Genomic DNA, 43,143 nt, shown 5'->3' on the forward strand with positions numbered 1-43,143 from the left:
TTGTAAAGTGAGTTTAAATTTGTAAATTTAATAAATTCGGTATCAAACGATACTGACGAGATTTGAATTTTGCATTAAAGCATCATTGCGAAACGGAGAAACCGTTTATTAAAGCAAATTTGCAAATTCAAAACGCCTCATTGCTGGATTGTTTCGACCATTTCGTGGTCTCGCAATGACAAGGTTGTGGGCATTGTGGAAATTTAAATAAATTCTTGCAATGAGAGAAATTTTTTAAAAGGGATTAAAATGAGAGATTATGATAAAGCTCCGCTCATCATTAAAAATAACTTTATAATGATAATGTATGGTTTTACATTTTTGCTTGTATGTAACACTATAATGATTTATATTGTATTTTTTACTGGTGTTGTCGATTGGAATAGTGGCGAGTTTTTTAAAATTTTAAAAAATGAAATGAGAAATCCAAGATTTAGCTCTGTAGTTGTAGCATTTCCAATAGTCAATATTTGGGCTTTTATTGATTTTATTAGAAAATTTAGAAAACCCGAAAAAGTATATTTATATAATGATAAAATTTATTGGGATAAACGAGATACGACGGTAGCAAAACAAAATATTGTTTGGGTTAAAAAAAGTATTTATCCTATGATTGGTAAGATACCAGATAACTCGGTTCAAAAAATTTTTGCACCATTTGGTTTTGTTATTGCGGGATTTTTTTTGATTTTATCAAATTTGTTTGCTTGTTTAGTAAAATTATTTGCCTTGTTAATTAACAAAGATTATAAATTTATATTCTTTTGCACCATAGTTTTTTATGACAATCAAAAAAATGCCGTAAATATCTATTTGATGACAAAGCAAGACTATAAACTAGTAAATGAATATTTACTACAAAATTTTAATTTACAAATCGAAAATTTAGATAAAAACTACGAATTCTATAAATAGGAGAAAAAATCATGCCAGAAGATAACAATACTTCTAACAATTCAAATCAAGACATTGCTTGGTATGTCAAGCCTACTTCGGATACAATCGATTTCATAAAAGGAATTCCTGTAAATGTTTTAGCCGATCCTGATAATGTTAAGGTTTTTGATAACTATGTAAAAATCAAATCAGGTGGGCTAAATATGGTTATTCCTATCGTTGATGCGGCTGCTGGGAAAAAAGAGTGGGACGAAGCTATCGCAAGGGGAGCCGGTGATGTGGTGCAAGACTTGGCTGTTAGTGCTTTGGCTTCTAGTGCGTATGTCGCTTTCTTTGGTTCAAATCCTGTCGGCTGGGGTGCAGTCGGTGTTGGTGCAGTAGTATTAGGTGTTACTTGGATAACTTCCGCAAACGATATGAGCTTTGGTGCTTTTTTGGAACAAGAATTAATCAATATTAAAAATGACAATAAATTCGATGGTATTGTTTTAGATAACAAAGTTACAAAACCAAGAGAATTTAGTATCAAAGATTATATAACAAGCGAAGAATTTTCTTTCGACAAATCAGCCCATACAGCCACTATAAACACAATAAACGAGTTAGACAAAGCAGAAAAAAGACTGCTATATTCTTTGGGTTTAACTGAGGGCTAATTCAGATCAAACAGATCCAAATATCAAATTTGCAAATTTAAATTTACTAATTGTGTGAATTTGTAAAGTGAGTTTAAATTTGTAAATTTAATAAATTCAGTATCAAACGATACTGACCAAGATTGAATGTACAATGAAATTTTATAAAAAGGGTTGATTTGGAAAACGATATAAAACAACGAGCCGAGCAGTTAAGAAAAAACGCAGAAGCAAAAATACAACAAGCTCAAATCAAAGAGCAAAAATATCAACAATGGCTTGAAAATCAAAAACAAAATAATCCGAATTTTAGGGATTATGATGAAAATCCGCTTATCATACAAAGCTATGAAGAGTTTTTCGTTTTAACATTGCTTAGTTCATCTTTTATTTCTTGCCTAATACTTTTTGGATTATTAGAAAATTTATGGGATTATGGAACTATTGAAGATAAAGTATTTTTTTGGTTTAGTTTAATCCCTATAACTTACATTGTTATTGTCGCAATTTTTCAAAAATTCAAATTTAAAAATCATAAAATAAAATTCACAAATCGCTATATAGAATTTTATGATTATGGAAAATTAAAAAGACAATGTAAAATATTAGAGGACGAATTAGCTAGAACATTTTTTGCTAATTCCTGTGTTAAAACAGAGAAATTTCATATACTGGTATATTTTATAATAATACTTTCACTAATTATCGATGGTGGTAAGTTATTATTACCCTTGATTTTATTTTATTTTGTAAATTTAACATTCAAATTTATTTTTTACTTATTCAGAAATAAAAATTTGAAAGGTTTTACAGCCTTACCTTTTATAAGAATATCAAATGAAGTTTTTACGGTATCTATGTATGCTACACCAGTTTCAGGTAGATATTTTATGATTTATTTATATAACGATGAAATTTATAAAGAAGTCAAAAAATATTTTTTGCAACAAGGTATAAACATAGATAATTTACCGAAAAGGTATTCAATTTTTTAGTAACAAAATTTAATAAAACCAAAAAATAAGGAAAATTTTAATAGATGGTGCGACCGACGAGACTTGAACTCGTACACCTTGCGGCACTACCCCCTCAAGATAGCGTGTCTACCAATTCCACCACGGTCGCATAAATTTTTAAAGCTTAATCTCAAGCCTTGAATTATATAATTTTAAAGCCCGATTTCTCGGGCTTGGGATTATTTTGCAGCAGCCGTAAGACCTTCTGTTACGAAAGGGTTAGCAAAAAGCAAGATGAAGGCAATAACTAGCGCATAGATAACCTGCGCTTCGATCATCGCAAGCGAAATATACATCGTAGTCGATAGTTTGCTAGCTACGCTCGGGTTTCTAGCAATACCGGTAATTGTCGCGTTAGCGGCATTTCCCATACCCATAGCGCCACCGAAGGCAGCCAATCCTAAAACGATACCGACCGTGATCGCAGAATAAGAAACGATCTGAGTGTAAGCACTTAGCTGCTCGCTAGCAAAAGCCGCGCCGCAAAGCGCAAATAACAATACAAGAACTTTTTTCATAAAAGTCTCCATAAATAAATTTTAAAACGAGTTTCGGATCAATACCCCTACTCCACCGTTTCAAGAGCAAAATATTATTAAAATTTTGCTTTTGATTTGTTTAATTTGGCGGAATTTGCGCTAAATTTAACAAATCCCGCCGAGCACGCCGACATCTTAGCGCTTAGCGTCCAGATATGTATTTAGCGCCGCAACGTAGGCCTTCGCAGACGCCAGCATCGTATCTACGTCAAGCCCTCTGCCGATGATGGCGCCCTCGTCCGCAAATTCCACCTTGACGGTTACTTTCGCCAGTGCGTCTTTACCCTGTGAGACCGCCTTTACTTGATAATCCTTCAGGCTGCCGCTGATACCGCTGATACGATCTATCGCCTTAAATATCGCATCCACGCCGCCGTTTCCAAGCGCACTATCGCTTAAAATTTCATCCTTATACCTTAGCGTAAGCGCGGTGCTAGCGTGTCCTTTGTTGCAGCTATTGGAGCTTAAAACTAGCACTTCGTAGGTCTTCTCAGCCCCCACGAACTCGTCGTTTACGAGCTCTCTAATATCCTCGTCGAAAACGTCCTTTTTGCTATCGGCGAGCGCTTTAAATTTATTAAACGCGATCTCGATCTGCTCGTTACTAAGCTCATAGCCCAAAGATACCAGCTTGTCTTTAAAGGCGTGACGGCCGCTGTGCTTGCCCAGCACGAGCGAGTTTTTATCAAGCCCGATATCTTCGGCGCGCATTATCTCGTAGGTTTCTTTGTGCTTTAGCACGCCGTCTTGGTGGATACCGCTTTCATGCGCGAAGGCGTTTTTGCCGACGATCGCTTTATTAGGCTGCGGCTCGATGCCGGTAATGCTCGCAACCAAGCGGCTGGATGGATAAATTTCTTTCAAATTTATATCGGTATAAAGCGGCGCAAATTTATCTGTGCGCGTCTTGATCGCCATTACGATCTCCTCTAGCGCCGCGTTGCCCGCGCGCTCGCCGATACCGTTTATCGTGCACTCGACCTGTCTGGCTCCTGCCAAGATGGCAGCCAAGGAATTTACGGTAGCCATTCCCAAGTCGTTGTGGTTGTGCACCGAAACTACGGCGCGCTCGCCGATAAGCTTAATGAGCTCGCCTATGCGCGCAGTGATCTCATCCGGATAGAGATAGCCCACCGTATCGGGGATATTTATGGTGGAGGCTCCGGCGCTTATCGCGGCGTCGCAGATCTCTTTTAAAAAACCCATATCGCTTCTGCACGCATCCTCGCAACTAAACTCCACGTCATCGCATAGGCTTTTGGCGTATTGCACAGACTCTACGGCGCGCTTTATGACCTCTTGCGGCTGCATTTTAAGTTTAAATTCCATATGGATGGGGCTTGTGGCGATGAAGGTGTGGATGCGCCCGAGCTTCGCGCCCTTTATCGCTTCGCCTGCGGCCTTGATGTCTTTTTCTAAAGCGCGCGCAAGCGAACAGACGCGAGCCTTGCTAACGGCGCCGGCGATCTTTTCTATCGCGTCAAAATCCCCGGGGCTCGCCGCTGCAAAACCCGCCTCGATAACATCTACGCCCAGCTTTTCAAGCTGCAACGCAAGATGGATCTTCTCATCCGTATTCATCGACGCTCCGGGGCTTTGCTCGCCGTCACGAAGCGTAGTATCGAAGATTATGATTTTATTTTTGTCCATTACAAATCCTTTCAAAGCGTTAAAATTTGGCGAAATTATAGCCGCGCAAACTTAAAAACAATCGCGGCGATAAACATATCTGAGATTACTTCGCCGTTTCCTCGGGTTTGTCTTTTTTATGAAATTTAGCCGCGCTTAAATTTAAAGCTCCGCGAACTAAACCGTAAACTATATAAACCAAAGTGAGCACCGCCGGGAATTCCAGCCTGAAAAGATATAAAAGCGAGAAAAACACGACGATTAGAAGCACTAAAATTTTAATCGCATTGGGACGTTTTAGGCTGATCTTTTTAAAGCTCGGAAAGCGGATGTTGCTTACCATCAAAAACGATAACGCCGCCATTGCGATGATCAAAAATACTCCAAATCCTTTGGAGAGCTCATATTTTAGATAAATTCCGATCCAAAACGCCATCGTAATCGCAGCCGTAGGGATTGGCAGCCCGATAAAAACGCTAGGCTCGTAGGTGCCCGTGGTGACGTTGAATCGCGCCAGCCTGATCGCGCCGAAGACCACGTAAAGCGCGGCTACGAGCGAGCCTACCTTACCGTAATCGTGCCCGACCGCGCAATAAAACAGCAGCGCCGGCGCAACGCCGAAAGCCACGATATCCGCAAGGCTGTCAAATTCCACGCCGAATTTCGACGTCGCATGCGTTAGCCTAGCCACGCGGCCGTCAAGCCCATCGCAGATCAAGGATAAAATGATATAAAAGATCGCGGCGCTGAAGTTGCCTTTGATCGTAGAAATTATGCTGATAACCGCCAAAAATGCACTTGCCGCCGTGAAAAAATTCGGCAATATGTAGATTAGTTTTCCCTTTTCCTCTTCCATCTCTTACTCTTTAAAATTTTATTTTTACACCGCTTTTCATTCGGTGCCGTGGATCGCGCGTAAAGCATTTTAGCGCGACCTTCTTAAAATTTAGCCCTAAGTTCTTGCTCTGCGCGAGGCTTTAAATTTAAGCCTCGCTCTTTGCGCTTTCGATATCGTCGTTAGCGCCTAAATTTCGCACCAGCCGGGTAGGCATGCCGTTATCTTTTTCAAATTTAGAGATGATCTCCACGATCTGTTCGCCCGAGACCGTCTCCTTCTCATACAGCGCCTTTACCATCTCCTCAATCGCCGGAGCGTAGGTCCTTAGAGTCTCTTTTACCGCCGCGTAGCGCTCATCCAGCGTCTTGCGGACATATTCGTCGATCTTAACCGCCGTTACCTCGCTGTAATCCTTGATGCTCTGTCCGCCGTTTAGGAAGGAATACTGCTGCTTTTCTAGCACCGCAAGCCCGAGTGCATCGGTCATTCCGACCTGAGTAGCCATAAATTTAAGCATATCGGTAGCGCGCTGTAGATCGTTGCCCGCGCCGTCGGTGATCTCACCTAAAAACACGTCCTCCGCCGCGCGCCCCGCCAAAAACGTATCGATCTCGGCAAAAATTTCATGGCGCTGATGCAGATATCTATTTTCAAACGGCGAATTTAGCGTGTATCCCGCGGCGCTCAATCCGCGCGGTACGATAGTTACTTTAGATACGGGCATCGCTCCTTTAGTAAGCTCGGCGATGAGCGCATGGCCGCTTTCGTGATAGGCGACGATTCGCTTTTCGATCGGGCTTACGCGGCGCGATTTTTTAGCCAGTCCGATACCGACGCGTTCGATCGCTTCGAGCAGGTCTTTTTGCTCAACCTCCGCCTTTGCCTCGCGACCCGCTAAAAGCGCGGCTTCGTTGATGATGTTTGCAAGATCAGCTCCCGCAAAGCCCACGGTAAGGCGCGCGATCTCTTCGATATCGATGTCGCGGGCAAATTTAACGTCGCGCATATGCACCTTTAAAATCGCCATTCTGCCGTCAAAATCGGGTCTATCGACCAGAACCTGCCTATCGAATCTGCCCGGACGCAGAAGCGCCGCATCCAGCGTCTCCGGGCGGTTGGTAGCCGCAAGGACGATTACCGGGCTTGATTCCGAGCCGAAGCCGTCCATCTCGGCAAGTAGCTGATTTAGCGTCTGTTCGCGCTCGTCGTTACCGCCGCCGATGCCGCCTGCGGTTCTGCTTTTGCCGATCGCGTCGATCTCGTCGATAAAAACGATTGCCGGAGCCTGCTTTTTAGCGTTATCGAATAGATCGCGCACCCTGCTGGCGCCCACGCCTACGAACATCTCGATGAAGCTGGAGCCCGATACCGAAAAAAACGGCACATCCGCTTCGCCCGCGACCGCTTTGGCTAGCAGCGTCTTACCCGTGCCGGGAGGGCCCACTAAAAGCACGCCTTTTGGAATTTTAGCCCCGAGGCTGATATATCGCTCGGGGTTTTTTAAGAAATCTACGATCTCCTTAACTTCCTCTTTCGCCTCTTCGACGCCCGCTACATCACTAAATTTAACCTTTGGCTTTTCGGCGCTTACCAGGTTTTTAGAGCTTCCGATGCCGAGCACGCCGCCGCCCATATTGCGCTGCATGCGATTGGCTAAAAACATCCAAATTCCAAAGAAAATCACGAGCGGCAAGACCCAGCTAAAAAGCAGATCGGTTAAAAAGTTGCTCTCGTTATACGCGCCGTATGGAATTTTGCGCGATTCTAAAATTTGAACTAGCTCGGGATCATCCACGCGCTTGGCGGTGTAGATTACGTTGCCGACTTGCGCTTTAATCGTGGAGCTTCCGATGGAAACCATGCTTACTTGGGAGTTTTTGATCTGCGATTTTAGCTCGGAGTAAGTTACGTTTCTGCTCTCGCCTGAAACGGAGCCCAGCACTCCACCGCTATCAAATCCACCACTTGGGGATATCGCTTTAAACACGACTATCAAAATAAGCGCAAAAATTATAAAAACGCCGATCGGATTTTTATTGAAAAAATTGTTTCCACCGCCGTTTTGAGGGGGTTGATTGTTTTGGTTGTTGTTCATATTTTCCTTTCATAAACGAAGCTAAGCCATTCGTTTTGCTTTTTCATCTGCACGAAATTTAAATCCGAAAAAGCTTGCTCGATCCTATCTTTATATTTTTCTAAAATCCCCGACAGTACGAGCTTGCCGCCCGGTTTCAGCGCTTTTTTCAGATCCGCGCTTAGGATCAAAATCACGTCGGCGATTATATTTGCGACGATTAGATCAAACTGCGGCTGCGCGGCCGCGCTTGAGCTTTGCTCGTTTAAGCTTGAAACACTGCCGAGCCAAATTTTATCGATCTGCACGCCGTTTTTCTCGGCGTTTTGCTGCGTAGCCGTCACCGCCTGCTCGTCGGTATCACAGGCGCTTACCTTTGCGCCCAGTTTTTTCATCGCGATACTTAAAATTCCGCTGCCGCAGCCCACGTCAAGCGCGCTCATGCCCGCGCAAGTAAGCTCGCTAAGCAGCGCCAGACACATATTGGTGCTTTCGTGATGGCCTGAACCGAACGCCAGCGCAGGATCGATCAGCAGATCGATTAGCGCGGGATTTTGCGATCTTTCGCACCAGCTCGGACGGACGTAAAATTTACCGACCGCCACGGGCGCGACGCCTTTTCTATACTGCTCGATCCAATCGATATTAGGCTTTTTTGAAATTTCGATCTGCAGATCGGCGTCTAAATTGAGAGATCGCGCGAGCCCCTTTTTAAACTCCTCAAACGCAAATTTTAAATTTTGCAGATCCTCTTCGTCGCGGATTATGAAGCGATCGCCATCCTCCTCGACGCAGGTAACGCCGAGCTCGAACGCAAAGCTCTTGAAAAGCTCGCTTGCATTCGCGCTTTTTACGATCATCTCATAAAAAAAATCTTTCATCGCCTCACATCGCCTTTAAATTTTAAAATTTGCATATTACTGAAATTTAGTTCAAACTTTGCTTACGCTCGGACGTTTTTATAGAGTCTCAAACGCCTTTTTAAGATCGAGCGTGCCCTCGTAATACGCCTTGCCGACGATGACGCCTGCTATGAGCTCTGCGTTTTTAAGTGCGATTATGTCGTTTATATCTTTAACGCCGCCGCTTGCGATAGTGTCGATACCACTAGCTTTCGCGATAGAGCGGCTAAATTCTACGTTTACGCCGCTTAGCATACCGTCGCGCGATATGTCGGTGCAGATGATCGCGCAAACGCCCGCGTCCGCGTAGTCTCGCGCCAGATCGGTCGCTTTTACGCGGCTTAGCTCCGCCCAGCCCTCGGTCGCTACGAGCCCCTCTTTTGCGTCTATGCCCACGACGATGCGGTAAAGCTTCGCCATTTGCTTTACGAAATCCGGGTTTTTTAGCGCCGCCGAGCCCAGGATAAATCTATCGACGCCTAAGTTCAAATACTCCTTTATGCGCGCTTCGTCGCGGATACCGCCGCCCACTTCTACGCGCAGACTCGTACTTTTTACGATCCGCTCGATCGCTTTGAAATTTACCGCCTCGCCCGCAAACGCGCCGTCGAGATCAACTAAATGCAGCCACTTAGCGCCGAGATCTTCAAATTTTTTGGCTAGCTCGCAGGGGTCTTTGGAATAAATTTTTGCGCTTTGCATCTCGCCCTTGCTAAGGCGCACGGCGTATCCTTGTTTCAAATCGATCGCAGGGAAAATTTCCATCACAGCTCCGTAAAATTTTTAATGATTTTTATGCCCGCATCGTGGCTTTTTTCGGGATGCGGCTGAAAGGCGAATACGTTTTCGCGCCAGATCGCGCTTGCAAACTCATAGCCGTAAAACGTGCTCGCAAGCGTGATCTCGCGCGCGCAAAGGACGTGGTAGGAGTGCACGAAATACAGATACTCAAACTCGCCCAAGCCCGCATTTATCGGCGAGTGCTTGATAAAATGCGCGCTGTTCCAGCCGACGTGCGGGATCTTTAGGTTTTCGGCGCAGGCAAAATTTTGCCCGCAGCGCTCGCCAGATTCCGCCCCCCGAATATTAAATTTCGTTTTGTCAAATTTCACGACGCGACCGGGCAAAATTCCAAGCCCGCTGCGTGCGCCGAATTCCTCGCTTTGCTCAAACAGAAGCTGCATCCCCAGGCAGATGCCTAAAAAATATCTGCCGCTTGCGACGAACTCTTTAATCGCGTCATCCATACCGCTTGCGCGAAGCTTATCCATCGCCTCGCCGAATGCGCCCACGCCCGGAAGCAGGGCTTTATCGCAGCTCAAAAGCTTCTCAGGGCTGCGCGCGAGGCAAAATTTAGCGCCGCAGAAGCTAAGCGCGTTCATCACGCTTTGGATATTGCCCGCGCCGTAATCTACGATACCGATCAAGCAGGCTCCTTCGCACCGTTCAATCGATGCGAAAACTCAGGCACGATACGCTTTAGCTTATCCGCGACCTGCGCGTCCTCGCACTCGCTAAGCTCCTCGATCTGCGAGCTTAGCTCTTGCAGGTCGTATTTTGCGGAGTGGGTTACGAAGATGGATTGATACTTCGTGCTCTTGTCGTTTTCGTCGATCAGAAGCTCCTCGTAAAGCTTCTCGCCGGGGCGCAGACCTACAAATTTAATACCCAGCTCCTCCTTGCCGGCAAGTTGCAGCATTCGCTTGGCAAGATCGGCGATCTTTACGGGCTCGCCCATATCCAGCACGAAAAGCTCGCCGCCCTGCGCGATGGAGGCGGCTTGAAGCACGAGCTGGCACGCCTCGCTAACGAGCATAAAATATCTCGTAATCTCGGGGTGCGTAACGGTAAGCGGCTCGTTCGCTTCTATCTGGCGTTTAAATTTAGGGATGACGCTACCGCTTGAGCCGAGCACGTTTCCGAAGCGCACGGCGACGATCTGCGTATCGCTTGCCGCGTCGTTGGAATTTAGCGCGTAAAGCTCGCAGATACGCTTCGTCGTGCCCATAATGTTCGTCGGTCGCACCGCCTTATCGGTCGAGATCAAAACGACCTTTTTCGCGCCATATTTTTTGGATAGATCGATTACGTTTTTCGTGCCAACGACATTGTTCTTGACCGCTAGATGCGGGTTAAACTCGCATAGCGGCACGTGCTTATACGCCGCTGCGTGCACGACTACCTCGGGACGAAATTCTGCAAAAACCTCCTCCAGCTCATGGCGATAAACGACGTTTATCATCTTTAGCTCGTTGCGCGCGTCCGCGCCCGTAGCTTCGTTAATCGAGTAGAGGTTAAACTCGCTGTGTTCGACCATGATAAGACGCTTTGCGCCGAATTTCAAGCATTGCTTACAAATTTCGCTTCCTATCGTGCCGCCCGCGCCCGTTACCAGCACGATCTTGTCTTTGATAAAATTTTCGATCGCCTTGGTGTCGAGGTCTTTTGGCTTGCGAGCGAGCAGATCCTCGATCGATACGTCGCGGATCTTTTTGCTCTCATCCTCCAAAAGCGAAAAGAGCTTAATATCCTTTAGCCCGTACGCAAAAAGCTCGTCGTAAAGCTGCTTTAGCTCGTCCGGATACAGCGCCAGCGCGATGATTGCGGTTTTGGCGCCGCTATCTTTGATCATCTGCGGAATTTCGCCCTTGGCTCTGACGACATAATTTTCGCAATACGTTCCCACAAGCTCAGGCCGCCCGTCCACGACGCCTACGGGATAGTAGTTGATATATTTTTGCCGCATACCTTTTAGGACGTGAAAGGTCTTGCTTGTAGCGCCCACGACGATGCAGGGCTCGTTATTCGTGATGTTTTTCTTCTCGCTTAGAAACATCCTCTTTGAAATTCTAATCCCACCGATTAAAATAAACGAGATCGCCGCATCAATGATGATGACCGAGCGCGGGAACGGGTTAAAAATTTTACTCGCTAGAAAAAACAGGATCAAAAAGGTAAGCGCTGCCATAACGTGCGCATAAAAGAGCTTCCTCGCTTCGTATAGCCCGAAAAATCTCCACGGAACTAAATAGATCCGCAAAAACCAAAAATAGAAAATTTTAATCGCAGTAAGGCTCGAGGCGCTAAGCAGCGCGCCTTTATAAAATTCGTTCGGTATATCTCCGCTAAATCGCAGCAAAAACGCGATATAAACGGAGAGGATCGAGATAAAAATATCTCCTAGCAAAAAAAACGCGAAGCGGCTAAATTTAGTGGGTTTTAACAGCATCAAATGTTTTCTTTTACGATTTTTACGACGCGTTCGATCGTCTCGTCGCTCATATCGGTGCCGCTAGGAAGGCAGATGCCGCGACTGAACATATCCTCGCTCGTGCCGTCAACTACGCTAAGCGCGCCTGCGAAGATGCTTTGCAGATGCATCGGCTTCCAAAGCGGACGAGATTCGATATCGGCTTTATTTAGCGCATCGATTACCTTTAGATGAGCGTCTTTTTTCTTAAATAATAGCGTTGTAAGCCATCTATTGCCCTCGCCGCCTTCTACTTCGGGCATAAACTCTACGTCGGTGCCTCTAAACAGATCCTCGTAAATTTTAAAAATTTCGCGTTTTCTCTTTACGCGCTGCGGCAAGACCTCCATCTGACCTACGCCGATAGCGCCTAAGACGTTGCTTAAGCGGTAGTTATAGCCGTAGTCCTTGTGCTCGTAGTGAAGCAGCGGCTCGCGCGCCTGGGTGCTTAAAAATCTAGCCTTAGCCACTAGCTCCTCATCGTCTGAGATCAGCATGCCGCCGCCTGAAGTAGTGATGATTTTATTGCCATTAAAGCTTAGCGCGCCGCATTTTCCGATACCGCCTAATGCTTTACCCTTATAAAATCCGCCCAGCGCCTCTGCGGCATCCTCGATAACATCAATGCCTTCGTTCGCGCAAATTTCGCATATTTCATCCATCTTCGCAGCCTGTCCGTAAAGATGCGTAACGACGAGCACATTTGGCTTTTTCGGCGATTTTTTGATCGCTTCTTTAAGCAGCTTCGGGCTTAAATTCCAACTCTCGTCGCTGTCTATCAGCACCGGCACGCAGCGCTCGTAAAATATCGGATTTAGCGACGCCATGAAGGTAAACGTGGAGCCAAGCACCACGTCGCCGTCCTTTACGCCGCTGCAGCGAAGCGCTAGATGAAGCGCCGCCGTGCCTGCGTTTAGTGCCAGTGCAGCGCGCGTGCCAGTATAGGACTTCACTGCGTCCTCAAAGCGATTAACGTATTCGCCCAAAGGCGCGATATAGTTACTCTCAAATACCTTTTTTATATACTCAAGCTCATCGCCACCCATATTCGGCGGGCTCAAAAATACTCTTGCCATCTCTATCCTTCCTTGATCTTTAAATTTAACCTCGCGCGTCGCAAGGCTAAATTTAGCTTTCGGCATAAAATTTAAATGCTCGGATTTTATCACTTTTAATGCTATAAATTTTAAATTCAGCCATTTTTTTTAATCACGCGAGCAGGCACGCCTACGGCTACGCTGTCGCTAGCTATGTCGCGCACCACTACAGCGCCCGCGCCGATTATGCAGCACTGCCCGATACTTAGCCTCTGAATGACGCTGGCACCGATTCCAATGTGCGAAAACGCCCCCACTTTCACGCCGCCCGCAAGCGCTGCGTTTGGGCTAACGTGCGCAAACTCGCCGATCTCGCACTCATGCTCGATTACGACGCCAGAATTGATTATTGCGCCGCGACCGATTTTAGCTCGCGCGTTTATCACGGCGCCTGGCATTACGACCGTGCCCTCACCGATAGCAGCGCTTGGGCTTACGATGGCGCTTTGATGAATTAGCGTCGCTATCTCAAAACCTGCGCGCGCTACCTTCTCTTGGATCTTTGCGCGGGTTTTATTATCGCCGATTGCGATTATTACGGGATGTTTCGGCAGATCCTCGCTAAATTTCAGCCCCGCGGCATCGTCTAAAAAAATGACCTCGCTAAATTTAGCCCCGCGTGCGGCTAGCGCGACGTCCGCGACCACCAGCCCGTGTCCGCTCGCGCCGTAAACGTAAATTTTAGTTGTGCCCATTAAATTTCTCCGTCGTAGCCATGCCCTCTTTATTCACGCCCTCTTTCGCAAGCACTTTTTTAATCGTTAAAAGCGCGATCTTAAGATCGAGCGCGAAGCTTAAATTCTGCGCGTAATACGTGTCGAACTCAAATTTTTTCTCCCAGCTGATCGCGTTGCGACCGTTTACCTGCGCAAGCCCCGTGATGCCCGGGCGCACGCTGTGCCTAAGGCGCTGCTGCGGCGAATAAAGCGGCAAGTATTCGATTAGCAGCGGTCGCGGCCCGATGAAGCTCATATCGCCCTTTAGCACGTTGAAAAGCTGCGGCAGCTCATCCAGGCTTAGCGCGCGGATCTTTTTACCGTAATCGTTCAGCCGCTCTTCGTCGGGTAGAAGCTCGCCGTCTGCGCCGCGCTCGTCGCTCATCGTTTTAAATTTGTAAATTTTAAAAATTTGCTCATCAAACCCCGGGCGAGATTGCGTAAAAATCGTGCTTTTGCTAATGTGCTTGCGGATCAAAAACCACGTAAGCGCCATCACGGGCGAAACCAAAATAATCAAAATCAAAGCCGCCGTAAAATCAAGCGCGCGCTTTAAAAAACACCTATACATCGATAAATTTCCTATAAACCTCTAAATATTTTTCCGTGACAATTTTTTCGTCGTAATTTGCAAGCACCATCTCGCGCCCGTTTTGCCCGAGCCTCTCGCAAAGCGCAGCATCGTCCAATAAAATTTCGATCTTTCGCGCAAGATCATTCGCGTCGCGAGTGCGGCAGATTAGACCGTTGACGCCATCCTGCACGGCTTCGAGGCAGCCGCTGCAGTCGCTTACCACGCAAGCTCGCGCCATGCTCATCGCCTCTAAAACCGTGCGCGGAAAGCCCTCCTTGTAGCTAGGAAGTGCTAGCAGGTAACTAGCCTTCAAAAGCTCTGGCACATCATTTCTGGCACCCAGATAATGCACCGCACCGCTTCGCAAAAACGCAGGATCAGCGGTACTTTTATTGCCCGCAAAGCCCTCGCCTACGAAGACAAATTTCGCATCCGATCGATCTTTTAAAATTTCTGCTGCTTCATAGAATTCTCTCACGCCCTTATGCCACATCGCGCGAGCTATCATCAGTACGATCTTTTTGCCGTGCAAATCCTCGCCCAGATCCGCTGCATTAACGATTTTGGGGTTGAATCTTTCAGCATTTACGCCTACACTTTTAATCCTTATGACCTTTTGCTTCGCAATAAGCCCGCGAGATAGCATATAATCGGGATCGGCATCGTTTACAAATACGCAAGCATCCGCCTGCGAAAATGAAAATTTATAAAGCTTCTCCAAAACCGCTCGCACAAGCCTTGTTTTAATATCTTCGTCGATATAAAAGCTGCCTAGCCCCTCGACTAAGTTTATCACATATTTTATACCCGCCTCTCGAGCCGCCAGCGTACCAAACACGTTTGATTTGTGCGCAGCTGTTTGCAGCAGGTCCAAATTTAGCCTCTTTAACTCGCGCGCAAGGGCTTTGGTGTTGCTAAATACGGTAAGCGGATTCAGGCTCGCTCGATCAAGATCGTAAGTTATGGCATTAAAATCGCGCGCTAAATCCTGCGTATAAGCACCTCGAGGAGCGATTGCAAAAACCTCGTGTCCGCGCTCTTTTAAAGCCTGCATTATCGGGCGACGAAAGAAATGTAAGCTCATATCGGCATGGCTTAAAAACCCTATGCGAGCCATATGCTGCATTCCTTGCTTGGCGTTGCGAGATTAAATTTCATAAATTTCTCCTTAGCTTGCGGCAAAATTTTATCTAGCGCTTTAATTTATAAACTTTCACGGCAGGGCTTAAGATCACAGGCTCGAATAGCTCGGGCCTATATCTTTCAAATACAAAAAGCTGAATGTAGCTTGAGTTTAGCATCGTCTTATCTAGCAGCAAAAATCGCCCGTAATCGCGCATGAAAATCACGTAAAATTGCGCGCTGCTGTCCATATTAAACTCTTTTACCGAAAGCTTGCCGTTCGCGTCGTAGCTCGTTTCGTAAAAGGTATTGATCGCGAATTTTCTGCCGCTATATTCTAAATTTAAAAGGCTAGACGAGATAGAAAAGCCGTTGTCCATATGCACGCCGCTTTGATCCTGAACGAACCTATCGCTCGTTATGAAAAACAGCTCACTTAGCTGCTTGCCGTCGGTGATGTCGATGTTTGAAAACTGCGTGACGACGGGAAAGATATTCATCATACGATCGGGCAAGATGTAATAGATGTCACGCGTAGGCTTCGGCGGCTTAAAATCAGCCAGTCCCAAGCTTAAGATAAAATCATTGACGTCGGTCGCGTTGTAATCTTTTAAAATTTGCTTTAGCTTGTTTGGAATTTTTTCGCTATATCCGCGCTCGGTATATTCGACATCCAGGCGCGCCATATTTGCAGAGCTCATCTGATCTTTAAAAAGCGCGAAGCTAACGGGGAAATTATCGTTGCCGAGATGTTTGCCGCCGTCGATAAGGGTCTTTACGTCGCTGTAATAGCGTATGCCGTATCCATAGTCCCACCACGAAAGCGCGTAATCCTCGCGCTTCGCTTTATCTTTAAGCTCATCGAGCACCCGCACTTCGCTTTGATAAAAGACCGTATCGACCTTGTACGAGACGATGTGCTGCCATGCGGGGTAAATGGCAAGCGCCGTTAAAATAAGCAGTATCGCGCGTGCAGCGATCTTTGGCAGATCCAAGCGCTTTACGCAAAAATACAAAATATATCCGAAGCTCAGTCCCATCACACCCACGGCATAGATCGTAAATCTGAGGCCTGCTTTGTTCGCCGCAAAGCCCAAAAGCAAAAGCGGGATCGAGAGCAAAAATTCCTTATGCCTAAAGCAAAGCAGCAAATATCCGATTGCCGCGATCACGAAAACCGCGACGTGCGAGCTGATGCGCTCCATAAAGATCTTAGGCGGCACGATGCCTGATTCTTGGATCGTTTGATTGACGTTGAAAAAATGAAATGCCGTATCGGCGTTGTCCGCAAAGGAACGGAAGATATAAAATTTCGCCTGAAAGATGATCGGGCTAAGACCTCCGTTTGCGACGAAAAAGACTACGGCAAGCGCGCCGATAATCGCTAAAATTTTAAAATTTAATAGCTTTCCTCTAAACGCAAAGAGCCAAAATAGCGCAAGCGAGATTAAAATTTTTACCGCAATCGGCGTGGAGCACAAAGCGATCAAAAAGATGATCATCGCTTCGTAATTTACCGCACTTTTTCGCTTAAAAATCAGCGTGTAGGCGAAAAACATGGCGAACATCATGGAATTTAGCGAGAAGCTTGAGGGATACCACCACATATAAAATATCGTAAACGCACCCAGCCAAAACAGCGTGCTGCGCGAACCGCGCGTGCAGATACGGATGAGCGCCCACAAAATACACATCGCAAGCACGATATTTAGCATATCGGTGTCGTAATACCCCGCCATCGTGCGGTTGTAGTAGCTATTCGCCACGCTCGCGACAAGCGCGCCGATGAAGCCCGCGCGCATGCAGCGAAACTCACTTGAGATAAGCAATATCGGCACTACGATGAGCGAGCTAAACAAAGCCGGCAGATAAACGAAGATCGTCTCGATTTTAAAGGGCAAAATTTCAGCCAAAAACGCCGTCACGATCGAAAGCGGCGCGCTAAAATAACTAAGATCGTTGGGCTGATGAAAGCCGGCGAGTCGGTCGCGCGCGCCCTCTGCAAAGGCGTAGCCGTCGTTGGTGTTTATCATCAGCTCGCCATCCCAAAAAAAGTAGTTCGGAAATCCGCTCGCCCAGTGCACCCACCACATGCGAAACGCCACGCTAAAGGCAAACGCAAACAAAATCATCAGCAAAATATGCTTTGAAAACTCATAATTTTTTATGAAGCCAAAAATTCTGCGCCTAGCAGGAAGCGCGCCAGCTGCCTGATTTTTAGAATTTTGGGAATTTTCTGCTGTAGAGTTTTTAGAATTATCAGAATTTATGCCGTTTGTAGAATTTAAAGCGCTTGCGGAATTCGCATTTTTAAATTTAGCCAAATTAGCGGCTTTTGCGGAATTTTTATTTGTAGAGTTCGCAGTGCCAGCGGAATTTTTATTTGTAGAATTTTTGCTCGTGGAATTTGCAGCGCCCTTTAAATTTGAGTTTGTAGAATTTGCGCCTGCGGAATTTTCAGAATTTACCGAGGTGGAATTTGGTCCGCTTGATTTTTTAGTCTTTTTGGATTTTTTTTGTGCTCGCATTTTTGCAGAAACAGCGCGCGTTTGATCGTCGCTTAAATTTTTAACGCCGGCGTGCGCGGAATTTTTATCGCTCTGAGGCGCGGTATCCTCGCTACCCTTAAGCTCGGAATTTTCGCCGCTAAAATTCTCTCCGCCGCTTGCGGAATACTCTGCGTCAAAATTTCCCTCACTAGCAAAATTTTCGCTTAAGGCAGCTTTGTCGGCACCCATTGATTGCGCGCCTTTTTGATCGTCCGATCCTTCGTCGATCTCTCTGACGCTAAAAGCCTTTTTTTCTTCACCCACGCCTATTTTCCTTCGTCGATTTGTTCTATTTTTGCGATCAGCTCGCTTGCTATCCGTTTTTTATCGAAAAACGAGGCTCTAATTTTAGCCTTTTTCTCATAAAATTTTACATAATTTTCATCATCCAGCGCTTTTTGCATCGCCGCTTGAGTGCTTTCTAGATCGTTCACGCCCACCAGTACGCCCCATTCACTCTGCCCCAAAAGCTCGCGCGCGCCGCTTTGATGATCGCTTGAAATCACGAGTTTGCCGCACGCAAGAGCTTCAATAAGCGCGTTTGAAAACCCCTCAAAAAGGCTTACGAAGACAAACGCATAGCATCTGGCCATATATTTATACGGGTTTGCGTCAAAGCCTAAAAGCTTCACGCGGCCGCCCAAGCCGAGCTCCTCTATCAGAGCCTCAAGCTCGGCTCGCAGCACGCCGTCGCCTAAGATCAGCAGGTCTTTGTCGTTATTTTTTAAATTCGCATACGCGCGGATCAAAAGCGCGTGGTTTTTGCCTGCATCGAGCCTGCCGACGCTTAGGAAAAACGGCCGCTCCTGCGCAACCTGCTCCTCTGCCTTGCGCCCGATCTCATCTAGATCGATCGCGTTATACAGCACGCTCATCTTGCGCTCGTCAATTCCAAAATTATCCGCCAGATCGCGCAGATTGCCGAGCGAATTCGGAAAGATAAAATCAGCCTTTGGGTAGAGCTTGCGCAGCAAAAATTTTGAAATTTTAGATTTGAAGCTCGGCTCTTTATACAGCACCGACGGCGTCGAGCATTCGTTAAAAATCATCGCTCCGCCCAATCCGTAAACTCGCGCCAGCGCCGCCACGTAACAAGGACGGTTCATCCAAACGAAGTGGATGTCGATACCTAGGCGCTCGCATAGCTTTTTGTAGCGCAGCGCCAAAAACGGCAGCTTTGCGAGCTTCAGCAGCCCGTTTTCAAAAGGGGCTGATTTTTCGATGAAATGGATCTGCACGCCGCTTGGAATTTCATAAAAAATCCTCTCGTTCATCAGCACCAGATGCACCTCGTAGCGTGCCGTAAGCTCGCCTAAGAGGTTGCTTACGACGCGCTCGGCGCCGCCGCCGCCCATCGAATATATAAAAACGCTTAATTTCTTCATCCGTTTACCTTTTAAATTTCTGCCGCGCTATAAATTTAAGCTTTGCTCGCGCCTTTTTATGCGAGCATGCGCCGCGCAATCTGTTTAAATTTAGCGCGTTTTGCGCTGTTCTAAGCGGCTAAATTTCATCGCGCGATGCGGCAAATTTAAACGCGCCGCTCCGCTTGGGCGCAAGAACCTATCTTAGCACACCGAAGTTTAAATTTAATCCCTGCGCGCTGCTAGGGCATCGATAAGCGGCTACTATTTGCGTGCGAATCGATCTATCAAGCCCTGCCAAAGCTCGACTATGCGCTCCTGCGAAAAATCGTCTAAATTTTCATTTGCATTTTGCACGAGAGCATCTCGCAGCGCCTCATCACGCATTAAATTTTCAAGCTTTCTCGCAAGCCCATTCGCATCGCCGCATTTAAACAAAATGCCGCTAAAGCCGTCCTTTATGAGCTCTTTTGCGCCCGCCGTGTCGCTGCTAAGCCGTGCGCAACCGTAAAACGCAGACTCGATCAACACGTTTGAAAGCCCTTCATTAAGCGAGCTTAGCACAAAAATTTTAGCTTCTTTATACAGCTCGCTCACGTCCTGCTTGTGCCCTAAAAATCGCACTTCAAGCCCGAGCCGCGCCACGAGCTCGCGCAAGCTTTCGCGCAGCGAGCCGTCGCCCGCGATTAAAATTTCCCACTTCGCAAGCAGGCTTTTATCGATCCTGCTTAGCGCGTCGAAGTAAATTTCATACCCCTTGACGGGCTCAAGCCTGCCGACGCTTAAGATCACGTTTCGCTTGGCGCTTTTAGCGCCATCAACCTCGCCGAAAAAGGGGTTGTGCACGATAAAGCAGTTTTTGACAAATCGCGAATAGTACTCAAAGTCCGAGCGCGTAAGCACCGTAAGTGCGTCTGCTTTTTTGTAGCACAGATCGCGCACGCGGCTAAAAAGCCCGCTTGGCAGATAATCGTGCGCGTTGTGCTCGGTCGCGATGAGCGGGATGCCTAGCCCGAAGCTTGCGATCACGCACGCTACGTTCGTCCAGTCCATAAAGCTGATGATGACGCTTGGGCGCTCGCGCTTGAAGCACTCGCGCAAAATTCTGTATTTATCGAACCTGCCGCCATTTTTATAAACATCCAGATGCAAAAATTTTATCTTTTCGCTAAATTTATACCTGCCCTCGTCGTTTTCCAAAATCGCGATCGTAACGTCGTTTGCGCGCGCAAAATGGTTCGCCAAAACCTGCAGCACGCGCTCGGCGCCGCCGTTTCTAAGAGCCGCAATGACGAATAAAATTTTCATCTAAACGCCTTGTAAATTTTATAAAATAGCCGCAAAAGCGCGGGGCTAGCGTAAAACAAGACCATCATCAGTGTCTGCGTGCGACTTGCATGCGCCGCGAAAAATCCAAAATCCAGCCGCTCGCGCACCAAAGCGTGCAGTGAGCGGATCTGCTGCGCAGCTTCTGCGGCGTTTAAAGGCGAGCGGGGATCTGCGGTCTTTCTTTGCGACGCAGAATTTTGCTTAGAATTCCGCATATAATTTTGCCCGACGGAATTTTTAACTGCAGATTTTTTATTGCATGCGCAAGATAAACTATCAGCGCCATGCAAATCCGCTTCGTTTGCCAAGCTGTACGTATTAGCCTCGGAAGGAGAAGTTGCATCTCCATCCAAGCCCGCAGGATCAAAGCTCGATTTGATAATTAAAAACGCCGTATTCAGCGCGGATTCGCAGCGAGTGAAATTAGCCTCACGCGCCAAGCTTGGATAATTCGCAGCGATCGCCTCAGTATAGCGGCGCACCGCAGCGATGACCGCCAGATGCCTGCGAGCGAATGAGTTTACAGTCGAGCCCGCCCTTACGCGATAAAAATATAAAATTTCATCCGTGCACGCCGTAATAGAAGCGTTAAAAATATCAAAAAATATCGCCACATCCTCATAGATCTGCCCCGTAGGAAAGCGCAAAGCAGTGAAAATTTCGCGAGCAAACAGCGCGCGCCAAACCGCGGTGCTAAAATACGGATCCTGCGTGCAACTGCGTCTAAAAAGCTCTTGCGGCGATATTTTGTATTCGCCTGCGTTGGCATTCGAATTTGCAGCTTCTCCTGGATCGCTAATCTCTTTAGAATTTTGATTTTCTTTAGAATTTAAAGCCGCCTTGAAATTATTGATTTCGCTCTCGTCGCTAAATGCCGCGTAGCCGCACATAGCGATTTTAGTGCAAAATTTCTGCGTCAGGCGAAAAAGCGTCTCAATCAAATCAAGGCTTATCAAATCGTCGCTATCTACGAAGCTGATAAACTCCCCGTGAGCGACATCTAAAGCGGCGTTTCGTGCACTAGCCTGCCCGCCGTTTGGTTTATGCAGCACACACACACGGGGATCGCGCGCGGCGTATTCGTCGCAAATCGCCTCGCTGCCATCATTTGAGCCATCATCTACGAGCAAAATTTCTAAGTTCGTATAGGTCTGAGCCGTGATGCGCTCCACGCAAGCGCGCAGGAATTCTTTGACATTATAAACGGGAATGATGACCGAGATTAGGGGATTTTCGCTCATTATTCCTCCCTGTGTATCGTAGCGGCTATGAAATCCAGCCAGCGTCGCCCGATCGTTTCAATTTTAAAGCTCTCCTCGCGCTTGGAGGCGTTTTGCACGAGCCGCTCGCGTAGCTTCTCGTCGCTCATTAGAATTTCAAGCTTTTTTGCGATACTCGCGCTATCGCCTACAGGGCACAAAAACCCATCTACGCCGTCGCTTATAAGCTCGCTAGGACCTGCGATGCAATCTGTAGAAATTCTAGCGGTACCAAAAAATATACTCTCCATCAAAATATTGCAAAAGCCCTCCATCTTGGAGGTTACAACTACGATTTTAGCGCGTTCATATAAGCTTTCGATATCGCGTACAAAGCCGATGAACTGCACATTTAAGCGCAGCTTCGCAGCTAGACTCTCAAGGCTCTTTCGCTCCTCTCCGTCGCCTGCGATCACCACCTTCCACTCTTTTAAAAGATTGAAATCTACAAGCGCAAGTGCCTTAAGAAGGACATCAAAGCCCTTATAGACATTGAGTCGGCCGGCTGCTAGGATGATATTTTCTTTAGGAGGACGGGCGTCTTTAGCATGGCTGATCTCAAACATAGGATTAGGCATAATCACGCGATTTTGCACATATGTGTAATGATCCAGATCAAATTTACTAAGCACGCTAAGAGCTGCAGCTCGCGGATAAAAGATCCGCTTTAGCGCGCGCCAGATCGGACTTTTTAAAAAGCGATGATTGGTGTGTTCGGAGACGATGATTTTCTGCCCAACTCCAAGATTTGCGATAAGCGTAAGGACATTGGTATTATCTAAAAACGAGATTACGACGTCAAATTTACGACTTTTTAGCAGCCTGTGCAAGGCTAAAATTTTATCGTAGCGCTTTTTTATATTGCCAAATACTCCCAAATCGCCCACTCCTAAATCCAAGCTAATAAGCTCGATCTTAGGATCCAGCGCGTAAAATGGCTCATCTGCGTCAAATTTTATCACGCAGACTTCATTCTCACGGCAGAAAAAATTTGCCAGCACGCTTAGCACGCGCTCGGCACCGCCCTTGCCTAAAGCAGAAATTACCATAGCTATTTTCATTTTATGAGCCTAAACTTGTTTTTAAAAATTTCATCGAGTCCTCTCTTTTACGGCGCAACGCCTCATTTACGCCATCCCAATCGATAGTAGCGTTAAAGCGCGCGTCTTTGGGATCTTGCAAAGCTCTATCCTCAAGCCCGAATAAGCCCAAAAGAGAGCTAAAGCGCGACGCGCCGCGACTAGCGTTAACAAGCACAAAAAACGGCTTATTAAAGATTATAGAAAATACGCAGCCGTGAAATGAGTCGGTTAGCACGAACTCCGCACTCGCAATAGCGCTTAGCCATGCTTTTATGCCGATGCGGTTGCCGCGGTCGTTCACCTCATCTATCTCTAGTCCGCTTTGCTTCTTTAGTAGCTCTATCGCCGCTTCTGAGCGAGGCGATGGATCTAGGATATAGGCAAAGCCCTTGCGCTGCGGCACATGGCTTAAAAATTTATCATAAATCTCTTTGTTAGCCAAAAGTGTAGGATCTAGCACCCAGTGCGCATCTACACCAAAGCATTCGCGCGCAAGCTTTACGCCGTCGCGCTCGCGCACCGAAATAGCTTTAAATTTAGCTAAATTTGCAACGTGAGCTTTTAAATCTGCGGGATTTTTCAGCCCACAGAGCCTATCTCCACCAAAGCTTGCAGCATAGGCGATCCGCATGCAGTTAGCCGGCAAAAATCCAAGGCTAAAGCAATCTGCAAAATCCGCAAAATAGCTAGGACGAAAAACCTGATCGCTTCCTAAAATCACCGCTTCAAAGCGTTCTTTCTCGCACAGCGCCTTTAAATCCGCAGGCATGCAAACAGGCGCGGTTAAAGGGATATTTTCAGCCACAAACTCGCTAGTATCGCGCTCGTAAGAGGGATTAAATTTCGCGCCGCAAAGCTCCTTTTTTAGCGCGCGCGCCACTAAAAATTTAATATATGCAATCGATAGTTTACTTCTTTGCAGGCGCAAGTTTATGAGACGTGGCTTGTGCCCTAGCCCCATTAGCACGCGGCTTAGCGCATAAGCTTGTAAAATTCCGCCGTAATTATTTACTAGCGGCAGGGTAAAAATCCCGATCTTCATGCAAACTTCCTATAAATTTTATATGCCACGATCTTTGGTAGCGCCAAAAGCGCTAGCACTTTATTCGCAGCGGCAATTTTTTTAAGCCTAGCAGAGATGAAATCATCACAATCAAAATGCGTAGCGCTATATCGCTGGATCTGAAGCTTCTGGCGCAAGATGTAACGCCTAAGCGGGTTTTTCGCGCCATAGAAAATTTCGTTTTTGCACTCTACCTGGCTTTGTTGCGAGCGCTGCACCTCTGCTGCGGATATCCGCTCGCAAAAAATCGCCTCGCGTGCCTGCTTCGTAGGCTGCGAAAATAGCGCGTCGATCTGAGCTGCGCGCGTAATTACGAGCGATGTGCCGCGCCACTCGCTTATTTCGCTTTGCAGCCACGCATCCATCAGCACGACGTCGGTGCATTTGGCAAAAACGTCGGTGCAGGCGTTGCACGCAAGTGGGGTAAAAGCGCGCGAACTCCAGTACGCAAAGGCGCTACTACTGCGATCATCTATTGCCTCGCTGCCGTCTGCAGCGCGGAATTTAAAGCCAAAGCTCATCGCGCTTTTGCCCGCGATTTTATATCTGTAATTAACTGCCGCGAGCTGCTTACGCTCTTTAAACGCAAGATCTGCCAGCTTATGCGTAAAACCAGCACCCTTGCCCTGTCCGCAAACCAGCCCAATAATAAAGCTTATGCGGGATTTAAGGCGCTGATTTTTACTCGCAGCAAGCCTTAAGGCCTTGGCAAAACACGGCAGCGCGCTAATCGCGTATCTACCCTCACGGCGCGACATCTCCTTTAGCACTGCTTCAAGCGTGAGCGGATAGTAAGCGGACGAGCGCGCACGAGTAAGCTCATCGGCATTTTTTATCACGCTAAATTTAAATAGTGGCACGGAATTTTCGCCCGCATAATTTCGCGTGTTTTTAGAATTCTCGCAAGTAAAATTATGCGTTGATACGGAATTTTTACAAGAAGCTTTAGAATTCTGCGTGAAATTTTCATTTGTAAAATTCTGCGTGGAATTCTGCGTCAAATTTCCGCAAAAAGAATTTTGCGCACTCGTAAAATTTATAGAATCATCATCCGCCAAATTCTGCGTTAAATTCGGAATTGTGGAATTCTGTTCGGAATTTTTGGTTGCGGAATTTTGCAAATTCTGTGGCTGCGCTAAATTATTGCAGGCAGAAAAATCTCGCTTGGAATTTTGGGCTATAAAATCACCTTCGTCCGCGGGCACGACGCAAATCGCGTAATCAATGAGCCCGCGCGCAAAAAGCTCGCGAAAAATATAATCTCCCGCGCCGCCGCTTGCACTGCTTAGGCGCTGCGCTTCATCTTTTTTGTAGAATTTATAAGTGGCTAAAAACCTGCCAAAATCTGGGCTAAAGCTTTCCAGCTCTGAGTATGATTTAGAATTTAGCTCGTTTTCAAGCGTGTCTTTTTCGTAAAACGGGCAGACTTTTAGGCAGATGTCGCATTTGTCGCGGCACCCTTCGCCCTCCTCGGGCGCGTAAAATCCATTGCTCCCAAGCCGCATTTTTAGCACGCTAAAAGGGCAGCTGCTCGCGCAGACGCCGCAGCCGATACAGCGGTCTTTCGTAACTACTTCGCTAATTACATTAAAGCTCAAGCCCGCCTCCTTATCTTAGCTGCAATGCCACCAAAAATCGCGCGCTCATAGTCGTTCATCGCCCAAAAATACGCGCTTAGCACAAACATAGCCGAATAAAGCCCGCCGCAAATTAGCAAAAAGCTCACTCCGTGCAAGCCTAATGCGTAATTTATCGCTAGGCTTACTGCTATTGCGGGAGCAAATTTTACTACCATCGCGCCGATATTTCGCCAGAATTTAGCGATGTCAAGTCCGATTACACGAGCATAGTAGATATTCATCACGCAGATATTTAGCAAGGTGATCGCAAAAGCCGTGCCGCACGCAGCGCCCACGCCACCGTAAGCCTTAGCTAGCGGGATAGAAATAGCGATATTTACGAGCGTAACGCAAAACGCGGCGATTGAGCGAAATTTGACTTTGTTTTTTGCCTGAAGCACGGCTAGGCCTAAATTTTGAATCAACGGCACGCTTACTGGAAGCACCAAAATAAGCGCGATTGCGTATGAAATTTCATAATTTGCGCCAGCCCATAGCACGATAAATTCCCGCCCAAAAATCACCAAAAGCGACGCGATAAAAAATATCACGTAAAATTGCAGCCTGCCTATTTTGATAAATTCCGCGCTAAGCTCGGAATCGGTGGAGTTGGCAGAAACCATTTTGGCGATTTTAGGAAGCATTACGCCGCTAATGGTGAGCGAAAGCGTGACGAAAGTGGCATTTATCGTGCTTGCTACGGCATACGTGGAGACCGCCGTAGCGCCTGCTACCGCGCCTAAGATAAAATTATCGACATTCCAGTTTACTTGATCGACTACGATGCCTAAAAATATAAAAAACGAGTAGCCAAAAATTTGCTTAAGCGTGGAGGCGTCAAAATTTCGCACGCTTATCACGGGCGAGACTTTACGCTTACAGTAGATGAAATCTGCCGCGACGCAGATTAAATTTACCGCCGTAGCGATGATTACGATCGCGATAGCCTTATATCCCAAAAGTAGCGCAGGCACCGCAGCTAGCGGCAGAGCGATCGTACGAAAGATCCCAATTAGCTTGATAAATACGAAATTCTCATGCGCCGTAAGGATCGACGAATAGATGCTAAAAGGAAAGCTAATCGCTAAATTTGCAGTTAGCAGCATTAGCATAATGCGAATTTCACCCATCTCGCTAGCGCTTAGCTTAGCGCCAAAAATCGCGTGCAGATTAGCTAGCAGCGCAGCTCCTGCAATCACGATCACCGCGCTCATCACTAAATACACGCTAAAGATCGTGCCGTGCAGCTTATGCGTGCGCTCCACTTCGCCACTTGAGGCGTATTTGGCGGTATAGACCGTCACGGCGTTGCCAAAGCCTAAATCCAAAATCGCCAAATAGCCAATAACGCTGCTAGCTAAAGAATACAGCCCAAACTCGCTCTGCCCCAGCGCCCGCAGAAAAAACGGCGTATAAACCAAAGTAAGTATCGTAGAAACAAAGATATTCACATACGATAACACGACGCCGAGCTTACGCTGCGCGGCTTCGGGGGCGTTTAGAATTTTAAGCAAACAAGGCTTCCTTTTGCTCGCCGCTATTAAACGCGGCGGAGTAAAATTTTAAAATTTCAAATCGCACTTTCACGCTAGAACCTAAAGCTTCTTTTCCCAATTAAGCGCGCTTAGGATGATCTCATCCAGGCTCTCGTGCTCAGGCTGCCAAGAGGTTTTGGTGCGAATTTTATCCGCATTTGAGATGAGGCAGGCAGGATCGCCCGCTCTGCGCGGAGCGATCTGCACTTTAAAATCCACGCCGCTTACTTTTTTGGCTTCATTGACGACCTCTTTTACGCTAAAGCCCGTGCCGTAGCCTACGTTAAAGACCGCGCTATCGTTACTTTGCAGATAATCAAGCACCGCCAGATGCGCGCTTGCGAGGTCCTCTACGTGGATGTAGTCGCGTATGCAGGTACCGTCCTTGGTGTCGTAATTATCGCCAAAAATGCTCATCTTATCGCGCTTACCGACAATAGTTTGGGTTGCAACCTTGATAAGATGCGTCGCGTTCGGGTAGTTTTGCCCGATCGTGCCGTCGCTAGCCGCACCTGCGACGTTGAAGTAGCGCAAAATTCCATATTTAAAATTCGGATTTGCCGCCGCCGCGTCTTTTAGCACCCACTCGACCATCAGTTTGCTTCTGCCGTACGGATTGATCGGATTTTGCGGAGTTTCCTCGCTTACTTGCGGGATGTCGGGCTCGCCGTAGGTCGCCGCAGTGGAGCTAAAGATAAAGTCTTTCACGCCGTATTTGTTCGCAAGCGCGATCAAATTCATCGCGTTTGCGGTGTTGTTTAGATAGTATTTTAGCGGATTTTGCGTGCTTTCAAAAACCTCGATAAACGCCGCAAAGTGAATGATCGCGTCAAACTTTTCGCGCTTAAAAAGCTCCTCGATTGCAGGGATGTTTTCTAGGCTTTCCTGCACGAACTCAAACTCGCCCACGTCGCGAAGCGCCTCGATCGCTCGCATCGAGCCTTTGCAAAGATTATCCAGTATGACGACGTCGTGGCGGTTTGCCTCTAAAAGCGCCTTTGCGACATGGCTGCCGATGTATCCAGCGCCGCCTGTGATTAAAATTTTCATCTATTCTCCTTCGGATCAAATTTATCAAAATACGCGATTATAGCCCCTTAAATTAAATCGCCGGTCGCACGCGCAAAAATACGGGGAAGCGCGGCTTTTTCTCGCGGGTTAGGTTTTGGTATTGATAGGTGATGATCGTGCCCACCTTAGGCGGATTTTCCCGCATCTCGTCGCTAAAGCCCGTGCCTACTTTAAATTTCGCCCCGCTACGTAGATCCACGCAGCTAAGCGAGCCCATCTTGCCCTCGTTTTTGCCGTAGCCGGGGTTGATTTTTACGACCTTGCAATCGCTATCGTGCGTCTTTTTGTATTTTAAAATTTTATCGCTGCGCCCGCTCTCATAAAGCGCGTTTGGATCGCGCAGCACGACCCCCTCGCCGCCTGCTGCGATGACGCGATCGAAATACGCCTGCACGTCGGCGTGCGTACTTACCGGAGTTTGCTGCACGATGAGTAAATTTTGCGCACCGCTTGAGGCGATAAAATTTCTTAAAATTTCCATCTTCGCGCTTAGGTTTTTCTGCTCCTTCGGCAGGTCAAATGCGTAAAATTTTACCCTGCTCCACCGCTCATCGGGCACGCTAGAAGATACTATCGAGACGAGCTGTTCAAACTCTCCGCGCGCCGTGTATAGCTCGCCGTCGACGAAAAACGGCGGAAAGCCCGCGCTCCAGCCCTCGGGAGCGTTTATGATCTTGCCGCGCCTGGAGCGCAGATTTTTGCCGTCCCAGATCGCGCGCACGCCGTCTAGCTTCTCGCTAATCACCCAGCCCGTGATATTCATGCCAGGGACGTATTCTTTAAGCAGCATCGGTTTAAATTTAGCCTCATCCGCAACCGCGCCGCAGGCCAAAAATAGCGCACCCAAAACCGCGCCTTTTAAAATTTTAAAAATTTCACTTCGCATATGCCGCCAGTTCCTTTTCTATAAATTCGCAAAAAACGGGCGTGTAGCTCATGCACGCGCACTCTTTTTGCAAAAATTCTCCCATCACCGCGATATAATTCAAATAATCGTCCTTGGTGATCTTGCCGCGCAAAAGCTCGTATTTCAAAAACAGCCAGTAGGTGTTGAGTACGTCGGATCTGCAGTACTCGTCGATCTTGGCCTGCTCGCCGCCGTAATACAGCTGCAAGACCTGATCGCCGTGCACGTCGTATTTGCCCGGCAAGCCCACGCTAGCGCAGATATGATCGAGCTTGAGCCCGCGAACGGCGCCAAAATCGCTGATGTGATCGAGCAGATCCAGATGGAACCGCCCGTCGTAACGGCTGCGGTAGTTCTCCCATTTGCTCTTGTTGTTATCGCGATCGTTCGTCTCAAAATACGCTGCGGCGCTTAGATCATAGCACATCGCGCGCGCCATAATCATCGGCAGATCGAACCCGCGCCCGTTGAAGCTCACGAGCCGCGGATTAAAATCCTCGATAAAGGCTAGAAATTTTGCGATTTTATCGCGCTCGCTCTCGCCATCAAGCGTCGAGACGCGCAAAAATCTGCCGAATCCGTCCGCCATCACGGCGCTAATGCTAACGACGCGGTGGAAGCAGACGGGTAGGAACTCGCTGCCGGTTTTTTCTTTGAAAATCTCCATCGCCCTAAGCGAGAGCAATTTGTGGTTTAAAATTTTGCTTTTATCTGCATTAAAGATTGGTTGCTCGCCGTAAATTTTAAAATTTAGCGCGGGATCTTGCGCGGAATTTGAAGCGTGATTTTCGCTCTTTGAGCTTTGGGACGCAGAGCTTTGAGGCGCGGTATCATCGTAGGTTAAATTTAGCGACGCGGAATTTTTGAGCGCCGTATTTTGTAGAATAAAATTTTCGCTCGTAAAATTTCCCTGCGCGGGATTTTCAGCGGAATTTTCACTGGCGGAGCTTTGAAGCGCAGCGTCTTGCTGCGTAAAGCTTTGAGGCGCAGAATTTTGCTCGGAATTTTCAATTTTAGAATTCTGCTCTGCCGAATTTACAGCAAAATTTAAAGACGCGCTTTGCTTCTCGCCGCCGATCTTTTGCGAGACCCGCGTATCAAGAAGCTTTGCGAAGCTTTTTTTATCGAAAGGCTCGAAGCAGCCCGCGATCGCGTCCTCATCCAGCACCCGCACCAGCGCCGCTACGTCGGGGATCGTCTCGCAGTCGAATACGCAGATATAATCCTTTTTCATTAAGCTCCTTCCTGGCGGATTTTACCGCTTTTTTCAAAAACGGCTCTGAAACAATCCTCTATCTCCATGCCGTTTTTATGTACGCGCCTAATCGATCTCCTCGCTCATCCAAAGTTTTCATCGCCGCTTCCAATCTTAAAATTTTATGCTGCCGCATTTTCGCAGCAAAAAGGAGCGTATGCGGAGGCGCGGCAAATTTCGCTACCGCTCGCCGCGACGCAATTGCCGCGCGCAAAAGCGCGCCGGTCGTTAAATTTATCTTTCGATCAAGCGCTTGATACCCGGCAAAAGCTCGCCGGACGCCTCGCAAATCCTGCTTCGCAGCACGCTAAAATCGCCACAGTAATCGCCCAGAAGCTACAAAATATCGTCTCTGATGGCTTGCGAGCGCTCGCTCAGAAGCGGCTCCTGCAAAAGGGCGAAAATTTCGCTCTCATGCGCCAGCGTGCAGCCGTAGTAGGGATCAAGGTAGTAATCTAAACACAACAAAAGCGAGGCCTTTTCGGCCTCGTTATCACTTCGCAAAACGGCTGCGATGCCCTCTACGCTGCCCTCTGCTATCCGTCTATGACTATCGTCGTAAAAAACTGCGCGCGTCAAATTTTGCCTTTTTACGTGTCGTTTTACTCGGTCTTGGCCGCATCCCACGCAAAGATCGTCTTGCCCTCGGCGTCGGTCGCCACGTCGCCCATGCCCATGATGTTGTAGCCGCAGTCGACGTAATGCACCTCGCCTGTCACGCCGCTAGCTAGATCGCTGAGCAGGTACATCGCGCTGTTGCCGACGTCTTGAGTCGTGACATTGCGTTTGAGCGGCGCGTTGATCTCGTTGTAGCGTAAAATCATCCTAAAGTCGCCTATTCCGCTTGCGGCAAGCGTCTTGATCGGGCCCGCGCTGATAGCGTTTACGCGGATACCGCGCGCGCCAAGATCGTGAGCGAGGTAGCGCACTGAGCTTTCAAGAGCCGCTTTTGCGACGCCCATGACGTTGTAGTGAGGCACGAATTTTGGTCCGCCAAGATATGTGAGCGTGAGCACCGAGCCGCCCTCTTTTAGCACCGGCAGCACCGCGCGCGTGAGGCTTAGTAGCGAATACACGCTCGTGCCCATCGCGATATCAAAGGCCTCCTTGGTCGTGTTTACGAACTCGCCCTCTAACGCTTCTTTTGGCGCATAAGCTACCGCATGCACGACGAAATCTATCTCGCCTAGGTCTGCTTTGATACGATCCGCAAGACCGTCAAGGTGAGCAGGATTGTTTACGTCGAGCTCATAGACGAATTTGCTCCCAAACTCCTCCGCGATCGGTTCTACGCGTTTTTTTAGCGCGTCGTTTAGGTAGGTAAACGCCATTTGCGCACCCTGCTCGTGACAAGCTTCGGCGATGCCGTAAGCGATGGATTTGGCGTTAGCGACGCCGACGATGAGGCCCTTTTTTCCTTCTAAAATCATTATTTCTCCTTTAAAATTTGCTTGGCTTTTAAGCGTCTTTGAATGAGTTTTGATTTTGCTCCCTGCGACAGGCTACATGCCTAGTCTTGGTCGCAAAATCTGCAACAACATTCAAATCCATCTTAAAATCCTGCGCAATTTGACTTAAAATTCTACAAATTAAAATTCTCAAAATCTCGCGAAACGCCAAATTTTAAACGCAATTCGATAGCGGCAGTATCGCAAAGCTAGACTAGGCGACTTAAAATTTTGCGACGGGAGTTACCCTATTAGGTAATGACCGAGCAAAATTTTAAGGCAACGAAGTATAGCGATGCGAGACGACGCGTATAAGCTCCAAAAACTTCGATGCGTCCCAGCTCGCCGTCCCCACTAGCACCCCGTCGCAACCTCTTATCGCGCAAATTTTTGCGATATTTTCAGCATTCACGCTGCCGCCGTAAAGTAGCGGCGCGGGGCTTTTAGCACGCAAGAAATTTAGCATTCTTTCGATCTGCTCGCACTGCGCGCTTCTGCCCGTGCCGATCGCCCAGACAGGCTCGTAGGCTAGTACTAAATTTCGGTATTTCAGATCGATACCCTCAAGCTGCGCCGCTACGAAATCCTCGCTGCGATCTTGCGCGAATGCCGCCTCGTCCTCGCCGACGCAAAAGACGATGCGCCAGCCCTGCGCTACGGCAAAACTGAATTTCTCTCTTATCAGCTCCGCGCTCTCGCCCAAAATGGCGCGCCGCTCGCTGTGACCGATAAGAACGGTTTTGATGTCAAATTCCGCAAGCATATCGCCGCCGATCTCGCCCGTAAAGCTGCCGTGCGCGGCAGGATAGAAATTTTGCGCGCCTTGAGTAAAATTTTTCACTTTCGCGCAAAATGCGCTAGCGGGAGGAAAAACCAAAATTTCATTCTCGCGCGAAATTCCGCCCGCTAAGCCTTCATCTAAAGCTTTAGCGTACCGCTCAAAACTAGCGCGAGTATGGTTACATTTAAGATTCGCCGCTAGTATCATCGCAGCTCCGTTTTAGCAGTAAGCACTCGCACGCCCGGCAGCTCCTTGCCCTCGATGAGTTCTAAGCTCGCGCCGCCTCCGGTAGAAATAAAAGTCATATCATCGGCGTTGCCCGCGCGTTCGACGACATCTGCAGTATCGCCGCCGCCCACTACGGTCGTGGCGTCGCTATCTGCGATCGCGTGCGATATATGCAGGCTGCCGCGAGCGAATTTATCGATCTCAAAAACTCCCATCGGTCCGTTCCACCAGATCGTTTGCGCATCGTCTAGGGCTTCTTTAAAAAGCGCTACAGTTGCAGGTCCGATATCTAGTCCCATCCAATCGCTTGGAATTTCTTGGACGGTAACCTTTTTTGTAACGGCATCTTGCGAGCATTGCGGAGCTGCGACGGCATCGACGGGGATATAAATTTTAACCCCAAGCTCGCGAGCATTGCGGAGAATATTTTTTGCTTCCTCGATTAGATCCTCTTCGAGCAAAGATTTGCCGATGTCATATCCGACGGCTTTTAAAAACGTAAACGCCATGCCGCCGCCGATGATGAGCTTATCGACTTTAGGAAGTAAATTTTTAAGTGCCTGAAGCTTGCCGCTTACTTTGCTGCCGCCCGTTACGGCTACGAAAGGACGCGCAGGATCTTTAATAAGGTCTTTGGCGAATTTTATCTCTTTTAGCAGCAAAAATCCCGCCGCTTTGTGTGCCTCATCGTAGAATTTCGTAATCGCTTCTACCGAAGCATGCGCGCGGTGGCATACGCCAAAAGCGTCGTTGATATAAAATTCCGCGTAGCTCGCAAGCCTCTTAGCTAGTGCTTCGTCATTTTTGCTCTCGCCCTTTTCGAAGCGCAGATTATCTAGTAGAAGCACTTCGCCCTTTTTAAGCGAATTTACCGCAGCTCCAGCTTCCTCGCCCGCGACATCAGAGACAAATTTTATCTCGCGCTCCAAAAGCCTAGATAGCCTCTTTACCACAGGCTTTAGGCTAAGTCTTTCTTCGTATCCGTTTTTCGGGCGTCCTAAGTGGCTGGCTAAAATTACCGCGCAGCCCTCGTCTAAGCAATATTTAATCGTAGGGATAGACGAACGGATGCGACGATCGTCCGTAATATTGCAAAACTCATCCATCGGCACGTTAAAATCGCACCTGATAAAAACGCGCGCGCCGTCTTTAAATTTCAAATCTTTAATCGAAAGAATTTCGCCCATCTTATTTCCTTCTTTTTGCCGCATATAGGGCTAAATCGATAAGGCGCTCACTATATCCCCACTCGTTGTCATACCAGCTCATCACTTTTATTAGATTGCCGTCAATTACCTGCGTGCAGTCGCTAGCTACGATGCTGGAGTATTCTGAAGTACAAAAATCGCTGCTGACACGGTTATCGTCGTCTACGAGCAAAATTCCTTTCATCTCTTTAGCAGCATAGCGGCGGAAAATTTCATTTAGCTCCTCGGCACTCGTCTGCTTGCGCGTTAGCACCGTTAGATCAACCATCGAAACGTTAGCCACCGGCACGCGTACAGATTTTCCGTGCATCTTACCGCTTAGCTGCGGAAGTACCTTACTAATCGCTTTTGCCGCGCCCGTCGTAGTCGGAGCGATATTAAGAGCAGCAGCGCGTGAACGGCGAAAGTCCTTAGCTTTTACATCGACTAGGCTCTGTCCGTGCGTATAGGCATGAATCGACGTCATAAGACCCTTTTCGATACCAAGCTCGTCGTCTAGAATTTTTGCAATCGGAGCTAGGCCGTTAGTAGTGCAGCTAGCGTTTGAGATGACGCGCTGTCCTGCATAAGCGCCCTCATTAACGCCGATTACGAAAGTAGGCGTATCATCCTTGGCAGGTGCGCTCATTACGACTACGCCGATACCGTTATCTATGAACGGCTTGCATTTTTCGCTCGTTAAAAACGCACCAGTACATTCAAGCACAGCTTCTGCACCATCGCCCGCAAAATCAAGCTCCGCAGGCTCTCTGGTGGAATAGACGCGGATTTTTTTGTCGTCTACGGCTATGCATTCGTCGCTTAGAATTTCTACTTTTTTACGAAACTCGCCGTGAACGGTGTCGTATTGAAGCAGGTATCTCGTAAGCTCGCGCTTAGCGGTATCGTTGATCGCCACAAGCTCCACATCGTCCCTGCTTAGCGCAATTCTAGCCGCGCACCTACCGATCCTTCCAAAGCCGTTAATTGCGATTTTTACTGCCATAATGTTCTCCTTATTTGGGATGTTTTCAGCTGGAATTTTACTAAATTTGGGTTAATCTTTGATTAAATAAAAAGTCGCGAAATCTAGGATTTACTTTTTGGCTATATAATTCGCGAACTTTTTTTAAAGGAGAAAAAATGAGACGAATTGTATTCTCGTCATTAGCGGCAATCGCGCTTTTAAGCGGATGCAACCAACCTAAGGCCGATACGGCTCCACAGCAAAAACAAGAGTCTGTAGCGCACACGATCGTATTTCTACTCGGAGATACCGGAGATAAGCGCATCAGCCTTAGCTCGAACGATATGTTCGCAACGGGCGTGTTAACCGACGAAAAAGGCAAAAAGCATAATCTCAAACGCGCGGCTTCCGCAAGCGGCATAATGCTTACGAACGACGAAGGTATCGAGCTTCTTTTCAAACGCGGAGAGGGAGTGTATACACCGGGAAAAGGCAAGAAGGATATTCCGGTAACCTACACCGAGCACGAGCACAAAAGCGGCGAAATGATGTAGCCGCGGCGGGGTTAAATTTAAGCGCCCGCAAAAGCGAATTAAATTTAACCCCTCGTTTCTGCTTCTTTATCCATAGCGAAATTTAACCCTCGTTTCGACCTCTTTGATCTGCGCTAAAATTTAACCTTTTATTTTTGCTTCTTTCATCTACGCAAATTTAGCTTTTTTTGTAAATTTGAGCTTGCGCACACCAAAAGCAAGCTCCGCAAGCCCAGCATCCCAAATTTTACAAAATCTCCATTTACTTTGTGCTTTGGCGACGATTTTGGATTTCAACCGAATTTTACTAGGATTTTGCTAAACTGCGCGGAAATTTTAGCATGCCGGTGCAAATACGGCGCAAAATAGATCATTTAGCGAGATTGCCGCATGGATAGCATTAAATTTTACCTAAACGATTACGAGATGAACGGCGAGGGCCTTACCGAAGTCGTCGTTACGATAAACGGCGAGCCTCTGCTTGAGCTGATTAAGCGGCGCGAGCAAGGCTTTGCGGCGAAAGAGGGGCAAGCTAGCATCGCAGGAGGCTACGCCTACTTAAGCTTGATCGATTTTGAGGAACTATTTTTACGTGCAGCGCTTGAGGCTGATTTGGCGCAAGATGAGCGGGACGTCGTACTACTGGGCTGTCCGTGCGGGATCTGGAGCTGCTGGTATCTCGCGCTTAAGATTAAATTTGAAACAGAGACGGTTAAGCTATACGACTTTACAAACCCGCGCCGCAAAAATTGGCGGTATGGACTTGAGTTTAAATTTGACCGCGTGAGCTTTGTGAGCGAAATTTCTAAAATCGCCTCTTTTAATAAGCTCTAAAATTTAGATCTAATTTAGGAAATTTTAACGGCACGCTCGAAACTGCGCCGAAACAAACTTACCTTTTCCTCGGCAAAATTTAGCTTTAAAGCGGAATGGCTGCCTCGCAAGCTCATAAGATTAAAATTTTCGCCTCGCCGCTGCGCAAAACATCCAGCAAAATATCATAAAATTTACCCAGTCTTAGCTTTAAAACTCCGCCCCTTTTGATGACGACGAAAACCTGTCCGCCTCGCTCGCCAAGCGCGTCGTAGAGCGCATCTAAATTCGCGACGTATTCGGGCTTGAAATTTAGCGCTGCGGCAAACAGCGCGAAAATTTGATCTTTGCGTCTGATCTTTGCGCCGTCGATGATGATCTTTGCGCCGCGGCACGTTTTAAAATTTAAACTCATTGCACGCGCTCAAAGCTTTCATAATGATCGGCGGTGTAAAAGATCAGCCCGTCGTTTGAAAATATCAGCCGCTTTGCGCCGCGCGGACCGCCGCGATACTCGATGTCGCATTCGCGCCAGATCCGCCTCTTTTTATCAGGCAGTCTGCGCTCAAAATTACCGAAGCGATCGCCGCCGATGCTCTTGCCGCGCGCGTATCGCCACAGATCGCCGCCCTGCCAGCCAAGCTCGCCCGCCTGCTTTTTCGTGATAAAATTTTGCGGCAAAGTGCCCGTGCGGCGGATATGGGCGCTCACGCACTCCCTGCTTATGCAGGGCTCGTCTGAGGGCTGATTTTTAGAGTTTGCGGCGGGATTTTGCGAGTTTGAAGCTTCGTAATCTGCGCTGCGCCGCCTGTGGATATCCGCCTCATCTTTAGAATTTACCGCAGCGTGCTCGTTTACTTGCGGATGAGATTTTAAATCTCCTAGATCTGCTCCGCCGTCTGCGCTTCTTGCGCCGCGCTCATCTTTTGCGTCGGCGCCGCTTGCAGGATTTTGCGAGCTTGAAATTTTACGATCGGTGCTGCTTTTGATATCTTGCGCGCCGCTTTTACGAGAGGCGGCATCCAGGGTTTTGGAAGTAAAAACGCTCTCATCTTTAGCCGCGGAGCCGCGCGAATTGGAGATAAAATTTAGCGCCAAAAGAAGCGCTGTGAAAATTGCGAGCGGGATCAGCTTTTTTGCCACCGCTAACCTCTTTTACGCGTGGCGAAGCGAAAATACGCGACGATTATCGCGGCGATCGCGGCCAAAATTAGCGGCGCGATCCACGGAGCTTCTTTTATCCGCTCGTAAAGCCCGCGCACGAAATCGCCCGCGTAGTAGCTCAGTAGCCCCACCACAAGCGCCCAAATGAGCGAGCTTACGGCATTGATGACGCTAAATTTTAAAAACGAATATTTTGTGATGCCGATCGCGATCGGCACGAGGGTTTTGAGACCGTAGATAAATTTTTTAATCAAAATGATGCGGTCGCCGTATTTACGAAATAAAATCTGCGCCAGAGCAAGGTTGCGGCGCTGTTTGCGCAGATATGGCATGATCTCTTTTTTATTATAGCGGCTTACTAAAAACAGCCCCGAATCGCCTATGAAGTTCGATATGCAGGCGATTACGATGCATAAAACGATATTGAGCTCGCCGGCCGAGCTTAGCACGCCCGCTGCCGCAAGCGCCAAAAATCCTCCGCCCAGCGAATACAAAAACAGTATCAAATACCCCCACGTATGGAGGTTTGCAAACATCGATTCCATCGAATCCTTTCATTAGATCGTATAAAATTCTATAAATTTTGACTAAAGCAGCTTTAAAATTCGGCGCGAAAACTTCACTCCAACGTCCCACGACGCCACTTGATTTTGCTGCGACATTAAATTTAAAATTCCGCGCAGCTGTAGCAAAATACAAAATTTCACCGCAAAATATTAAGCGAAATTTTAAAATAAAATTTCTAGACATCAAGCAAAATCTCCGCAAAATTTAGTGGTAAAATTTTGCAATTCTAAATTTAACGACAAAATTTTGACTTCTTTAGAATTCAAGGTAACTTTTGAATTACACAGGATCTACGCGATATCCTCAAATGCCTCCCACCCCGCGAATTGCAATAAAATTACGCGCCTAAGTCCATTATTATGCGGAAATTACGCGAGCAAAATTCCAAGCCGCTAATAAAACGCCCATAAAGCAAAATTTTTTGCTAAGCTATGCGCCTTAGCGTCTTTAGCTAAATTTTACTCATCTGCGCCGATTACTCGCATCAAAAGCGCATAGCCCTCAGTATTTGGATCAAAAGCGCGGTCATTTTTGGTCTCCAGCACCGAGCCGCCCAGGCTCACACCAGCGAATAATCCGCCCTTGTTCGTAAAGACGTACATATCTTGATTTAGCACATCTAAAGAGCCAGAATCGGCGCTGTAGTTACCTGCAACTGCCGTCGCATCGCCCGAAAGCGTGATTTGGGAATTTCGCATTTTTTGGATTACATCGTCATGCATTACGAAAATAACTAGATAATTATCCTCATAGCCTATCTGAAGTCCTACGCTGGCGCTGCTGATCTCAGCGCCGCTTACGCTATGCGCGCCGTCGTTATTATAGATAATGATCCCCTCGCCATACATTCCGCCTATGATGAAGCCCAACTTCTTGACGCTCGGAAATATCACTATCGCGCGGGCTTGCTGCGCTAGGTATTTGTATTGCGCATTCGTGCGCATCACCGACGAATAAGCGCTCGCGCTATCAATGATGAGCTCATCCTCGGCAAATGCCGCGCTAAAAAGCAAAAATAAAGCGATTATAAATTTTTTCATTTCATACTCCTTATTTGGCTATCTCGACCGCGCGTAGCTCGCGTATGACATTGACCTTAATCTCACCTGGGAATTGAACCTTATCTTGGATATCCGAAGCGATCTCTTTAGCCACCAAAACCGCCTCGTCGTCGTTCATAAGCTTGGCGTTTGCGATGACGCGGATCTCGCGACCTGCGTTGATCGCATAGGCTTGTTTAACGCCCGTTTTACTCATCGCGATCGCTTCGATGTCGCTAACGCGCTTTAGATAGCTTTCTAGCACCTCTCGTCTGGCGCCCGGGCGCGCGGCACTTAGGGCGTCTGCGGCACAGACTGCGGCGCTTTCTACGCTGGTGGCCTCCTCGTGGCCGTGGTGGGCGTAGATCGCGTTTATAACTACCGGATGCTCTTTATAGCGGCGGCAAACTTCGGCACCCAGATCCACGTGCGAGCCCTCGTACTCGTGAGTTAGCGCCTTGCCGATGTCGTGAAGTAGGCCTGCTCGCTTGGCTAGCTTTTGATCTCCGCCCGTTTCTGCGGCGATGATACCCGCAAGATGTGCCACCTCAAGGCTGTGCGCAAGGGCGTTTTGACCGTAGCTGGCGCGAAATTTAAGCTTGCCGATAAGTTTTAAAATTTCGGGATGAATTTTGCTAAGACCTAGATCCATTACGATATTTTCGCCCTCTTCGGCGATACTAGCTTCAAATTCATCGCTCACTTTTTTGTAGATATCCTCGATGCGCGCAGGCTGAATTCTGCCGTCCTCAATAAGCGTTTCGATAACGCGAACGGCGATGGCGCGACGGTATAGATTGTGCGAGCTTACGATGATCGCATTCGGGGTATCGTCGATGATGACGTCCACGCCAAGAGTCATCTCAAGCGCCTTTATATTGCGCCCCTCTTTGCCGATGATGCGGCCTTTAAGCTCGTCATTTTTGATATTTACGACGTTGATAAGTCGCTCTGCCGCAAATTCGCCCGCAAAGCGCGACGTAGCCTGTGCCAAAATATAATTCGCCTTTTTTCGCGCCTCTTTTTTGGCTTCCTCTTCATATTTTCGCACGATGTGAGCGATGTCGGTGCGGCTTTGCTCCTCAACCTTCTTAAGCACCTGCGCCCGCGCTTCATCCTGCGTAAAACCCGCCACGCGCTCCAAAACTTTAAGCGCTTCGGCTAGCTTCTCTTCATAGCTTTTCTTTAAATTTGAACCCTCTTCGTAGAGGAATTTCGCCTCTTTTTTGGCACTTTCGAGCTCTTTTTTGCTGTCTTTTAAAATCTCTTGCTCGGTTAGAAGCGCGTGCTCCTTTTTGCCGAGCTCGTCAAATTTAACGTTAAATTCCTTCTGTAGTTTGCTTGCTTTATCTTCGTATTTTTTCTTCGCTTCAAACTCAGCTTCCTGCACCGAAATTTTAGAATTTCGCAAGATGCCCTCGGCTTCAAATTCTATAGCTTTAGCTTTAGCTTTGGCTTGTTCGACGAAGAAATCGTAATTGGCGTTATTGATCTTTCTAGCTACTAAGTATCCTATGCCAGCGCCCACCGCAAGAGCGCACAAGGCGATTAAAATCTCTATCATACTTTCCTCTTTTTAGGTAATTTTGGCTCGGAGTTATGTAAAAATCGCCCTTTACGTCGTGATCAAGCGATAAAATTTCGCTGCAAAAGCAGTCTTTTATACTCACGAACGCGATTGCGGGCTTAAGCTTCAGACCTGAAAAAAACATATCGTAAAATCCTTTCCCATGTCCTATTCTAGCCATTGCGCCATCCACTCCGATAGCTGGAACCACGGCTAGATCGACCTTTTTAAAATACCCGTTTTGCGGAAGCGTCTGTCGCAACCCAAAGCGCGAAATTTTAAAAGGCTGGCGCAATCTTACCATTTTTAAGCTAATATCCACCATAAACGGAACGTAAAATTCGCAGCTTTTTGATAGCTTTTTTCTTAAAATCAAAACGTTCGGCTCGTAGCTCATCGGCAAAAATATCAAAATTTTACGCGCTTTTAAAAATTTTATCAGCCGCTCCAGCCGCCATAAAAGTGCGTAATGCTCGCATCTAGCCGCGCGCGCGGCGTGAGATTTTAGACGCGATTTGCAAATTGCTCTAAATTCATTCTTTTGCATAGCTTAAGCCTTTTATAAAATTTTAACGCTTATTTTAGCTAGTTTTTGTATAATCTTGCGATTAAATTTTAAGGTTTATTATGAAATTTCGTTTTTTTCTAGCGCTTTTTACGGCTGTTTTGTTTCTTGCGGGTTGCGGCGATGATGAGGATAAAAAATCAAGCGATACCCCGACCGAGGCCAACGCCACGCAGCCGCAGTCCGAAACCGAAGCCGTGATCCAGGTCGATTATACCGCTCCTTTTACACTTCAGCTAAGTAACGGCAAAATTTTAAATATGCAAAAGACAAAGCAGGGTTTTCGAATCGATAATAACTCCACCGTGACGCTATTTGCATTTTTTACGCCGTGGTGCGACGCCTGCGCCGTGCAGGTAAGCGCACTAAATGCCGCCAAACAAGCCTACTCTGGCAAGCTTGACATAATCGGCGTAATGATCGGTGATGCAAATTTAGACGATGCAAAAAATTACGCAAGCGCACACGAAGTAAATTACGCGATCGCTTACGGCGAAGGGACGGACTTTTTTACAAAGGCGCTAGGCGGCATAAACGAAGTGCCGTATATGGCGATCTACGACGAAAAGGGCGAGTTTAGCGCGCAATATTTCGGGCTGATGCCGGAAGAAATTTTAATGACCGAATTGGAGAAATTTTTTTGATGTTCGAATTTTTTAAAAAAGGGCTTAGCAGGACCATAGACGCGATGCGAGGCGCGAAAAGCGAAGATAAAATTTCAAAAGAAATTTTAGAAGAGATGCTGCTTGAAGCCGACGTAGGCTACGAACTCGTGGAGGAAATTTTAGAAAAACTACCCGCAAAAAAACTGGTCGCGAAAGATGATCTCAAGGGCGTTTTAAAGAGCTATTTCGATTACGAGATTGCTAAAGCCGCAGATGAGAAGCCGTTCGTAGAGCTCATCATCGGCGTAAACGGCGCGGGCAAGACCACGACGACCGCAAAGCTTGCAAATTTATATAAAAATAGCGGCCAGAGCGTGATTTTAGGTGCATGCGACACCTTTCGCGCGGGCGCGGTCGAGCAATTAAAAAAATGGGCGCAGATCCTAAATCTACCGATCGTAGCGACCGCACAAGGGCACGATCCCGCTGCCGTGGCGTTTGACACCGTAAGCTCGGCAAGTGCCAAAAACATCGATCGCGTCCTGATCGACACCGCCGGACGTCTTCAAAATCAGAAAAATTTAGCCGCGGAACTAGAGAAGATCGTGCGCATCTGCGACCGCGCAAAAAGCGGCGCGCCGCACCGCAAGATCATCGTGCTCGACGCCACTCAGGGCAATCACAGCGTCGCGCAAGCTAGGGCGTTCAATGAGATCGTAAGGCTCGACGGCATCATCATCACGAAGCTCGACGGCACGCCCAAAGGCGGCGCGCTTTTCGCCATAGCGCGCGAGCTGCAGCTGCCGATACTTTTCGTCGGCGTGGGCGAGCGGATGGAGGATTTAGCGGAATTTAACTCGGATCAGTTCGTAGAAACGCTGGTGGATGGGATTTACGCTTAAACTCTGCGTGTCTGCGTAAATTTACATATTCTCGCCAAACAAGCTTAAATTTTACGCGCCGAAATGCTCGGCAAATTTTGCCGCTCGATTATCTTAGAATAAATTTTACTTAGAATTTTACGATTTTCGTTTTAGAATTTTACAAAATTTTTACTCACGTGCACTGCATGAAAAACCCGCTCACCCGCGTCCATTCGCACCAAAACACGTAAAATCCCGCTGCCATCAGCAAAGCAGCGCGCTCATAAGAATTCTTCAATGATTTCGAGGTGCTTAAATTTCACGGTTATCCTCTGCCCGCTACCGCACCCGCTTCAACGCCCCCCACGCCGACACCGCATGGCAACGCAGCCTGCCGGGCAAAATCCTCACCCGCAGCCTGAAAATCGCCGACCGCATCCTCCCCCTTGCGGATCATGAGGTCCAGACCTTTTAAAATTTCCTTTCCCTCAAC

The 43,143-nt window shown here is 47.6% G+C and carries 41 protein-coding genes and 1 tRNA gene; 7 read left to right on the forward strand and 35 right to left on the reverse strand.

The features are described from left to right. Positions 1-249 precede the first annotated feature (249 nt). The 3 genes from Q0372_RS04145 (at position 250) to Q0372_RS04155 (ending at position 2,527) form a co-directional block, all read left to right on the forward strand. Positions 250-915, forward strand: a complete 666-nt coding sequence (locus tag Q0372_RS04145) for a hypothetical protein (RefSeq protein ID WP_298102922.1) — start codon at positions 250-252, stop codon at positions 913-915. 11 nt (positions 916-926) lie between these two features. After that, a complete protein-coding gene (locus Q0372_RS04150) occupies positions 927-1,553 on the forward strand; it encodes a hypothetical protein (protein ID WP_298102925.1) in 627 nt (208 codons plus the stop codon). 158 nt (positions 1,554-1,711) lie between these two features. Further along, positions 1,712-2,527, forward strand: coding sequence for a hypothetical protein (locus Q0372_RS04155; protein WP_298102929.1), 816 nt, complete (start codon positions 1,712-1,714; stop codon positions 2,525-2,527). A 45-nt stretch (positions 2,528-2,572) separates the two neighbouring features. Here Q0372_RS04155 and Q0372_RS04160 read toward each other — a convergent pair. The 29 genes from Q0372_RS04160 to gap all read right to left on the reverse strand — a co-directional run bounded on the left by Q0372_RS04160 (position 2,573) and on the right by gap (position 34,972). Next, positions 2,573-2,657, reverse strand: a tRNA-Leu gene (locus tag Q0372_RS04160). A gap of 70 nt (positions 2,658-2,727) precedes the next feature. Continuing rightward, positions 2,728-3,066, reverse strand: coding sequence for an ATP synthase F0 subunit C (gene atpE, locus Q0372_RS04165; RefSeq protein ID WP_298102935.1), 339 nt, complete (start codon positions 3,064-3,066; stop codon positions 2,728-2,730). A 156-nt stretch (positions 3,067-3,222) separates the two neighbouring features. Then, the gene (locus Q0372_RS04170; RefSeq protein ID WP_298102938.1) at positions 3,223-4,737 is read right to left on the reverse strand and encodes a 2-isopropylmalate synthase; all 1,515 of its coding nucleotides are present in this window, start codon (positions 4,735-4,737) and stop codon (positions 3,223-3,225) included. Positions 4,738-4,822: 85 nt separating this feature from the next. Continuing rightward, positions 4,823-5,572, reverse strand: a complete 750-nt coding sequence (gene pssA, locus Q0372_RS04175; RefSeq protein WP_297905032.1) for a CDP-diacylglycerol--serine O-phosphatidyltransferase — start codon at positions 5,570-5,572, stop codon at positions 4,823-4,825. A 127-nt stretch (positions 5,573-5,699) separates the two neighbouring features. Then, a complete protein-coding gene (gene ftsH, locus Q0372_RS04180; protein WP_297917014.1) occupies positions 5,700-7,649 on the reverse strand; it encodes an ATP-dependent zinc metalloprotease FtsH in 1,950 nt (649 codons plus the stop codon). After that, the gene (locus tag Q0372_RS04185) at positions 7,646-8,509 is read right to left on the reverse strand and encodes a 50S ribosomal protein L11 methyltransferase (RefSeq protein ID WP_298102941.1); all 864 of its coding nucleotides are present in this window, start codon (positions 8,507-8,509) and stop codon (positions 7,646-7,648) included. Before Q0372_RS04185 ends, ftsH begins: the two co-directional genes overlap by 4 nt. Before the next feature lie 78 nt (positions 8,510-8,587). Next, positions 8,588-9,295 (reverse strand): 1-(5-phosphoribosyl)-5-[(5-phosphoribosylamino)methylideneamino]imidazole-4-carboxamide isomerase, encoded by a 708-nt coding sequence (gene hisA / locus Q0372_RS04190; protein ID WP_298102944.1) that lies wholly within the window; start codon positions 9,293-9,295, stop codon positions 8,588-8,590. Further along, positions 9,295-9,957 carry an imidazole glycerol phosphate synthase subunit HisH gene (gene hisH / locus Q0372_RS04195; RefSeq protein WP_298102947.1) on the reverse strand — a complete coding sequence of 221 codons (663 nt, stop codon included), beginning with the start codon at positions 9,955-9,957 and terminating at the stop codon, positions 9,295-9,297. The genes hisA and hisH overlap by 1 nt, the downstream gene beginning before the upstream one ends. Then, a complete protein-coding gene (locus tag Q0372_RS04200) occupies positions 9,954-11,759 on the reverse strand; it encodes a nucleoside-diphosphate sugar epimerase/dehydratase (protein ID WP_298103022.1) in 1,806 nt (601 codons plus the stop codon). The genes hisH and Q0372_RS04200 overlap by 4 nt, the downstream gene beginning before the upstream one ends. After that, on the reverse strand, positions 11,759-12,856 hold the full coding sequence (gene pglE, locus Q0372_RS04205; protein ID WP_298103024.1) for a UDP-N-acetylbacillosamine transaminase: 1,098 nt from the start codon (positions 12,854-12,856) through the stop codon (positions 11,759-11,761). Before pglE ends, Q0372_RS04200 begins: the two co-directional genes overlap by 1 nt. Before the next feature lie 116 nt (positions 12,857-12,972). Continuing rightward, positions 12,973-13,572 carry a UDP-N-acetylbacillosamine N-acetyltransferase gene (gene pglD / locus Q0372_RS04210; RefSeq protein WP_298102951.1) on the reverse strand — a complete coding sequence of 200 codons (600 nt, stop codon included), beginning with the start codon at positions 13,570-13,572 and terminating at the stop codon, positions 12,973-12,975. Continuing rightward, positions 13,559-14,164, reverse strand: a complete 606-nt coding sequence (gene pglC, locus Q0372_RS04215) for an undecaprenyl phosphate N,N'-diacetylbacillosamine 1-phosphate transferase (RefSeq protein ID WP_298102954.1) — start codon at positions 14,162-14,164, stop codon at positions 13,559-13,561. The genes pglD and pglC overlap by 14 nt, the downstream gene beginning before the upstream one ends. Then, positions 14,157-15,284 (reverse strand): glycosyltransferase family 4 protein, encoded by a 1,128-nt coding sequence (locus tag Q0372_RS04220; RefSeq protein ID WP_298103027.1) that lies wholly within the window; start codon positions 15,282-15,284, stop codon positions 14,157-14,159. Before Q0372_RS04220 ends, pglC begins: the two co-directional genes overlap by 8 nt. Before the next feature lie 73 nt (positions 15,285-15,357). Beyond that, positions 15,358-18,102 carry an STT3 domain-containing protein gene (locus Q0372_RS04225; RefSeq protein ID WP_298102958.1) on the reverse strand — a complete coding sequence of 915 codons (2,745 nt, stop codon included), beginning with the start codon at positions 18,100-18,102 and terminating at the stop codon, positions 15,358-15,360. A 2-nt stretch (positions 18,103-18,104) separates the two neighbouring features. Beyond that, positions 18,105-19,223: a glycosyltransferase gene (locus Q0372_RS04230; RefSeq protein ID WP_298102961.1), complete on the reverse strand. Its 1,119-nt coding sequence runs from the start codon at positions 19,221-19,223 to the stop codon at positions 18,105-18,107. 243 nt (positions 19,224-19,466) lie between these two features. After that, positions 19,467-20,510 carry a glycosyltransferase gene (locus Q0372_RS04235; RefSeq protein ID WP_298102965.1) on the reverse strand — a complete coding sequence of 348 codons (1,044 nt, stop codon included), beginning with the start codon at positions 20,508-20,510 and terminating at the stop codon, positions 19,467-19,469. Next, entirely contained in the window at positions 20,507-21,772 is a 1,266-nt protein-coding gene (locus Q0372_RS04240; RefSeq protein WP_298102968.1) for a glycosyltransferase, read from the reverse strand. The genes Q0372_RS04235 and Q0372_RS04240 overlap by 4 nt, the downstream gene beginning before the upstream one ends. Continuing rightward, the gene (locus Q0372_RS04245) at positions 21,772-22,851 is read right to left on the reverse strand and encodes a glycosyltransferase family 4 protein (protein WP_298102972.1); all 1,080 of its coding nucleotides are present in this window, start codon (positions 22,849-22,851) and stop codon (positions 21,772-21,774) included. Before Q0372_RS04245 ends, Q0372_RS04240 begins: the two co-directional genes overlap by 1 nt. Before the next feature lies 1 nt (position 22,852). After that, complete coding sequence (locus Q0372_RS04250) at positions 22,853-23,914, reverse strand: polysaccharide pyruvyl transferase family protein (protein ID WP_298102975.1); 1,062 nt, start codon at positions 23,912-23,914, stop codon at positions 22,853-22,855. Further along, the gene (locus Q0372_RS04255; protein ID WP_298102978.1) at positions 23,911-25,533 is read right to left on the reverse strand and encodes a Coenzyme F420 hydrogenase/dehydrogenase, beta subunit C-terminal domain; all 1,623 of its coding nucleotides are present in this window, start codon (positions 25,531-25,533) and stop codon (positions 23,911-23,913) included. Before Q0372_RS04255 ends, Q0372_RS04250 begins: the two co-directional genes overlap by 4 nt. Further along, positions 25,530-27,068 (reverse strand): oligosaccharide flippase family protein, encoded by a 1,539-nt coding sequence (locus tag Q0372_RS04260; protein ID WP_298102981.1) that lies wholly within the window; start codon positions 27,066-27,068, stop codon positions 25,530-25,532. The genes Q0372_RS04255 and Q0372_RS04260 overlap by 4 nt, the downstream gene beginning before the upstream one ends. Before the next feature lie 81 nt (positions 27,069-27,149). Next, entirely contained in the window at positions 27,150-28,139 is a 990-nt protein-coding gene (gene galE / locus Q0372_RS04265; protein WP_298102984.1) for a UDP-glucose 4-epimerase GalE, read from the reverse strand. A 52-nt stretch (positions 28,140-28,191) separates the two neighbouring features. Beyond that, the gene (locus Q0372_RS04270) at positions 28,192-29,046 is read right to left on the reverse strand and encodes a DNA ligase (RefSeq protein WP_298102987.1); all 855 of its coding nucleotides are present in this window, start codon (positions 29,044-29,046) and stop codon (positions 28,192-28,194) included. Next, a complete protein-coding gene (locus Q0372_RS04275; protein ID WP_298102990.1) occupies positions 29,036-30,301 on the reverse strand; it encodes a 3'-5' exonuclease in 1,266 nt (421 codons plus the stop codon). The genes Q0372_RS04270 and Q0372_RS04275 overlap by 11 nt, the downstream gene beginning before the upstream one ends. A 357-nt stretch (positions 30,302-30,658) precedes the next feature. After that, positions 30,659-30,901: a hypothetical protein gene (locus Q0372_RS04280; RefSeq protein ID WP_298102993.1), complete on the reverse strand. Its 243-nt coding sequence runs from the start codon at positions 30,899-30,901 to the stop codon at positions 30,659-30,661. 23 nt (positions 30,902-30,924) lie between these two features. Then, positions 30,925-31,752 (reverse strand): enoyl-ACP reductase FabI, encoded by an 828-nt coding sequence (gene fabI, locus Q0372_RS04285; RefSeq protein WP_298102996.1) that lies wholly within the window; start codon positions 31,750-31,752, stop codon positions 30,925-30,927. A 292-nt stretch (positions 31,753-32,044) separates the two neighbouring features. After that, positions 32,045-32,758: a triose-phosphate isomerase gene (locus tag Q0372_RS04290; RefSeq protein WP_298102999.1), complete on the reverse strand. Its 714-nt coding sequence runs from the start codon at positions 32,756-32,758 to the stop codon at positions 32,045-32,047. After that, positions 32,755-33,966, reverse strand: coding sequence for a phosphoglycerate kinase (locus Q0372_RS04295; protein ID WP_177386771.1), 1,212 nt, complete (start codon positions 33,964-33,966; stop codon positions 32,755-32,757). Before Q0372_RS04295 ends, Q0372_RS04290 begins: the two co-directional genes overlap by 4 nt. A 1-nt stretch (position 33,967) precedes the next feature. Next, complete coding sequence (gene gap / locus Q0372_RS04300) at positions 33,968-34,972, reverse strand: type I glyceraldehyde-3-phosphate dehydrogenase (RefSeq protein ID WP_298103002.1); 1,005 nt, start codon at positions 34,970-34,972, stop codon at positions 33,968-33,970. Between the two features lie 137 nt (positions 34,973-35,109). On the opposite strand from gap, the gene Q0372_RS04305 reads away from it, so the two are divergent. Next, entirely contained in the window at positions 35,110-35,487 is a 378-nt protein-coding gene (locus Q0372_RS04305) for a hypothetical protein (protein ID WP_298103005.1), read from the forward strand. A gap of 369 nt (positions 35,488-35,856) precedes the next feature. Beyond that, positions 35,857-36,300, forward strand: a complete 444-nt coding sequence (locus Q0372_RS04310) for a hypothetical protein (RefSeq protein WP_298103008.1) — start codon at positions 35,857-35,859, stop codon at positions 36,298-36,300. Between the two features lie 112 nt (positions 36,301-36,412). Here the strand turns inward: Q0372_RS04310 and Q0372_RS04315 are convergent, their stop codons facing one another. From Q0372_RS04315 to Q0372_RS04340, 6 genes are all read right to left on the reverse strand, one after another. Beyond that, on the reverse strand, positions 36,413-36,694 hold the full coding sequence (locus tag Q0372_RS04315; RefSeq protein WP_298103012.1) for a barstar family protein: 282 nt from the start codon (positions 36,692-36,694) through the stop codon (positions 36,413-36,415). Continuing rightward, positions 36,691-37,422, reverse strand: a complete 732-nt coding sequence (locus Q0372_RS04320; protein ID WP_298103015.1) for a ribonuclease domain-containing protein — start codon at positions 37,420-37,422, stop codon at positions 36,691-36,693. Before Q0372_RS04320 ends, Q0372_RS04315 begins: the two co-directional genes overlap by 4 nt. A gap of 2 nt (positions 37,423-37,424) precedes the next feature. Continuing rightward, positions 37,425-37,988 carry a DedA family protein gene (locus Q0372_RS04325; RefSeq protein WP_297950002.1) on the reverse strand — a complete coding sequence of 188 codons (564 nt, stop codon included), beginning with the start codon at positions 37,986-37,988 and terminating at the stop codon, positions 37,425-37,427. A 480-nt stretch (positions 37,989-38,468) separates the two neighbouring features. Next, positions 38,469-39,050, reverse strand: a complete 582-nt coding sequence (locus tag Q0372_RS04330; protein WP_291938039.1) for a lipid-binding SYLF domain-containing protein — start codon at positions 39,048-39,050, stop codon at positions 38,469-38,471. Between the two features lie 10 nt (positions 39,051-39,060). Continuing rightward, positions 39,061-40,614, reverse strand: coding sequence for a ribonuclease Y (gene rny, locus Q0372_RS04335; RefSeq protein ID WP_297923524.1), 1,554 nt, complete (start codon positions 40,612-40,614; stop codon positions 39,061-39,063). Further along, positions 40,547-41,164, reverse strand: a complete 618-nt coding sequence (locus Q0372_RS04340; protein WP_297883084.1) for a 5-formyltetrahydrofolate cyclo-ligase — start codon at positions 41,162-41,164, stop codon at positions 40,547-40,549. Before Q0372_RS04340 ends, rny begins: the two co-directional genes overlap by 68 nt. Positions 41,165-41,244: 80 nt before the next feature. Between Q0372_RS04340 and Q0372_RS04345 the strand changes: the two genes are divergently transcribed. Beyond that, positions 41,245-41,826: a TlpA disulfide reductase family protein gene (locus Q0372_RS04345; RefSeq protein WP_298103019.1), complete on the forward strand. Its 582-nt coding sequence runs from the start codon at positions 41,245-41,247 to the stop codon at positions 41,824-41,826. Then, entirely contained in the window at positions 41,826-42,689 is an 864-nt protein-coding gene (gene ftsY, locus Q0372_RS04350) for a signal recognition particle-docking protein FtsY (RefSeq protein ID WP_298103030.1), read from the forward strand. Before Q0372_RS04345 ends, ftsY begins: the two co-directional genes overlap by 1 nt. The last annotated feature ends 454 nt before the right edge of the window (positions 42,690-43,143 follow it).

Source organism: uncultured Campylobacter sp. (assembly GCF_937997405.1).
Taxonomy (GTDB): Bacteria; Campylobacterota; Campylobacteria; order Campylobacterales; family Campylobacteraceae; genus Campylobacter_B.

Excerpts from the sequence above, each read along its gene's own strand:
- Q0372_RS04145 (WP_298102922.1), top strand. The coding sequence starts at position 250 with ATGAGAGATTATGATAAAGCTCCGCTCATCATTAAAAATAACTTTATA.
- Q0372_RS04150 (WP_298102925.1), top strand. The coding sequence starts at position 927 with ATGCCAGAAGATAACAATACTTCTAACAATTCAAATCAAGACATTGCT.
- atpE (WP_298102935.1), bottom strand. The coding sequence starts at position 3,066 with ATGAAAAAAGTTCTTGTATTGTTATTTGCGCTTTGCGGCGCGGCTTTT.
- Q0372_RS04170 (WP_298102938.1), bottom strand. The coding sequence starts at position 4,737 with ATGGACAAAAATAAAATCATAATCTTCGATACTACGCTTCGTGACGGC.
- pssA (WP_297905032.1), bottom strand. The coding sequence starts at position 5,572 with ATGGAAGAGGAAAAGGGAAAACTAATCTACATATTGCCGAATTTTTTC.
- ftsH (WP_297917014.1), bottom strand. The coding sequence starts at position 7,649 with ATGAACAACAACCAAAACAATCAACCCCCTCAAAACGGCGGTGGAAAC.
- Q0372_RS04185 (WP_298102941.1), bottom strand. The coding sequence starts at position 8,509 with ATGAAAGATTTTTTTTATGAGATGATCGTAAAAAGCGCGAATGCAAGC.
- hisA (WP_298102944.1), bottom strand. The coding sequence starts at position 9,295 with ATGGAAATTTTCCCTGCGATCGATTTGAAACAAGGATACGCCGTGCGC.
- Q0372_RS04200 (WP_298103022.1), bottom strand. The coding sequence starts at position 11,759 with ATGCTGTTAAAACCCACTAAATTTAGCCGCTTCGCGTTTTTTTTGCTA.
- pglE (WP_298103024.1), bottom strand. The coding sequence starts at position 12,856 with ATGGCAAGAGTATTTTTGAGCCCGCCGAATATGGGTGGCGATGAGCTT.
- pglD (WP_298102951.1), bottom strand. The coding sequence starts at position 13,572 with ATGGGCACAACTAAAATTTACGTTTACGGCGCGAGCGGACACGGGCTG.
- pglC (WP_298102954.1), bottom strand. The coding sequence starts at position 14,164 with ATGTATAGGTGTTTTTTAAAGCGCGCGCTTGATTTTACGGCGGCTTTG.
- Q0372_RS04220 (WP_298103027.1), bottom strand. The coding sequence starts at position 15,284 with ATGGCTCGCATAGGGTTTTTAAGCCATGCCGATATGAGCTTACATTTC.
- Q0372_RS04230 (WP_298102961.1), bottom strand. The coding sequence starts at position 19,223 with ATGAAGAAATTAAGCGTTTTTATATATTCGATGGGCGGCGGCGGCGCC.
- Q0372_RS04235 (WP_298102965.1), bottom strand. The coding sequence starts at position 20,510 with ATGAAAATTTTATTCGTCATTGCGGCTCTTAGAAACGGCGGCGCCGAG.
- Q0372_RS04240 (WP_298102968.1), bottom strand. The coding sequence starts at position 21,772 with ATGAGCGAAAATCCCCTAATCTCGGTCATCATTCCCGTTTATAATGTC.
- Q0372_RS04245 (WP_298102972.1), bottom strand. The coding sequence starts at position 22,851 with ATGAAAATAGCTATGGTAATTTCTGCTTTAGGCAAGGGCGGTGCCGAG.
- Q0372_RS04250 (WP_298102975.1), bottom strand. The coding sequence starts at position 23,914 with ATGAAGATCGGGATTTTTACCCTGCCGCTAGTAAATAATTACGGCGGA.
- galE (WP_298102984.1), bottom strand. The coding sequence starts at position 28,139 with ATGAAAATTTTAATCACAGGCGGCGCTGGATACATCGGCAGCCATGTC.
- Q0372_RS04270 (WP_298102987.1), bottom strand. The coding sequence starts at position 29,046 with ATGCGAAGTGAAATTTTTAAAATTTTAAAAGGCGCGGTTTTGGGTGCG.
- Q0372_RS04275 (WP_298102990.1), bottom strand. The coding sequence starts at position 30,301 with ATGAAAAAGGATTATATCTGCGTATTCGACTGCGAGACGATCCCCGAC.
- fabI (WP_298102996.1), bottom strand. The coding sequence starts at position 31,752 with ATGATTTTAGAAGGAAAAAAGGGCCTCATCGTCGGCGTCGCTAACGCC.
- Q0372_RS04290 (WP_298102999.1), bottom strand. The coding sequence starts at position 32,758 with ATGATACTAGCGGCGAATCTTAAATGTAACCATACTCGCGCTAGTTTT.
- Q0372_RS04295 (WP_177386771.1), bottom strand. The coding sequence starts at position 33,966 with ATGGGCGAAATTCTTTCGATTAAAGATTTGAAATTTAAAGACGGCGCG.
- gap (WP_298103002.1), bottom strand. The coding sequence starts at position 34,972 with ATGGCAGTAAAAATCGCAATTAACGGCTTTGGAAGGATCGGTAGGTGC.
- Q0372_RS04305 (WP_298103005.1), top strand. The coding sequence starts at position 35,110 with ATGAGACGAATTGTATTCTCGTCATTAGCGGCAATCGCGCTTTTAAGC.
- Q0372_RS04310 (WP_298103008.1), top strand. The coding sequence starts at position 35,857 with ATGGATAGCATTAAATTTTACCTAAACGATTACGAGATGAACGGCGAG.
- Q0372_RS04315 (WP_298103012.1), bottom strand. The coding sequence starts at position 36,694 with ATGAGTTTAAATTTTAAAACGTGCCGCGGCGCAAAGATCATCATCGAC.
- Q0372_RS04325 (WP_297950002.1), bottom strand. The coding sequence starts at position 37,988 with ATGGAATCGATGTTTGCAAACCTCCATACGTGGGGGTATTTGATACTG.
- Q0372_RS04330 (WP_291938039.1), bottom strand. The coding sequence starts at position 39,050 with ATGAAAAAATTTATAATCGCTTTATTTTTGCTTTTTAGCGCGGCATTT.
- rny (WP_297923524.1), bottom strand. The coding sequence starts at position 40,614 with ATGATAGAGATTTTAATCGCCTTGTGCGCTCTTGCGGTGGGCGCTGGC.
- Q0372_RS04340 (WP_297883084.1), bottom strand. The coding sequence starts at position 41,164 with ATGCAAAAGAATGAATTTAGAGCAATTTGCAAATCGCGTCTAAAATCT.
- Q0372_RS04345 (WP_298103019.1), top strand. The coding sequence starts at position 41,245 with ATGAAATTTCGTTTTTTTCTAGCGCTTTTTACGGCTGTTTTGTTTCTT.
- ftsY (WP_298103030.1), top strand. The coding sequence starts at position 41,826 with ATGTTCGAATTTTTTAAAAAAGGGCTTAGCAGGACCATAGACGCGATG.